Source organism: Curtobacterium sp. MCPF17_046, assembly GCF_003224295.1.
In the GTDB taxonomy this organism is placed as follows: domain Bacteria; phylum Actinomycetota; class Actinomycetes; order Actinomycetales; family Microbacteriaceae; genus Curtobacterium.
The window spans coordinates 1-55,378 of record NZ_QKLB01000003.1; the positions used below are offsets into that span (position 1 = coordinate 1).

At 72.4% G+C, this 55,378-nt stretch carries 57 protein-coding genes (1 of these 57 cut by a window edge); 33 read left to right on the top strand and 24 right to left on the bottom strand.

Annotated features, from left to right (window positions below):
• A partial coding sequence (locus tag DEJ32_RS03205) for an NAD(P)-binding domain-containing protein (protein ID WP_220032992.1) occupies window positions 1-91 on the bottom strand: 91 nt, incomplete at its 3' end.
• A gap of 154 nt (window positions 92-245) precedes the next feature.
• Window positions 246-1,148, bottom strand: coding sequence for an NADP-dependent oxidoreductase (locus DEJ32_RS03210; protein WP_110900289.1), 903 nt, complete (start codon window positions 1,146-1,148; stop codon window positions 246-248).
• A 102-nt stretch (window positions 1,149-1,250) separates the two neighbouring features.
• Here DEJ32_RS03210 and DEJ32_RS03215 point away from each other — a divergent pair, with 102 nt between their 5' ends.
• Window positions 1,251-1,745, top strand: a complete 495-nt coding sequence (locus DEJ32_RS03215) for a MarR family winged helix-turn-helix transcriptional regulator (RefSeq protein WP_258368882.1) — start codon at window positions 1,251-1,253, stop codon at window positions 1,743-1,745.
• Window positions 1,746-2,245: 500 nt separating this feature from the next.
• Here DEJ32_RS03215 and DEJ32_RS03220 read toward each other — a convergent pair whose 3' ends face one another.
• Entirely contained in the window at window positions 2,246-2,791 is a 546-nt protein-coding gene (locus DEJ32_RS03220; RefSeq protein ID WP_110889407.1) for a TetR/AcrR family transcriptional regulator, read from the bottom strand.
• A 120-nt stretch (window positions 2,792-2,911) separates the two neighbouring features.
• On the opposite strand from DEJ32_RS03220, the gene DEJ32_RS03225 reads away from it, so the two are divergent.
• The 5 genes from DEJ32_RS03225 (at window position 2,912) to DEJ32_RS03245 (ending at window position 6,955) form a co-directional block, all read left to right on the top strand.
• A complete protein-coding gene (locus DEJ32_RS03225) occupies window positions 2,912-3,946 on the top strand; it encodes an aldo/keto reductase (protein ID WP_110900291.1) in 1,035 nt (344 codons plus the stop codon).
• Window positions 3,947-4,184: 238 nt separating this feature from the next.
• On the top strand, window positions 4,185-4,325 hold the full coding sequence (locus tag DEJ32_RS16120; RefSeq protein ID WP_181420571.1) for a hypothetical protein: 141 nt from the start codon (window positions 4,185-4,187) through the stop codon (window positions 4,323-4,325).
• Between the two features lie 116 nt (window positions 4,326-4,441).
• Complete coding sequence (locus tag DEJ32_RS03235) at window positions 4,442-5,629, top strand: adenosylhomocysteinase (RefSeq protein ID WP_110900293.1); 1,188 nt, start codon at window positions 4,442-4,444, stop codon at window positions 5,627-5,629.
• A gap of 93 nt (window positions 5,630-5,722) precedes the next feature.
• Window positions 5,723-6,559 (top strand): hypothetical protein, encoded by an 837-nt coding sequence (locus DEJ32_RS03240; RefSeq protein WP_110900294.1) that lies wholly within the window; start codon window positions 5,723-5,725, stop codon window positions 6,557-6,559.
• 171 nt (window positions 6,560-6,730) lie between these two features.
• Window positions 6,731-6,955 (top strand): hypothetical protein, encoded by a 225-nt coding sequence (locus DEJ32_RS03245; protein ID WP_110824414.1) that lies wholly within the window; start codon window positions 6,731-6,733, stop codon window positions 6,953-6,955.
• Between the two features lie 24 nt (window positions 6,956-6,979).
• Here the strand turns inward: DEJ32_RS03245 and DEJ32_RS03250 are convergent, their stop codons facing one another.
• Window positions 6,980-8,050, bottom strand: a complete 1,071-nt coding sequence (locus DEJ32_RS03250; protein WP_110900295.1) for a zinc-binding alcohol dehydrogenase family protein — start codon at window positions 8,048-8,050, stop codon at window positions 6,980-6,982.
• A gap of 94 nt (window positions 8,051-8,144) precedes the next feature.
• Here DEJ32_RS03250 and DEJ32_RS03255 point away from each other — a divergent pair, with 94 nt between their 5' ends.
• Window positions 8,145-8,762, top strand: coding sequence for a TetR/AcrR family transcriptional regulator (locus DEJ32_RS03255; protein ID WP_110900459.1), 618 nt, complete (start codon window positions 8,145-8,147; stop codon window positions 8,760-8,762).
• Here DEJ32_RS03255 and DEJ32_RS03260 read toward each other — a convergent pair.
• A complete protein-coding gene (locus DEJ32_RS03260) occupies window positions 8,740-9,207 on the bottom strand; it encodes a hypothetical protein (protein ID WP_110900296.1) in 468 nt (155 codons plus the stop codon). The two genes, DEJ32_RS03255 and DEJ32_RS03260, sit on opposite strands and share 23 nt — an antisense overlap.
• A gap of 39 nt (window positions 9,208-9,246) precedes the next feature.
• Here DEJ32_RS03260 and DEJ32_RS03265 point away from each other — a divergent pair, with 39 nt between their 5' ends.
• The 14 genes from DEJ32_RS03265 (at window position 9,247) to DEJ32_RS03330 (ending at window position 26,843) form a co-directional block, all read left to right on the top strand.
• Window positions 9,247-10,284, top strand: coding sequence for a zinc-binding dehydrogenase (locus DEJ32_RS03265; protein WP_110900297.1), 1,038 nt, complete (start codon window positions 9,247-9,249; stop codon window positions 10,282-10,284).
• Window positions 10,285-10,410: 126 nt separating this feature from the next.
• A complete protein-coding gene (locus tag DEJ32_RS03270) occupies window positions 10,411-10,812 on the top strand; it encodes a hypothetical protein (RefSeq protein ID WP_110900298.1) in 402 nt (133 codons plus the stop codon).
• A 58-nt stretch (window positions 10,813-10,870) separates the two neighbouring features.
• A complete protein-coding gene (locus tag DEJ32_RS03275; RefSeq protein ID WP_110900299.1) occupies window positions 10,871-12,826 on the top strand; it encodes a hypothetical protein in 1,956 nt (651 codons plus the stop codon).
• Window positions 12,817-13,551, top strand: a complete 735-nt coding sequence (locus DEJ32_RS03280) for a hypothetical protein (RefSeq protein ID WP_110900300.1) — start codon at window positions 12,817-12,819, stop codon at window positions 13,549-13,551. The genes DEJ32_RS03275 and DEJ32_RS03280 overlap by 10 nt, the downstream gene beginning before the upstream one ends.
• Window positions 13,552-13,909: 358 nt before the next feature.
• Window positions 13,910-14,479: a hypothetical protein gene (locus tag DEJ32_RS03285; protein ID WP_146234064.1), complete on the top strand. Its 570-nt coding sequence runs from the start codon at window positions 13,910-13,912 to the stop codon at window positions 14,477-14,479.
• On the top strand, window positions 14,479-15,207 hold the full coding sequence (locus tag DEJ32_RS03290; RefSeq protein WP_110900302.1) for a hypothetical protein: 729 nt from the start codon (window positions 14,479-14,481) through the stop codon (window positions 15,205-15,207). The genes DEJ32_RS03285 and DEJ32_RS03290 overlap by 1 nt, the downstream gene beginning before the upstream one ends.
• Window positions 15,208-15,269: 62 nt before the next feature.
• A complete protein-coding gene (locus tag DEJ32_RS03295; protein ID WP_110900303.1) occupies window positions 15,270-15,779 on the top strand; it encodes a hypothetical protein in 510 nt (169 codons plus the stop codon).
• A gap of 62 nt (window positions 15,780-15,841) precedes the next feature.
• Window positions 15,842-16,552: a GntR family transcriptional regulator gene (locus DEJ32_RS03300; protein ID WP_110900304.1), complete on the top strand. Its 711-nt coding sequence runs from the start codon at window positions 15,842-15,844 to the stop codon at window positions 16,550-16,552.
• Window positions 16,549-17,574, top strand: coding sequence for an ADP-ribosylglycohydrolase family protein (locus tag DEJ32_RS03305; RefSeq protein ID WP_110900305.1), 1,026 nt, complete (start codon window positions 16,549-16,551; stop codon window positions 17,572-17,574). Before DEJ32_RS03300 ends, DEJ32_RS03305 begins: the two co-directional genes overlap by 4 nt.
• 86 nt (window positions 17,575-17,660) lie before the next feature.
• Window positions 17,661-19,166, top strand: a complete 1,506-nt coding sequence (locus DEJ32_RS03310) for a cytosine permease (protein ID WP_110900306.1) — start codon at window positions 17,661-17,663, stop codon at window positions 19,164-19,166.
• The gene (locus DEJ32_RS03315; RefSeq protein ID WP_110900307.1) at window positions 19,166-20,086 is read left to right on the top strand and encodes a PfkB family carbohydrate kinase; all 921 of its coding nucleotides are present in this window, start codon (window positions 19,166-19,168) and stop codon (window positions 20,084-20,086) included. Before DEJ32_RS03310 ends, DEJ32_RS03315 begins: the two co-directional genes overlap by 1 nt.
• Before the next feature lie 217 nt (window positions 20,087-20,303).
• Entirely contained in the window at window positions 20,304-23,513 is a 3,210-nt protein-coding gene (locus tag DEJ32_RS03320) for a hypothetical protein (RefSeq protein WP_110900308.1), read from the top strand.
• 218 nt (window positions 23,514-23,731) lie between these two features.
• The gene (locus tag DEJ32_RS03325) at window positions 23,732-24,784 is read left to right on the top strand and encodes a BLUF domain-containing protein (RefSeq protein WP_181420572.1); all 1,053 of its coding nucleotides are present in this window, start codon (window positions 23,732-23,734) and stop codon (window positions 24,782-24,784) included.
• A 292-nt stretch (window positions 24,785-25,076) separates the two neighbouring features.
• Window positions 25,077-26,843 (top strand): hypothetical protein, encoded by a 1,767-nt coding sequence (locus DEJ32_RS03330; RefSeq protein ID WP_110900310.1) that lies wholly within the window; start codon window positions 25,077-25,079, stop codon window positions 26,841-26,843.
• An 82-nt stretch (window positions 26,844-26,925) separates the two neighbouring features.
• Here the strand turns inward: DEJ32_RS03330 and DEJ32_RS03335 are convergent, their stop codons facing one another.
• Entirely contained in the window at window positions 26,926-27,807 is an 882-nt protein-coding gene (locus DEJ32_RS03335) for an SDR family oxidoreductase (RefSeq protein ID WP_110900311.1), read from the bottom strand.
• Window positions 27,808-27,920: 113 nt separating this feature from the next.
• Between DEJ32_RS03335 and DEJ32_RS03340 the strand changes: the two genes are divergently transcribed.
• Window positions 27,921-28,499: a TetR/AcrR family transcriptional regulator gene (locus DEJ32_RS03340; RefSeq protein WP_110900312.1), complete on the top strand. Its 579-nt coding sequence runs from the start codon at window positions 27,921-27,923 to the stop codon at window positions 28,497-28,499.
• 38 nt (window positions 28,500-28,537) lie between these two features.
• On the opposite strand, the gene DEJ32_RS03345 is transcribed toward DEJ32_RS03340, so the two are convergent.
• Together DEJ32_RS03345 and DEJ32_RS16445 are read right to left on the bottom strand one after the other, a co-directional pair.
• Complete coding sequence (locus tag DEJ32_RS03345; protein WP_146234066.1) at window positions 28,538-29,065, bottom strand: hypothetical protein; 528 nt, start codon at window positions 29,063-29,065, stop codon at window positions 28,538-28,540.
• Window positions 29,066-29,214: 149 nt separating this feature from the next.
• Window positions 29,215-29,340, bottom strand: a complete 126-nt coding sequence (locus DEJ32_RS16445) for a hypothetical protein (RefSeq protein WP_258365834.1) — start codon at window positions 29,338-29,340, stop codon at window positions 29,215-29,217.
• A gap of 337 nt (window positions 29,341-29,677) precedes the next feature.
• Here DEJ32_RS16445 and DEJ32_RS16125 point away from each other — a divergent pair, with 337 nt between their 5' ends.
• Both DEJ32_RS16125 and DEJ32_RS03355 read left to right on the top strand, forming a co-directional pair.
• The gene (locus DEJ32_RS16125) at window positions 29,678-30,229 is read left to right on the top strand and encodes a MarR family winged helix-turn-helix transcriptional regulator (RefSeq protein WP_181420573.1); all 552 of its coding nucleotides are present in this window, start codon (window positions 29,678-29,680) and stop codon (window positions 30,227-30,229) included.
• Between the two features lie 122 nt (window positions 30,230-30,351).
• Window positions 30,352-30,846, top strand: a complete 495-nt coding sequence (locus tag DEJ32_RS03355; RefSeq protein WP_110824391.1) for a DUF4126 family protein — start codon at window positions 30,352-30,354, stop codon at window positions 30,844-30,846.
• An 88-nt stretch (window positions 30,847-30,934) separates the two neighbouring features.
• On the opposite strand, the gene DEJ32_RS03360 is transcribed toward DEJ32_RS03355, so the two are convergent.
• On the bottom strand, window positions 30,935-31,915 hold the full coding sequence (locus tag DEJ32_RS03360) for an aldo/keto reductase (RefSeq protein ID WP_110900315.1): 981 nt from the start codon (window positions 31,913-31,915) through the stop codon (window positions 30,935-30,937).
• A gap of 50 nt (window positions 31,916-31,965) precedes the next feature.
• Between DEJ32_RS03360 and DEJ32_RS03365 the strand changes: the two genes are divergently transcribed.
• From DEJ32_RS03365 to DEJ32_RS03375, 3 genes are all read left to right on the top strand, one after another.
• The gene (locus tag DEJ32_RS03365; RefSeq protein WP_110900316.1) at window positions 31,966-32,946 is read left to right on the top strand and encodes an NAD(P)-dependent oxidoreductase; all 981 of its coding nucleotides are present in this window, start codon (window positions 31,966-31,968) and stop codon (window positions 32,944-32,946) included.
• A 50-nt stretch (window positions 32,947-32,996) separates the two neighbouring features.
• A complete protein-coding gene (locus DEJ32_RS03370) occupies window positions 32,997-33,536 on the top strand; it encodes a dihydrofolate reductase family protein (protein WP_110900317.1) in 540 nt (179 codons plus the stop codon).
• A gap of 82 nt (window positions 33,537-33,618) precedes the next feature.
• Window positions 33,619-34,686, top strand: coding sequence for an SDR family oxidoreductase (locus tag DEJ32_RS03375; RefSeq protein WP_110900318.1), 1,068 nt, complete (start codon window positions 33,619-33,621; stop codon window positions 34,684-34,686).
• 51 nt (window positions 34,687-34,737) lie between these two features.
• Here DEJ32_RS03375 and DEJ32_RS03380 read toward each other — a convergent pair whose 3' ends face one another.
• Both DEJ32_RS03380 and DEJ32_RS03385 read right to left on the bottom strand, forming a co-directional pair.
• Window positions 34,738-35,868, bottom strand: coding sequence for a sorbosone dehydrogenase family protein (locus tag DEJ32_RS03380; protein WP_110900319.1), 1,131 nt, complete (start codon window positions 35,866-35,868; stop codon window positions 34,738-34,740).
• A gap of 116 nt (window positions 35,869-35,984) precedes the next feature.
• A complete protein-coding gene (locus DEJ32_RS03385) occupies window positions 35,985-36,755 on the bottom strand; it encodes an SDR family oxidoreductase (protein ID WP_110900320.1) in 771 nt (256 codons plus the stop codon).
• A gap of 89 nt (window positions 36,756-36,844) precedes the next feature.
• Between DEJ32_RS03385 and DEJ32_RS03390 the strand changes: the two genes are divergently transcribed.
• From DEJ32_RS03390 to DEJ32_RS03400, 3 genes are all read left to right on the top strand, one after another.
• On the top strand, window positions 36,845-37,213 hold the full coding sequence (locus DEJ32_RS03390; protein WP_375342310.1) for a MerR family transcriptional regulator: 369 nt from the start codon (window positions 36,845-36,847) through the stop codon (window positions 37,211-37,213).
• Between the two features lie 59 nt (window positions 37,214-37,272).
• Window positions 37,273-37,938 (top strand): SDR family oxidoreductase, encoded by a 666-nt coding sequence (locus DEJ32_RS03395; protein WP_110824378.1) that lies wholly within the window; start codon window positions 37,273-37,275, stop codon window positions 37,936-37,938.
• 109 nt (window positions 37,939-38,047) lie between these two features.
• Window positions 38,048-38,332 (top strand): hypothetical protein, encoded by a 285-nt coding sequence (locus tag DEJ32_RS03400; protein WP_110899783.1) that lies wholly within the window; start codon window positions 38,048-38,050, stop codon window positions 38,330-38,332.
• Window positions 38,333-38,408: 76 nt separating this feature from the next.
• On the opposite strand, the gene DEJ32_RS03405 is transcribed toward DEJ32_RS03400, so the two are convergent.
• From DEJ32_RS03405 to DEJ32_RS03430, 6 genes are all read right to left on the bottom strand, one after another.
• Window positions 38,409-41,216 carry an FtsX-like permease family protein gene (locus DEJ32_RS03405; RefSeq protein ID WP_110900322.1) on the bottom strand — a complete coding sequence of 936 codons (2,808 nt, stop codon included), beginning with the start codon at window positions 41,214-41,216 and terminating at the stop codon, window positions 38,409-38,411.
• Complete coding sequence (locus tag DEJ32_RS03410) at window positions 41,213-41,944, bottom strand: ABC transporter ATP-binding protein (RefSeq protein ID WP_110824375.1); 732 nt, start codon at window positions 41,942-41,944, stop codon at window positions 41,213-41,215. Before DEJ32_RS03410 ends, DEJ32_RS03405 begins: the two co-directional genes overlap by 4 nt.
• A complete protein-coding gene (locus DEJ32_RS03415) occupies window positions 41,941-42,531 on the bottom strand; it encodes a PadR family transcriptional regulator (protein ID WP_110824374.1) in 591 nt (196 codons plus the stop codon). Before DEJ32_RS03415 ends, DEJ32_RS03410 begins: the two co-directional genes overlap by 4 nt.
• Window positions 42,532-42,702: 171 nt before the next feature.
• Entirely contained in the window at window positions 42,703-43,584 is an 882-nt protein-coding gene (locus DEJ32_RS03420; RefSeq protein WP_110900323.1) for an aldo/keto reductase, read from the bottom strand.
• A 10-nt stretch (window positions 43,585-43,594) separates the two neighbouring features.
• The gene (locus tag DEJ32_RS03425; protein ID WP_220032991.1) at window positions 43,595-44,209 is read right to left on the bottom strand and encodes a YdeI family protein; all 615 of its coding nucleotides are present in this window, start codon (window positions 44,207-44,209) and stop codon (window positions 43,595-43,597) included.
• 5 nt (window positions 44,210-44,214) lie between these two features.
• Window positions 44,215-44,760, bottom strand: a complete 546-nt coding sequence (locus DEJ32_RS03430; RefSeq protein WP_110900325.1) for a thioesterase family protein — start codon at window positions 44,758-44,760, stop codon at window positions 44,215-44,217.
• 225 nt (window positions 44,761-44,985) lie between these two features.
• Here DEJ32_RS03430 and DEJ32_RS03435 point away from each other — a divergent pair, with 225 nt between their 5' ends.
• A complete protein-coding gene (locus tag DEJ32_RS03435; RefSeq protein WP_110900326.1) occupies window positions 44,986-45,972 on the top strand; it encodes an aldo/keto reductase in 987 nt (328 codons plus the stop codon).
• 291 nt (window positions 45,973-46,263) lie between these two features.
• Here the strand turns inward: DEJ32_RS03435 and DEJ32_RS03445 are convergent, their stop codons facing one another.
• The 6 genes from DEJ32_RS03445 to DEJ32_RS03470 all read right to left on the bottom strand — a co-directional run bounded on the left by DEJ32_RS03445 (window position 46,264) and on the right by DEJ32_RS03470 (window position 51,857).
• On the bottom strand, window positions 46,264-46,533 hold the full coding sequence (locus DEJ32_RS03445; RefSeq protein WP_146234067.1) for a hypothetical protein: 270 nt from the start codon (window positions 46,531-46,533) through the stop codon (window positions 46,264-46,266).
• A 367-nt stretch (window positions 46,534-46,900) separates the two neighbouring features.
• Window positions 46,901-47,380 carry an FBP domain-containing protein gene (locus DEJ32_RS03450; RefSeq protein ID WP_110900328.1) on the bottom strand — a complete coding sequence of 160 codons (480 nt, stop codon included), beginning with the start codon at window positions 47,378-47,380 and terminating at the stop codon, window positions 46,901-46,903.
• Between the two features lie 166 nt (window positions 47,381-47,546).
• A complete protein-coding gene (locus tag DEJ32_RS03455) occupies window positions 47,547-48,320 on the bottom strand; it encodes a class I SAM-dependent methyltransferase (RefSeq protein ID WP_110900329.1) in 774 nt (257 codons plus the stop codon).
• A 52-nt stretch (window positions 48,321-48,372) separates the two neighbouring features.
• Entirely contained in the window at window positions 48,373-49,272 is a 900-nt protein-coding gene (locus DEJ32_RS03460) for a helix-turn-helix transcriptional regulator (RefSeq protein ID WP_110900330.1), read from the bottom strand.
• Window positions 49,273-49,403: 131 nt separating this feature from the next.
• The gene (locus tag DEJ32_RS03465) at window positions 49,404-50,687 is read right to left on the bottom strand and encodes a hemolysin family protein (protein WP_110900331.1); all 1,284 of its coding nucleotides are present in this window, start codon (window positions 50,685-50,687) and stop codon (window positions 49,404-49,406) included.
• 171 nt (window positions 50,688-50,858) lie between these two features.
• A complete protein-coding gene (locus DEJ32_RS03470) occupies window positions 50,859-51,857 on the bottom strand; it encodes a M23 family metallopeptidase (RefSeq protein ID WP_146234068.1) in 999 nt (332 codons plus the stop codon).
• A gap of 194 nt (window positions 51,858-52,051) precedes the next feature.
• On the opposite strand from DEJ32_RS03470, the gene DEJ32_RS03475 reads away from it, so the two are divergent.
• Window positions 52,052-52,540: a hypothetical protein gene (locus DEJ32_RS03475; protein ID WP_110900333.1), complete on the top strand. Its 489-nt coding sequence runs from the start codon at window positions 52,052-52,054 to the stop codon at window positions 52,538-52,540.
• Window positions 52,541-52,700: 160 nt separating this feature from the next.
• Entirely contained in the window at window positions 52,701-54,911 is a 2,211-nt protein-coding gene (locus DEJ32_RS03480; protein WP_110900334.1) for an NADP-dependent isocitrate dehydrogenase, read from the top strand.
• Between the two features lie 213 nt (window positions 54,912-55,124).
• On the opposite strand, the gene DEJ32_RS03485 is transcribed toward DEJ32_RS03480, so the two are convergent.
• On the bottom strand, window positions 55,125-55,378 hold the 3' portion of the coding sequence (locus DEJ32_RS03485) for a DUF3817 domain-containing protein (RefSeq protein WP_110900460.1). Its footprint extends 205 nt past the window's final position; 254 of the gene's 459 nt are visible here — the last part of the coding sequence; its start codon lies beyond the right edge, outside the window — the gene reads right to left on this strand; it ends in the stop codon at window positions 55,125-55,127.

The window sequence follows — 55,378 nt, forward strand, 5'->3', positions numbered from 1 at the left end:
TGTTCCCCTCACGCGACGCGAGGTTCCGCGCCAGGTTCGAACCCATCACCGCGAGGCCGATGACCCCGATGTTCGCCGTTCCAGTGGACACGATGTCTCTCTTTCGTTCTTGCTGGCGCGTGGAGCGCGCGAATTTGCGTGGTTCGATGAGGCGGTGGTGCCCGGACGGCCGCGCGGCCACTCATCGAGTGGAGACGACTTCTCTGGCGTGCATGCGTCGGGTCGCGTGGCCGTCCGACGTTTCGTCAGGGCAGGGTGACGACGACCTTGCCGCTGCCGCTCTCGGCGGCGGTGTGTGCGTCAGCGATGTCCGCCAGGCCGAACTCGCGGTCGACGCGCGGCGTCCAGCCGCCAGCGGTTCCGAGGTCCGCGCCCTGTCGGAGCAGGCCGGACTCGTTGCGGGCATTCGCCTGCAGGGTGCCGTACTGCGTGGCGCCCTGGTGGTCGACGACGGTCACGACGCGAGAAGCGTTGCCGACGATTGCGACGAGGTCGCCCAGTGACTTCGAAGGGGCGGAGTGCACTGCGGCGTCGACGCCGTGCGGTGCGAGCGCGGCGACGCGGCTGGCGAGGCCATCGCCGTACGTGGTCGGGATGACACCGATGGCCTGGAGGGCTGCGCGGCTGCTCTCGCGGCCGGTTCCGATGACGGTGGCGCCGGCAGCCAGCGCGAACGCTGCGACGGCGGTACCGACGGCGCCGGATGCGCCCTCGATCAGGAGTGTCGCACCATTGAGGTCACCGAGTTCCTGGACTGCGGCGGCGGCGGTGGCGCCGGCGAGGCCTGCTGCGGCGGCCTGCGCGGTGCTCCACTGCTCGGGGACGTGGCTCCATGCGGTGAGGACGGCGAACTCGGCTGTGGTGTCGCTGACACCGCCGAGGCCGAAGACGACGTCGCCGACCTTGGTGTCGGTCACGCCGGCACCGACCTCGTCGACGACGCCGACGGCGTCACGGCCGGGAACGGCGGGCAGGTTCAGGGGCAGGAACTCGGCGAGCTGGCCGGCGCGCAGGAGGACATCGATCGGGTTGACGCTCGCGGCCTGGACCGCGATGCGGACAGCGCCTTCCCCGGCGTGGGGCTCGGGAGCGTCCTCGATCACGAGGACATCGGGGGCTCCGTAGGAGTGGAAGCGGGCAGCGCGCATGGACTTGGTTCTCTCTGTGGGAAGGCGCGGCAGCGAATGCTTGCCGCGGAAAGGAACGCTACTGCTGTTTCCTTTCTGCGGCAAGTAACTTAGACTGGGAACGTGACAGACGACCGCCTCTCCCCTCAGGAAGACCGCACCTGGGCCCTGCTGGTCGGCGTGATGATGTGGCTTCCTGCGGAACTCGACACCTGGCTCGAGGGCGTCGCCGATCTCAGTCACGCGGAGTTCGGTGTCTTGCGCTGTCTCTCGACGAGCGAGGATCGCGAGATCCACATGAGCCGGCTCGCTGCGACGGCGAGCGTCACCCCTTCCCACCTGTCACGCATCGTCGGTCGGCTGGAACGTCGCGGGCTCCTGCTGCGCAGCACCGACCCGGCCGACGCGCGGCGGACCCTGGCGCGCTTGACCGAGTCCGGAGCCACCCTGATCGACGAGGTCGAGCCTGGCTACGTCGCAGAAGTTCGCGGGCGTGTCTTCGGGCTCCTCGGCGCCGACCAGATGAACCAGCTCGAGGACTTGGCGGAGGCGATCCTCACCCCGCTTCGCGGCGAGTGCATCGAACTGCTGCCGCCTCGCGCAGCACGATCACGATGACCAAGCGACAACTCCGGCCGACCATGGCCGGTCTCGATGGACGATCCCCTACCTGAACGACCACGAGCGACCGAGGTGGCGTTCGGTAGCCCACCGGTCATCGGACGACTGTTGCCGAGGATGCTGCGCTGCGCAACGCCAGGACGTGGCTTCGGCGTGAGGCATGCGTCCGAGACTGGCCTCGTCCTGATCCTCGCCGGCTTCGACCGTTTCACTCAACGACTCCCACGGACCGCCGACCATGTGCAGCACATCCCGCAGAGGCAAGGACGCTACGCAGCTCTCTTCGGGAATCGGCTCCTCACGATCCTGTCCTGAAGGGGATCGTTCCAGGGCACCTGATCGGCTGCGGCGTCTGCTGACGGTCACCGCCCGCAGCGCTGTAGTTCAAGCCGCTGCGCGTCGGAGAGTGCCCTCAGCGCACCAAGATCGACGAGCCAATCAACGACCCGTCCCACGGCTTCTGCTGCAAGCACCAGCCGCTTGAGGGGCAGCGATGGTCACACGGTGGCGCGGTAGCGCAGCCCGTCGACCAGGAGCCCGACGAGCTGCTGGCTCTGCTCGGGCGTCGCCGCACCGTGGGACAGGTCGGCGACCGCCCGGAGCAGCTGGGGTGCGTCGATGTCGGCGCGGACCGTTCCGGCTGCTGACGCTGCGTCGAGCAACTCCGCCAGGGTGCCACCGAGCCGTGCGACGAAGTAGGCGGGGAGGGCTGCGAAGGCGGCGTCGCCGGACTGCAGCGCGGCGGCGAGCCCGCGTTTGGTGGCGACGAACTCCGTGAACCGCTGGAGCCACCGAGCGAGCGCCTCGTCGGGCGCGTGTGCTGCGCGCAGGTCGTCGGCGGCGTCCGCACAGGCTTCGACGGCCTGCTGGAACACCGCCACGACCAGGTCGGATCGCTGGGGGAAGTGGCGGTACAGGGTGCCGACGCCGACACCTGCCCGGTCGGCGATGGCCTTGGCAGGGGCGTCGACGCCGTCGGAGGCGAAGACGGCCTTCGCGGCGTCGATCAGCGCGTCCAGGTTGCGGCGGGCGTCGGCACGCACGGGTCCTCCTCGGATGGGGGTTGTGAAACGGAAAGGCGTTCCGTATAGTTTCGGAAGAGCGTTCCACTTCGAGCCAGCCTACGACATCTGCACTCGGGACGCCATCGACAGGAGGAACCCATGCAGTACCGCACCCTCGGCAAGACCGGCATCCAGGTCAGCCCCTTCGCGCTGGGCGCCATGATGCTCGGCACTGACGGCCGCATCGGCAACGGTGACGAACAGGACTCGATCCGGATCGTCCACCGGGCACTGGACGCCGGCATCAACCTCATCGACACCGCCGACCGCTACTCGCAGGGTGGGTCGGAGATCCTGCTCGGCAAGGCGCTCGCGGGCCGGCGTGACGACGTCGTGCTCGCCACGAAGTTCAACGGCCCGATGGGTGACGATCCGAACCGCCGCGGGAACTCCCGTCGGTGGATCATGCGGGCGGTGGAGGACTCGCTCCGTCGTCTGCAGACCGACCACATCGACCTGTACCAGGCACACCGACCGGACGACACGGTCGACCTCGAGGAGACCCTGTCGGCGCTGACCGACCTGGTGCGCAGCGGAAAGGTGCGTGCCATCGGCACGAGTGACTTCCCGGCGTCGCTCCAGGTGGAGGCGCAGTGGACCTCGGAGCGCCGGGGGCTGGAGCGGTTCCGGACGGAGCAGCCGACCTACTCGATCCTGAACCGCGGCATCGAGCGCGAGGTCCTGCCCGTCGTCGAGCGCTACGGCATGGGCGCCCTCGTCTGGAGCCCGCTGGCCGGCGGCATGCTGACCGGCCGGTTCCGCAAGGGCCAGCAGAGCGACCTCGCCCGTGTCGGCATGTTCCGCCACAACCAGGACGAGCGACGCATCGACGCCGTCGAGCAGGTCGTCGCGCTGTCCGAGGACACGGGCATCCCGATGACCCACCTCGCGATGGCGTTCGCGATCGCGCATCCCGGCGTCACGAGTGCACTGATCGGCCCGCGGTCGATGGAGCAGCTCGACGACCTGCTCGCAGGTGCCGACGTGGCGCTGTCGGACGAGGTCCTCGACCGGATCGACGCGATCGTTCCGCCGGGCACGGACGTCGGACGGCTCGACCAGCAGTACGCGCCGCCGGCGGTCCTGGAGGCCAGCCTGCGTCGACGTCCGGCACCTGAGCGCCGAGCGGCCTGAGGGCGACGGCCGGCCCCTCGAGACGACGGGCTCCTCGATGCGGTCGAACGGCACGATCCGGACGTCGGTCGTCACGAACACGGCTCGCGGCTCGTCGGCGCCGTCGAGGACGGTGCTGTGCTCGCCGACCTCCGGCAGGGGTTCACCGGTGGCCTCGTGGTCCCACAGCGAGGACGCGCTGCGCTGCGCACCGGACGTGACAGGATCGATCCGTCCCCACGAGCCTCCCGGAGCACCGATGACCACGCGCGTCCCCGCCGCCGCGGTGCCGCCGCGCCAGCGTGCAGCGGTCGCCGCCCCGAGCTGGACGCCGGTGGTGTCCTCCGAGAAGGCCGACCTGTACGGCAGCGACGACAGCCGCCGCGAGCTCCATCCGTAGATGCGTGACGGGCGCGCCCCGCGCCTCCAGGCCGACGGCTCCCACCCCGCCACACCAGGCGGGGGAGCAGCGGCCCGACCCCGCACCATCCACCTCTCGGAACAGGAAGCACCGTCATGCCCGCACGCACCCTCACCCCCTCCGGCTCCCCGGCGATCGACTGGGCGACCCGGTCCATGCCGCTCCTCGCGGCCAGCATCGAACAGGACGCCCCGGTGTTCGCCGGCCTGCACGTCGGCATCTGCATCCACATCGAGCCGAAGACCGCCGTCCTGTGCCGGTGGCTGCTCGACCAGGGTGCCCGCGTGACGATCACCGGCAACGTCGGCACGACCGTGCCCGAGACGGCGGAGGCCCTCCGGACGCTCGGCGTCACGGTGATCGGCGGCCGCAGTGACGACGCCGAGCAGCACGACCGGAACCTCGACGAGCTGCTGGCTGCCCTGCCGGACCTGGTGATGGACAACGGCGGCGAGCTCATCGCGAAGCTGACCAGGGGGGCGCCGCGGTCGAGCACGTTCCTCGGCGCGACGGAGGAGACGACCACCGGCGGCATCGCGATCCGCGCCCTGCCCCAGGCGCCGGACTTCCCGGTGGTCGTCATCAACGACAGCCGGCTGAAGCTCATCGTCGAGAACGAGCACGGCGTCGGGCAGAGCATCGTGCAGGGCTTCATGAACGCCACGAACGCCATGGTGCCGGGAGCCCGTGCCACCGTGGTCGGGTACGGCCCGTGCGGCAAGGGCGTCGCGGACACGCTCCGGAGCCTCGGGGCCGTCGTGAGCGTCGTCGACACGGACCCGTTCCGCGCGCTCGAGGCGATCATGCGCGGGCACCGCGTCGGTCCGATGGAGGCGGTGCTGCCCGGCACCGAACTGCTCTTCCTCGCGACCGGCGCGCGGGGCGTGATCGGCTCCGCCGAGATCGCGCTGCTCCGCGACGGCGTCGTCATCGCGGGCGTCGGTCACGAGGGGCTCGAGCTCGACCTGGAGGCCCTGCTCACGGTGACCGCGGAGACCGCAGGCCTGTCGGGGCCGGGTTCCGACCCGGACGCGCGCGTCCTGTACCGCCTGGTCGACGGGCGCGAGGTGGTGACGCTGTCCGGGACGCGGATGATCAACCTCACGGCCGCGGGCGGCAACCCGATCCAGGCGATGGACCTCGGGCTGTCACTGCAGGCGCGGAGTCTCGCGGCGATCGCGCGCGGGGACGTCCCGGCGACCGAGGTCGGGCCGGTGCCGGCGGACGTCGACTCCTGGCTGGCGACGGCGCTCGTCGCGATGCTCGGGAAGGACGGTCGGTAGCGCTGGGGCGCCGCATCACCGGGGGAGATCCGCGTCGACCGGACGCGGAGCGTGCTCCCTGGCTACGGTGGTGACTGACTGGTCGGGGGGATCATGACGAACGTGCAGCGGGACGACCTGGTGGTCCATCGGGACACTCGACTGCGGCAGTGGTCGATCGCCCTGGCGGTGCTGGGCCCGGTGCTCGCGGTCGTCGCGTTCTGCATCCTGGTCGGGTTCAGCCTCGACTCGTCGTTCGGGGATCCCGCCAACGCGTTCGAGTACCTCCACGTGTGGGTCCTCGCGATCGTCCTCGGCGGACTGGTCCCGATGGCGGGTGCCGTCGTGCTCGCCGTCCTGTGCGTCGTCCGACGGTCGCAGTCCTTCGCGGGTGCGCTCGTCGGCGGTGCCGCGGGCCTGCTCCTGACGGCACTGCTGGCGCCGGCGCTCTTCGCGAACCGGATCCCGGACGCGCAGGAGTACCGGGCCGCGCTCGACCGCACCACGGCCGCAGAACGGCAGGACCCCGACTCGATGCGCGACGAGTTGGAGCAGGTCCACGCCGACGCCGTCGCCACGCTGCCGGAGCCGCCGCCGTCCGGCTCCGCCCCGGAGCCCGGCAGCGAGTCGTCCGACGACATGCGATGGCTGCGCGGGGACATCTGCGACCTGTCCGTCGGCTACGACGGCGCCGACTGGTCGAGTGTGGACCTCGAGTCCTACGAGGTCGACGACGTCCAGGACGCGCTCGACGCCATCCGCGAGGACGCCGAGGCACACGGCCGCTCCGTCGAGGTGGAGACGGACGACGACACCGGTGGCGTCTCGCGGCTGGTCGTCTCGACGCGCTCCGGAGACCTGTTCGTCGACGTGGAGTCTCCTGTCCCGCCGCCCGGACACGAGGCATCGACACTCGAACTGGACGCGGTCACCCACTGCGTCGTGGACTGACGAGTTCGGGCACACGGCTGACGTTGACTCCACCGCGGCTGCACGTCAGGCGCACCGGGACCGTGCGTCCCCTGCGCCTGTGCCCACGCGCACGCCGGACCGAGGAGCGTGGGACACAGCGCGCCCCCGACCCTCCGGGTCCCGGACGGAACGCGACGAAGGAGCTCCACCATGACCAGCACCACCGCCAAGCACGTCACCCTCGACCCGACGGGCACCCTGCGCACCCTGGTGCTGCAGGAGCCGGGAGCCCAGGACGTGGACCTGACCGTTCGTGGCATGGCCCCGGAACGACTCCGCTACCTGGGACGGATGTGGGCGGCGACACACGCCCGCCTGCACCGCCCCCTCGCTGCCGACGGGTACGGCTACCGCGTCGTGGGTTCGCTCGCCTGATCGACGGACTGGAGGCGCGGGGGCTCAGTCGCCCATCGACACCACGACCTTGCGGGCGGACACGCCGTTCCGCAGCGTCTGCAGGGCGCCGGGGAGGGCCTCCAGTCCGTGTCCGACGACCATCGCCTCCGGGGCCGCGCGGAAGCGTCCGTCGGCCAGTGCTGCGGGCAGGAAGTCGCGGAAGACGGCCGGACCGACGGGGGAGACCACCGGGGTCCCGCCCCAGATGGCGGAGACGCGGATGCCGCGGAGGCGGGCGATCCGCGACCGCACCGCGGTGACCGGATCGGGGTAGGCGGACGCGATGCGCTTCGCGCCCGATGCACGACGGGTGATCCGCAGGGCGTGCCCGAGCGACCCACTGCCGATGGCGATCGTGCCCGCGAGCCGACGGTCCCGCAGCGCCGCGACGACCTCGGCGTCCACGTCGTCGTCCCGGTAGTCCAGGACGGTGTCGGCGCCGAGGGAACGGACGAGGTCGTGGTTCGCCCGACCGGCGGTCGCGACCACCGTGTAGCCGCTGGCACGGGCGAGCTGGACGGCGTTGCTCCCGACGCTCGTCGACGCGCCCCAGACGAGGACCACCTGGTCGCTCCGGTCCGCGCGGTCGCCCGGCAGGGGGAGGGCGAGCTGGTCGGCTTCGTACAGACCCGCGGCCGCGGTCGCCAGCGCGAGCGGCAGGACCGCGGCCTGCTCGAATGACAGGTCGTCCGGGAGGCGCGTGGTGACGCGCTCGAGGACGGTCACGATCCGCTGGAACCCGCCCTCGGCCGCGCTGTTCCGCGGCTTCTCCTGTCCGGCGGCGAACGCGGTCACCCGGTCGCCCACCGCGAGGGCCGTGACGTCCGGTCCGACGGCGAGGACCTCGCCGGCGACGTCGCTGCCGAGGACGGTCGGGAAGCGCACCCACGGGGTCACGAGGCGCCGGAGCGGGCCGGTGATCGCGTCGACCGGGTTGACCGCCACGGCACGGACGCGGACGACGACCTGGCCGGCGGCTGGGGTCGGCACCGGGGTGGGGCGGACCTCGAAGGGGCCGCGGGGGCTGAGCAGGAAGAGTGCGGCGTTCGTGGTGGTGGGGTTGTCGGCGGTCATGCGGGCTCCTCGCTCTCCGGTGCCGATCATCGCGATGACACGTGATGTCATCGTACGCCTCATGACACGTCGTGTCGTCAGCTACGATCGGACGATGCGATGGGCTCCGGATGCACGAGGACGGCTCGAGCGCGCCGCGTTCGAGCTCTTCGCCGAGCAGGGGTTCGCCGCCACGACGGTGCCGCAGATCACCGCGCGCGCCGGCTTGACCACCAGGACGTTCTTCCGGCACTTCACCGACAAGCGCGAGGTCGTCTTCGCCGGGTCCGAGATCCCCGAGACCGCAGCGCGACTGATCGTCGGCGCACCGGCGGACCTCGAGCCGATGCAGGTCGTCCGGCACGTGCTGCACCAGATCGCGGCGGCGCGCTTCGACGGCCACCACGAGCAGACCGCCGCCTGGCGCCGGATCATCGAGGGGAACGACGAACTCCGTGACCGGGACGCCCGCAAGCGGTCCGACCTGGTCCGGGCCGCGCAGGCCGCCTTCGTCGAGCGTGGACAGACCCCGCTGCAGGCGGCCGTCGTCGCGGAACTCGGCGTGCTCGTGTTCCAGGTCGCCCTCGAGCAGTGGGCGGCGGGGACCGGGGAGCGGTCGTTGGCCGAGACGATCGACGAGGTGTCCGCGCTGGTCCGGGAGCGGGCAGTGGTCCCTGCGACGGGTACCCCGTCGCCCGACACGCGTCCGGTCAGCGACCAGCCGGAGCGCTGACCGTCGGGTCGCCCTCACCGGCCGGCCCCGAGGAGCGGTACGGCAGCATCCCGGTGTCGGCGTACCCGCGAGCCAGCCGGATGGCGGCCATCCAGCCCCACACACGCGTCCGCTTGCCGATGTACGCCGGGCCGAACCAGGTCTCCTGTCCGGCGTCACTCGGAGGCACCGATCCGACGACCTGGAGGCCGCCCTCGGTGAACACCTCGATCCGGGTCGCAGCACGCTCGAGCGGCGCGACGCCGCTGACGGTCTCCGGTGACGGCGGCCCGTCCGCCCGCCAGTCGAGGATCCCGACGACGAGGTTCACGCGGACGCGCGGCTGCAGTTCGAGGACCTGCAGACACGACCACCGCCCGCTCTCGCCCTGCACGGGGACGAGGTCCCCGACCCGGAGCGCGGTGGCGCTGCGCGGGGAGAACGGGAACGTCCTGGCGGTCACCATGCCGTCGACACTACGGGCCGGGATGGGAGGATCGTGCCCATGCGCGCCGTCACCTTCACCGCCTTCTCCGCGACGCCGGCCGTCACCGAGGTCCCCGACCCGGAGTGCCCGCCGCACGCCGCCGTGGTCCGCGTGGTCGCGACCGGCGTCTGCCGCAGTGACTGGCACGCCTGGCACGGGCACGACGACACGGTGTCGCTGCCGCACGTCCCCGGACACGAGTTCGTCGGCGTCGTCGAGCAGGTCGGGGACGAGGTCCGGCAGTGGCAGGCCGGCACACGCGTCACCGCCCCGTTCGTGAACGCGTGCGGCACCTGCCCCACGTGCGTCGCCGGCCGCCAGAGCATCTGCCCGAACCAGACCCAGCCCGGGTTCGACCGCCCCGGGTCCTTCGCCGAGCGGGTCGTCGTGCACCACGCGGACACGAACCTCGTCGCCGTGCCGGACGCCATCGACGACGCCACCGCCGCCGGACTCGGCTGCCGGTTCGCCACCGCCTACCGCGCGGTCGTGAACCGCGCCCGAACCGCCCACGGCGAGCACGTCGTCGTGTTCGGCTGCGGGGGAGTCGGGCTCTCGGCGATCGTCGTCGCCGTCTCCCGCGGTGCACGGGTGACCGCAGTGGACGTCTCCGCCGAGGCGCTCGCGCTCGCCCGCACCCTCGGCGCCACCACCACGGTCGATGCGCGGACGGACGACGTCGACGAGCAGGTCCGAGCGGCGACGGACGGCGGCGCGCACGTCGTGGTCGAGGCGCTCGGACGGGCCGCCCTGGTGCGGCAGGGCATCGCCGCCCTCCGCCCCGGCGGTCGGCACGTGCAGGTCGGGCTCCTCGCCGGCGCGGAGGCCAGCCCCCAGGTCGACCTCGGCCGCGTCATCGGCCTCGAGCTCGAACTGCTCGGCAGCCACGGGATGTCCGCGCACGAGTACCCGGCGATGCTCGCCGAGATCGCCGCGGGCCGTCTCGACCCGGCACCGCTGGTCGGGCGGACGATCGCGCTCGAGGACGCGCCGGCGGCGCTCGCCGCGATGGACCGGCCGGCGACGGCGGCCGGCACGACGGTCGTCGTCCTGTAGTCGCGACCGTGTGGCGGCCGGGAGGCGCACCGCGGCACCGCCACGGGCCTCCCGGCCGCGACCGGCCCGGTCCGGCAGACTGAGGGCGGGGGCCGCGCCGACCGTGCGCGGTGACGAGGGGGAACCATGTCGGAACCGCGACCGCGCGTCCGTCGCCGCTGGTGGCTGTTCGCACTGCTCGTCGTGGTCGTCGACGTGCTGATGGTCCTGCCACTGCCCTTCCTGATCGTGAGCTACCCGCTCGGACTGGCCTCGTACAACGGGATCGCGTACGGGCTGCTCACGTGGGGTGCGCCGGCAGCGGCCGTGCTCACGGTGATCGCGCTGGTGGTGGTGCCGGCACCCCGCGAGTTGCTCGACGCCGGAGCGGGCGTCCTGGCCGGGCTGATGGCGTTGGGCGGGGTCGTCTGGCTCGGTGTGGCCGCGAGCTTCGGTGGGGCAGCGGGTCCGCTCGGTCTCCTGTTGCTGGGGGCGGCGGCGCTCATGGTCGCGCTCATCGTCAGGGGCGGTCCGCGTTCCGAGCGCTGAACGGGTCCGGAGCACGACGCCGTACCGGTGCCCGGGCAACGTGGCTACCATGCCACCCATGGGGGTCGAATTCGACGAAGCTGCAGCGGGGGCGCTGATCAGGGCGGCGCAGTCCGCGGACGGAGCGTTCACCGGGCAGAGCGGTGCCCGGCGAGGCGCGGTCGAGACCGCGATGCAGGAGTTCCGCGGGGGGTACGCCGAACTGTTCCGGACGGCGAGCGTCACCGAGTCCGCGGAGCGGGGCCGGCTCGCTCGTGCGATGGACGACCTCGCGCAACAGGTCGAGCGGGCGAAGCAGCAGGCTGCGGAGGAGAACCGACGGCTCGACGAGGTGCGGGCGTGGGAGGGCCGGGAGGCCGACCGGGACGAGCGTCGACGGACGCAGCCGCTCGGTCCCGTCGTCAGCGACATCGAGGAGCTGTTCGACCCCCGACCGTCCGAGCCCGCGGTCCGGCCGTCGACGATCTCCGTCGCGTTCACCGCCTCGCAGCGCACGCGTACGAGCAGCGGCAACGCATCGGGGACCAGCAGCGCGAAACCGGATGCCCTCCGGTCCTTCGCGACGCAGTCCCGGTCGTGCAACACCACCATGCGGCAGCACCTGGAGGAGGTCGCGGACGCCTGGACACGGTTCACGTCGAGTTCCTCGTGGGTGCCGGTCGGTGGCTCCGGCTTCCTCGACAACGGGTCGCGCTTCGTCGACGAGAACGAGGCCGACGTCACGTGGATGGAGCACGTGGCCGCCGCGTTCGAGCACGCCGGCAGCGGGACCCTCACGAACCACGCGCTCGACCTCGCGGTCGCCGCCTACCTGACGACGCAGGGCCAGGACCCGGTCGAGGTCCTCCGGCACATGGACGCGGACGTCGGTGCCGCGTGGCTCGCCGCGCACCCCGAGGTGCTCGACGCCCTGGTGACGACACCGCCAGCGTGGGGCACCCCGTCCACCGTGTACTCCGCGATCGTCCAGGCGGAGCGCGCCCGCGGAGCCGACCCGGTCGACTTCGCGACCGTGCTGCAGCGCATGTACGTGTCGCGGGCGGCGGAGAAGGTGGGGATCGACATGGCCACCTGGGACACCGGTCGGGGTGCGCAGGCGCTGCTCGGACAAGTGACGGGGTCGTACCAGTACTACGCACAGCTCTACCTCGACAACCCGGACTTCATGTGGGCCGGGATGGCGAACATGGTCGGTCCGGACTTCGCCGCGGGGTTCCTCGACCTGCACTCGATGCGCGACCACATCGGCGAGGTCGCGCCGCTCCTGCCGCCGTCGATGCGGCCGCTCACGGACGTGCTGGCGGACATGGGCGACGACGAGATCGCCTTCTACGAGAAGACCTTCCTCGACATGCAGAAGGGCATCTTCCTCGACGCGTCCACGATGCACGAGGCGTACCTCGACTCCGGCATGGACGGTATCAAGGAGCTGCGCGCGGCCGGACTGCTCGCGGGTGGCGCCGACCAGTCCCCGTCGGAGCAAACAGTGTCGGCACAGTACGCGGAAGACGCCTGGAACGACATCGACACGGGGATGCGAACCGGGTCGCAGGACCTGGTCGACCGGGGGAACGGGGCGCTGCTGTACCGGGAGCAGCACGACACGATCCAGCGCCAGTACAACACCATGCGGGACCACCCCGTCACCGGTGAGGCCTTCACCACGGTGCTGGGCATCGTCGGGGACGCGTCGATCCCGGGGACGAAGACGCTCGGCCAGTACGAGGGCGGGACGTCCGTCACGGTGGACGCCATGCCGTTGGTCCCCGGGGTGCAGGGGGTGACCGAGACGGTGTACATCCCGTCGCAGAACCTCTCCGAGTTCCCGGTCCGCTGGGACTACATCGAACACGACACCCTGCCCGCCTGGCAGACCCTCGCGCACGACGACCCGGAGCGTGCGCGCGAGCTCGTCGCCGGGTCGGTCCCCGACCGGATCCAGGACCGACGACTCGACCACCGCCTGGGCGACCTGGTGGACGACCTGCACGACACGGAGTTCAGATGGCGATGACACCGACCCGCGTCCTCGGGCCCGCGATCGCCGCCCTGGTGGTCGTGCTCCTCACCGGGTGCACGCCCGGACCCGCCGACCCGGCGCCCGTCGGGTCGTCCACCTCCGACGGAAGCGAGCACGACGTGAGCCATCGAGGCCCCGAACCCACCGCCATGTCCTACGAGAACGGGGTCGAGACCTGGGACCTGACGGTGCCGCCCTCGGTCGAGGCGTTCGGGATCGACACGGACGTCCCGGAGAACACCGCCGCCCTCGTCGGCGCCTATGCCTCCACGGGTCCCGGCGGTCGCCCGGTCAGGCTGCTGCTTCCCGGCGGCGAGGAGGTCCAGGTGCAGGCGACCCAGGTGATCTTCGACGCACTCGACAGCAAAGAGGAGCGGAAGGACGACTCGGGTGCGGTGACCCTGCCCGAAGGTCGGCTGTTCCACCTCCAGGTCGATGCCCTGACGGTCGAGGGCGCAGATGCCGGTGTCGACGGGTACCGGGACGTCCTCCGGCAGCTCGACCTTCCGAGTACGTCCGTTCGGGAGCTCCAGGACAAGGTCGCAGCAGCCGACTCGGTCGACCCGGTGGACGCGTCCCAACCAGTCGGTGCCAACGCCAGCGTGCCGAAGACGAACGGGCTCGACTTCGGCGTGAGTTCGTCGTTCCGGCCGAACGACGAGCCGCTGCTCTTCGCCCTGCGGCTCAACGGCGCGTGGGACCCCGTCCCGATCCCGTGATGTACTCGGGAGGGGGACGCCGCGGACGGTTCGGCATCGGTGCGGGCGTGGTCGTGCAGTCGTTGCTCCTCTCCGGACGCGCAGCCGCGGAGGTCTCGTCCCGTCCTGGAGCCGCTCCCGCTGCCGAAAACGGAGCATCGGGGAGCAAATGAGCAAGGACCATCAGGAACCAGGACGCGACGCTCGCAATGGTGCTGAGAGTGGCCCGCGGCGCTTCCCGGCGGCGGTGATCACCGTCCTGCTCGCCGTCCTGCTCGCAGGGTGTGTGGCTGCCGAACCCATGGGCTCGGTCAGCGAGCCGAGCAACAGCGTCACGGCTCGTCAAAGCGCAAGCCACGTCGGCCCCGAACCGACGGCGATGACGGTCGAGAACGGGGTCGAGACCTGGGACCTGACGGTGCCACCCTCGGCCGAGGCGTTCGGGATCGACACCGACGTCGCGGAAGGCGCGCGGACCCGGGTCGGTGCGTACGGCTCGGAGTCCGGCGGGGGACGTCCGGTCCGGTTCCTGCTCCCCGGCGGCGAGGAGGTCCGGGTCCAGGCGACCCAGGTGATCTTCGACGCCCTCGACAACGCGCAGGAGATGACGGACCAGTCGGGCAAGGTGATCCTGCCGGAGGGGCGGCTGTTCCACCTCCGCGTCAACGCCGTGCCGGTGGAGGGCGCGAAGGCCGGCGTCGACGCGTACCGCGACGTCCTCGAGCAGCTCGACCTGCCGGACACGTCCGTCGGGGAGCTCCAGCAGAAGATCGCAGCGGCCGACTCGGTCGACCCGGTGGACGCGTCTCAGCGGGTCAGCGTCGGGGCCAGCGTGCCGAAGACGGACGGACTCGACTTCGGGCCCAGCACGTCGTTCCGGCCGAACGACGAGCCCCTGCGCTTCACCCTCCGGTTGAACGGCGCGTGGGACCCCGTCCCGATCCCGTGATGGGCGCCGGACGGGCGAGCCGCGGACGAGTCGGCGTCGGTGCGGGCGTGGTCGTGATGTCGTTGCTCGTCGCTGGATGCGCAGCCGCGGTGGACCCGTCCCGTCCGGAAGCCGCGGCCACGGACCGTGCCGCGTACGACGTGGACCACCACGGTCCGCATCCGACCGGGATGGTGATCGACGACGGCATGGAGGTCTGGGACCTCACGATCCCGCCCACCACCGCGGCGTTCGGGATCGACCCCGATGACACCGTGATGGTCGGCGCCTACAGTTCGTCGACCCCGGGCGGTCGCCCCGTCCGCTTCTTGCTCCCGGGGGGCGAGGTCGTCGACGTCCGGGCGAACGAGGTGGTGTTCGAGCTCAGCGAGGACGACCGGGCGATCACGAGTCGAGCGACCGGCGAGGAGCTCTCGCCGGCGGGGCGGTTCTTCGACCTCCGCGTCGATGCCCCGGCAGCTCAGGGAGCCGAGGCGGGTGTGGCTGCGTACCGCAAAGCCCTGCAAGAACTCGGCTTGCCGGATGACACCGTGTCCGAGTTGCAGGAGCAGATCGAACATGCCGCGAGCGTCGACCCCCTCGACTCACCGCGAGTCGGCGTGAGTGCGAGCCTCCCGAAGACGGACGGGTTCCGGTTCAGCGTGAGCACCGCCTTCCGCCCGGATCGGGACGATCCGACCTTCCTCCTCGAGTTCCACGGCGCTTGGGACCCGTTGCCCCTTTCCTGACCTCGGCCGCCGAGGGTGGGCCGACCACTGCTACGGTGCGAGCACGGACCGGGGGGAACACGATGCGGACACTGACCACACTCTGCGCAGCCGTCGTCATGGCGACGGTGACGATCGGCATGACGGGGTGCACCGACGCACCCGACGGCGGGACGCCACCATCGGCAGCCGCAGCGAGGCCGACGCCGTCCGCGACGCCGGGGCTGCCGGAGCACCTGGCCATCCTGCACCGGCCCTTCACGGCGACGGACGCGTTGCCGGACACGGAGGCGACCGCTTCGACGCTCGACGAGGTGGTGCTGAACAGCCAGCGTCGTGCCGGTGCGTGGCACGGCACCACCTACTGGGTGGCTGCGGCGTCGAACGGCGGAGCGTGCCTCATCGCGGAGAACCCCGACCCGGCCAGCCCGGACAACTGGGCGACGTGCGGCGGGACCGATGTGCCGGCCGCGGAGGTGCTCGTGACCATGGAAGGCGACGACGGACACCGGGTCTCGCTGGTGTCCGACGGCTACACCGACCGGGGGCCGACTGCGCTGCACGAGGTCGTCCCCAACGTCTGGGGGAACTGACCGCATGCGTCCGAACGGCCCCGACGTGACTGGACAGGTCTTGTACATGTAGTCTCCTCTGCATGCCCGTCCCACCGAAGCGACGCCTCGTCGCCGATGCCCTCCGCGACGCGATCGCGACGGGCCGCTACGCCCCGGGCCAGCGCCTGCCCGGGGAGCACGACCTGGCCGAGCGGTTCGCCGTCAGCCGCGGGACGGTGCGGGCGGCGCTCGCCGACCTGGCGGACGAGGAGTACATCGCGATCCGCGGCGGCATCGGCTCGGTCGTCACCTTCGACGGCGCCGCGCTCGACCCCCGGAGCGGATGGGCCCGGTCCCTCGAGGCGACGGGCACCGAGGTCGCCGTCCGCGTCCTCCGGATCGCCGCGGTGAGCGCGCCGGCGCTCGCCGCGGAGCTCGGGCTCGACGACGCCGACTTCGTCGCCGTCGACCGCGTCCGGCACGTGGCCGGGGGACCGGACATCTCCCTGGAACGCAGCCTGGTTCCGCCGTTCGGGAGGCTCGCCCGAGCCGTCGACGAGGGTCTCGTCAACGGGTCGCTCACCGCCACGATCGCGGAGACGGGCCTGGTGCCGGCGCTCGCCGAGCAGTGGGTCGACGTGCTCCCGCTGACCGAGGAGGACGCGGTGCTCCTCCACAGGACTGGGGGCGACCCGTTCCTCCACAGCCGACGCGTCTCGCGCACGGCCGACGGCACGTTCGTGGAGGCTGTCGACAGCCTGCTCGACCCGAGCCGGTTCCGCATCCACATGACGTTCGGGAGCGCACGATGACGACGACCAGCACCGCCGCCGAGCACGCCCTCGCCGCCTTCCGGGGCCTGGCGATCGGCGACGCCCTCGGGATGCCGACGCAGTCGCTGTCGCTCGAGCAGATCCGTTGCGACCACGGGCGGATCAGCGGGTTCGTCGACGCCGGGCCGAACCAGCGCATCGCACACGGCATGCCGGCCGGGAGCATCACCGACGACACCGAGCAGGCCGTCCTCGTCGCCGAACTGCTCGTGCAGGGGCAGGGTCGGCTGGACCCCGTCGACTTCGCCCGCGCGCTCATCGACTGGGAGCGGACGATGGCGGCCAAGGGCTCCCTCGACCTGCTCGGGCCGAGCACGAAGACCGCCGTGCAGCGCATCCTCGACGGTGTCCCCGCGTCCGAAGCGGGCTCGACGGGCACGACGAACGGCGCCGCGATGCGGATCACCCCGGTCGGGATCGCGACGCCGCTCGGTACCGGGTCCGACGGGCTCGCCGGACTCGTGGACGCCGTGCAGGACGCCTGCCGGGTCACCCACGACACCGGGCTCGGCATCGCGGGGGCGAGCGCCGTCGCGGCAGCGGTCTCGGCCGGCATCGACGGCGCCACGCGTGCCGAGGCGCTCGACGTCGCCGTCGTCGCCGCCCGGATCGGCGAGACCCGTGGCCACTGGGTCGCCGGTGGCTCGATCGCCGACCGCATGGAGTGGGCTCGCGGCCACCTGGCCACGGTCCCCGACGCCGAACGGATCGACGTCGTGTCCGGGCTGATCGGCACGAGCGTCGCGTCGCAGGAGTCCGTCGTCGCCGCGCTCGCGCTCGTGGCGCTCGACCTCGACCCCTGGCGGACCGTCTGCACCGCGGCGAGCATCGGGGGCGACACCGACACGATCGCCGCCATGGCCGGCGCCGTCCTCGGTGCCGTGCACGGTGCGGCCGCCTGGTCCGCCGACGCGGTCCACCAGGTGGAGACCGTCAACGACCTGCACCTCGAGGAGCTCACCGAGCGCCTCCTCGACCTCCGCACCGGCCCCGGCCGGTAGCGGCACCCAGACCGCCGGGCGGCGGTTCCCCCCTTGCCGCCGCCCGGCTTCCCCCTCGCACCCTTCCGATGACGTAAGAGGACCTGATGACCAGCACGCCGACCGACGCCACCACCCGCGCCGGGACCCTGACCACCGTCGAGCAGCGGGGCATCGAGCCGGTGCCGGCCGCCGATCGCACCGGGACGCCCGGCGCGCTGTTCTGGGTCTGGTTCGCCGCGAACATCTCGATCCTCGGGCTCCCCCTCGGTGCCACGCTCGTCGCCTTCCAGGGACTGACCGTCTGGCAGGCGCTCCTCGTCGCGGTGATCGGCGCCGCAGGCTCGTTCGCCGTGGTCGGGGTCATCTCGATCGCCGGACGCCGCGGGGGAGCGCCGGGCCTGACCCTGAGCCGCGCGGTGTTCGGCGTCCGCGGCAACGTCGGCCCGACGTTCATCTCGCTGCTGAGCCGCCTGGGCTGGGAGACCGTGAACACCACGACCGCCGCGTTCGTGCTGCTGTCGCTGTTCACGATCCTCTTCGGCACCGACGGGGGCTCGAAGGCCCACCCGGTCATCACGATCGTCGCGATCCTGGTCTTCGTCGCCGCCACGGTGCTCATCTCCGGGCTCGGGCACGCGTTCATCGTCGCCGTGCAGAAGTGGGCGACGTGGGTCTTCGGTGCGCTGAACGTCTTCGTCGCGGTGTTCCTCGTCGCCCGCATCGACTGGGACGTCGTCGGCGCGCAGCCCGCCGGCCCGGTCGCCGCGATGGTGATCGGCATCGGGACGATCGCGGCCGGGACCGGTATCGGGTGGGCCACCGCGGGCGCCGACATCGCCCGGTACACGCGCACCAGCGTCCGCGCCGGCAAGCTCGTCGCCGCGAGTGCAGCCGGTGCGGGCATCCCGCTCGTCGTCCTGGTCGGACTCGGCTCGCTCGTGTCCGCCGGTGACCCGACCCTGGCGCAGGCCGGGGACCCGGTCGCCGCGATCCGCGACATGCTGCCGAGCTGGATGGCCGTGCCGTACCTGATCGCCGCGTTCGGCGGGTTGCTGCTGTCGAACCACCTGTCGGTGTACTCGGCGAGCCTCACCACGCTGACCCTCGGCGTGAAGGTGCCGCGGGTCTGGGCCGTCGCGGTCGACGTCGTCATCACCACGCTCGGCGCCATGTACTTCATGCTCGTGGCCGACGGCTTCTACGCCCCGTTCATCACCTTCATCTCGGTGCTCGCCGTGCCGATCACGGCCTGGCTCGGTGTCTTCATCGCCGACATGCTCCGCCGCACCTGGTACGACCCGGCAGCGCTGCTCGACCTCCGCCGTGGTGGCCGCTACTGGTACGCCGGTGGGGTCGCCTGGCCCGCAGTCATCGCCTGGGTCGTCGCGATCGTCGTCGGCTTCCTGTTCACGAACGTCCAGGTGGGCGACGCCGACCCGGTGTTCGTCGGGGCGTTCTCGGACACCTGGATCGGCGCGAACGGCCTCGGCTGGGTCGTCACGTTCATCGTCGCGGCCGCGGTCTACCTGCTGACCGGCGGCCCCCGCGGCACGCTGCACGAGCAGCCCGACCAGTCCGCTCCGCTGCCGCACACCGAGCACACGGTCTGATGGGCCGCCTCGTCTCGGTCGGCAACGTCATCGTCGACATCGTGATGCGCATCGACGCCCTCCCGCAGCCGGGCGGGGACGTCATCGCCGCGGGCTCCGAGATCACGGCCGGTGGCGGCCTGAACACCATGGTCGCCGCCCGCCGGGACGGCATGGACGTCGTGTTCGCCGGGCAGTACGGCACCGGCCCCTTCGGGGACGTCGTCCGGCGGGCGCTGGCCGACTCGCGCGTCACCGTCGTGCAGCCCGGGCTCGCCGACGTCGACAGCGGCTACTGCGTGGCGCTCGTCGACGCCACGACCGAGCGCACCTTCGTCACGAGCGTCGGCGCGGAAGGGCAGCTCACCCGCGCCGACCTGGACCATGTGGACCTGCAGGACGAGGACATCGTCTTCGTGTCGGGCTACGGCCTGGCGCACCCGGTGAACGGTGCGGCCATCGCCGACTGGCTCGAGACCGTCCCGCCGTCCGTCCGCATGGTGTTCGACCCATCGCCGCTCGTCGACACCCTGCCCGGAGACCTCCTGGCCGCTGTGTCCGCGCGGTCGGACGTGGTCAGCGCCAACAGCCGGGAGGCACGACTGCTCTCCCCGACGTCGACCACCCTCGCCGCGGCGACCGCCGCGATCGCGGCGACAGCGCGGGGGACCGCCCTGGTCCGGGACGGCGCCCACGGCTGCTGGGTCGTCGAGTCCGGTGGCGCGCCGGTTCTGGTCCCCGGGTTCCCCGTCGTCGCGGTCGACACGAACGGGGCGGGGGACGCGCACGCCGGCGTGCTGGCCGCCGCGCTGGGGCGTGGGGCGGGCCTCCCGGACGCGGTTCGCCGGGCCAACGCGGCGGCGGCGCTCGCGGTGACCCGGTCCGGGCCGGCGACCGCGCCGACGGCGGAGGAGACGGACGCGCTGCTCGCCGGAGCGTGACGCGGTGACCTCCGCGATCGCCGCTCCCGTGCGGCTGGAGCGGTCCGACCGGACGGTCCAGCCGTTTGCTGGTGCCGATCGTCGCGTTCCGCGGCTGAGGCGGGGCGCCGGTGTTTCCCGCCCGTCAAGTGTTGGTTACGAGCCCGTTTCCGATGCTCGACGAACGCTCACGCTCCTCGAAGCTTCCTCTTGAGAACCCCTTCACTCGAGGAGCCCCTTGTCCAGAACCCGTTCCCGGAGTCGGCTCGCCGCACTGGCGATCACCGCCACGCTGACTCCCGCCCTCGTCCTGACCGCAGCCCCTGCGTTCGCGGCACCGACCCCTGACCCCGTCGTCGCCTCCGGGTCCGACTGGGACGTCACGACCGCCCCCGGCGGGTACCTCGTGTCCCTCGACCTGGACGCACCCCTGCCGATGGTCGACGACGCCCCCACGCTCGTCGTGGACGGTGAGCCCATCGGCCTCGCCACCGAGTCGGCGGACGGGAAGACCCTCCAGGTCCTCACCGCCGACCGGTCCGTCGCCGACGCGAAGGACGTCACCAAGGCCTGGTCGAGCGGCGACGCGGACAAGGCGACCGAGACGACGACGGTCCCGGTCACCCCGGCCGTCCCCGAGAACCGCACCCTGAAGCGGCAGATGAAGTCCCTCGCCACGGCGGACGCGGTCGAGGATCCGTCCACGCCGGGCGCCTACGAGGTGACCGAGGCCGAGTACGACTTCGGTGACCAGGCGATCCCCCTCGCGGCGATCGGCGGCATCCGCGGTGAGCTCACCGGGAAGATGTACCTGACGAGCGCTGCCGGCGAGCGTCCGACCGTCGTGCTGCTGCACGGCCGCCACACCTCGTGCGCGGGCACCGGTGCGAACCCGCTGCGCTGGCCTTGCGGTCCGACCCAGTCCAACGTGCGCTCGTACCTCGGGTACGAGGGCACCGCGCGTGCGCTCGCCACCCGCGGCTACAACGTCGTCTCCATCGCGGCGAACGCCGTGAACTCGAACGACAACCAGCTCGCCCTCGACTACGGCGCACAGGCCCGCGGTCAGCTGATCCTCGACACGCTGGACATGCTCGGCAAGGCCGACGCCGGGACGGCCGTCTCGTACGACGACGTCACGACGGCGACGAGCTCCGCCCCGAGCACGACCACGACCCGCACGCTCGACGACGCCCTCGTCCGCGCGACGACCCGCACCGACCAGCCGGCCGCCGCCTCCACCGTGACGGCGGCGTCGCTCAAGGGCCGGTTCGACCTGACGCACGTCGGCATCATGGGCCACTCCCGCGGCGGTGAGGGTGTGGTCTCGGCCGCCACCCTCAACGAAGCGCTCCCGAAGCCGTTCGGCATCGAGTCGGTCCTGCCGCTCGCACCGGTCGACTTCGGCCGCATGACGCTGCCCGACGTGCCCACCGCCGTCTTCCTGCCCTACTGCGACGGCGACGTGTCGAACCAGCAGGGGCAGCACTTCATCGACGACTCCCGGCACGCATTCGGTGACGAGGTCCTCCGCTCCGCGGTGTGGGTGATGGGCGCGAACCACAACTTCTTCAACACCGTGTGGACCCCGGGCAAGTACCCGGCGGCGACCGGCGACGACTGGAACGTCCGCGACACCACGTCGACCTGCGCCACGACCAGCCCGACCCGCCTCACCGCGGACCAGCAGTACCAGGTCGGCGTCAGCTACATGACCGGCTTCTTCCGCCTCACCATGGGCGGCGAGACCCAGTTCCAGTCGATGTTCGACGGGTCGGTCAAGCCCGCGACCACCGCGACGCCGTTCGCCGACGTCCGGACCATGGCCGCGCAGCCCACCTCGAAGACGAAGCTCGTCACCGACTTCACGAAGTCGAGCTCCCTCGTCCGCACCGTCGGGGGCGCCACGGCCGCGGTCTGCTCGAACCTGACCGGTCGGACGCTGCCGCAGTCGAACCCGTTCTGCGCCACCACCAAGGGCTCGGCCCAGGTGCCGCACTGGACGCCCGGCTCGTTCGCACCGAACGTCCCCGCGTTCCCGACCACCCGGTTCCTGTGGACCGGAGCCTCCACCACCGACCCGGCAGCGCCGAGCACCGGTGAACTCCGCGTCTCGGTCCCCGCGACGGCACGCAACGTCTCCGACAGCACGCAGCTCACGCTGAAGACCGCGCCCGACGAGGCGGTGTCCACCGGCACCGACTTCCGGATCACGGTCCTCGACGGCTCCGGCGGGACCTGGTCGACCGCTGCCTCTGCGGTCAACCCGCTCGCCGTCAACCGGATGCCCGGCGGCACGAACACGACGCTCAACAAGATCGTCCTGCAGCAGCTGACGATCCCCACGGCGTCGATGACCGGCCTGGACCTCACCGACGTCCGCGAGGTCCGCTTCACCGCGGGCGTCGGGGCCGACGGCACCGGCACCGGCGGGGTCTACCTGTCCGACCTGGCGTTCGACACCCCGAGCGTCGGCACCGCCGTCGCCCAGACGCGCACCACGGTGAACGTCGCCCCCACCGCGGTGGAGGAGGGCGCCGGCCCCGGCACCGCCGACGTCGCCGTCTCCCTGTCGCGTGCCGAGTCCCGTCCGGTCACCGCGTACGTCAGCGTCCTCGGCTCGGCGACCGGCACCGTCGGCGTCGGCATGGAGCGCGTGACCTTCGCACCCGGCGAGACCTGCCGCGCGGTCACCGTGCCGACGGCCGGCAACACCATCGCCTCGGCGACGCCCAGCTCCGCCTTGAAGGTGAGCGTCACGAACACCAGCAACGCCGTCATGGGCGCGTCCGCGTTCACGAACCTGACCGTCCGCGAGGACGACGGCGTCACGGCGCCGGCGAAGGCGATCGCGCCGGTCGGCAAGCAGGGTGACGTGTGCGCCGAGCGCACCGCCGCGGCCGCTCCGGTGGCGCTCGGCACCTCCGCTGCGAAGGTCACGCCGGGTACCACGGTCCTGCTCACGGGCACGGGCTTCCGCCAGGGCGAAGGCGTCACCTTCCGCTCCGGTGAGACGGTCGTCGACACGGCCGTCGCCGGGTCGAGCGGCGCGGTCGCCGGCACCCTGCAGGTCCCGGCCGACGCGGACCTCGGCGCGCTCGCCGTGTCCGCCGTCGGTGCCGGTTCCGGCCGGGAGGCCCGAGCCACCGTCACGGTCGTCGCGACCACGCCGAAGCTCGCGCTGAAGGAGGGCAGCCGCGCGACCGTCGGCGGGTCGTGGAAGGTCGGCCGGACCATCACCGCGAAGCCCGGTTCCTGGAACGCGAGCGGGGTCACGTTCACCTACAAGTGGTCGCGTGACGGGAAGTCGATCCCCGGAGCGACCAAGGCCACCTACAAGACGACGTCGAAGGACGTCGGGGAACGGCTGAAGGTGACCGTCACCGCCAAGAAGACCGGCTACACGACCGGGACCACGACCGGGCTGTCGGGTCGGATCCACAAGTAGTGCCGCACTGATCGACGAGGGCGGGTGATCGCGAGGTCACCCGCCCTCCGTCGTCCCACGAGCCGGACGGGAGGCGCAGCACGGGCCCGCCCCGGGCCTCCCGGCCGGCACCGGCGCACCGCGACCACGCGACCCGAACACGGGACTGGTGCGGTCGCCCGTCGCGCGTTTGACTCGTGGCAGGGCATCCGGCCCAGCCACGACCAGGGAGGCCGACCGTGCGCACACTCGTCTACACCAGCACGCAGACCCGACCGATCTCGGACTCCGAACTCGCCCAGATCCTGGCGGTCGGACGCGAGAAGAACACGCGGCTCGGCATCACCGGCATGCTGGCGCACCGCGACAGCAACTGCATCGGCATCATCGAGGGCGAGGACGCCGTCGTCCACGAGCGCTTCGAGCAGATCCGCCTGGACCCCCGGCACACCAACGTGCGGGTGCTCTGCGACGACCCGGTGCAGCAGCGGTCCTTCCCGGACTGGTCCATGGCGTTCCAGCCCCTCGACCCGCTCATGCGGGAGGTCCCGGGGTTCAGCGACCTGTTCGAGACGCAGCGACCGAGCGACGCCGAGTTCGGTGCGTCGCGGGCCCGCGCCCTGCTCGAGTGGTTCCGCAAGCACCCGCTCGCGCCGCTGACGAACCAGAACGCGGCCGACGACGAGGTCCCGCGGACGCGTGCCCTGAACGGCGCGATCGCGGTCCTGCACGACGGCGGTACGACGGGCTTCTCGATCGAGGCGGTCGCCGAGCGCAGCGGCATGAGCGTGCCCGAGATCGAGGGGCTGTTCCCGAACCGGCACGCCCTCCTCGCGGCGACGGTGGAGCGCTGGACGCGTGCGGTGTCGGCACCCCTGCTCCCGATGATCACGGAGCGCGGAACGGTGGCGTTCATGCACGCCCTGCTGGCCGCGCACGTCGAAGAGTCGGGACTGATGCGCCTGCTCGCGTCGACACTCGCCGCGGCGACGGACCCCTCGGTCGACGGTGCCGACTACTACCGGTCCGCCTACCGGCAGTTCCGGGAGACGATCCGCACGGCACTCGCCGCGGACGTGCGGGAGGGCCGTGAGCCGGCGACGATGGACCCGGAGCGGGGCGCGCAGCAGCTGCTCGCCCTGTACGACGGTCTCCGGCTGCAGGCCCTGCTGACGGGTGACACCGACCCGGTGGAGGCGTTCGACCGTGCCGCCGCGCGCATGCGGCGGGGGTGGTCGGAGCAGTACGAGCAGCCGAGCTACTGGGAGATCCCGGTCGCTCCGGCACCCTGACGCGGGAACCGTCCGTTCTCCCCCGTGAGTTGGGGGCGGTGGAGCGCTCCGCGATCGGGCAGGATGGACCGCGGGGCGTGGACCGGGTATCCGCGCCCTGCTCGCTCACCCAGGGTGGTGAGCCCGGCCGTCTGGTCGCCTTCGGGTGGTGATCAGGCGGCCGAACACGTTCCGGGACGCCGCGCTTGTCCGCCGTTCGTCCGACTGCGGAACGCGCATGATCGGGTCTACCGTCGCGTCCGTGCGGCAACGGGGCCGCACCGGTCATGAATCGAGCATCATGCAACGACGGATGAGAAGTCTCGTCGCCCTCGCCGTGAGCGCCGGCGTCGTGGGGGCCCTGGTCCCGGCGATCTCGGCGCAGGCGGTCACGACGAGCGACACCCCGGACTTCGGGAGCAACGTCAAGGTCTACAGCCCATCGACCCCCACCTCGACCATCCAGGCCGACGTCGACGCCGCCTTCACCTCGCAGCTCCGCAGCACCACGGCTCAGTTCGGGTCGCAGCGGCACGTCTTCCTGTTCAAGCCGGGCAGCTACAACCGTGTCTGGGCCAACCTCGGCTTCTACACGACGGTCGCCGGCCTCGGGAAGAACCCCGACGACGTCACCATCACCGGCGCGGTCAACGTGGACTCCGGGTGGAACGCGGGCGACGAGAAGAACGCCACGCAGAACTTCTGGCGGTCGGTCGAGAACGTCGCGGTCGTCCCGGAGGGCGGTACCGACCGCTGGGCCGTGTCCCAGGCCGCTCCGATGCGGCGCGTGCACATCAAGGGCAACCTGACGATGGGCCCCTCGAACCAGGACGGCGGCCAGGGCTACTCGTCCGGCGGCTACATCGCGGACAGCAAGGTCGACGGCACCGTCACCTCGGGGTCGCAGCAGCAGTGGTACACCCGCAACTCCACGCTCGGTTCGTGGCAGGGCGGGAACTGGAACATGACGTTCTCGGGAGTGCAGGGTGCCCCGGCGAACGACTTCTCGAAGAGCTACACGACGCTCGCCACCACGCCGACGACGCGCGAGAAGCCCTACCTGTACGTGGACTCGTCGAACAAGTACCACGTGTTCGTCCCCTCGCTCCGGCAGAACTCGAGCGGTGTCACCTGGCCGAACACCGCGGGCACGGACATCCCGATGCGGAACTTCTACGTCGCGCACCCGGGTGACTCGGCGGCGACGATCAACAGCGCGCTCGCGCAGGGGCTGAACCTGTTCTTCACCCCGGGCACGTACCAGCTCGACGCGGCGATCAACGTGCAGCGGGCGAACACCGTCGTGACCGGCATCGGCTTCCCGACGCTCGTGCCGACCAAGGGCAACTCCGTCCTGGTGTCGAACGACGTCGCTGGTGTGAACGTCTCGAACCTCGTCGTCGACGCCGGCATGCAGAACAGCACGCAGCTGATCCGACTGGGGACGGCGGACTCGCACATCGACCACGCGGCGAACCCGCAGAGCATCCAAGACGTCTTCTTCCGCGTCGGGTCGAGCATCCAGGGCAAGGCCAGCACCTCGCTGCGGGTCAACGCCGACGACACCCTGATCGACCACATCTGGGCCTGGCGTGCCGACCACGGTGGAGCCCCGACGGGTTGGACGGTCAACACCGGCGCCACCGGCGTCGAGGTGAACGGCAACGACGTCCTCGCCACCGGGCTCTTCGTCGAGCACTACCAGAAGTACGAAGTGCTGTGGAACGGCAACAACGGGAAGACGATCTTCTTCCAGAACGAGATGCCGTACGACGTGCCGGACAACGCCTCGTGGCAGAGCCCGACCGGAGCGGGGTACGCGGCGTACAAGGTCGCGTCGAACGTCACCACGCACGAGATCTGGGGCGGCGGCGTCTACTGCTTCTTCAACACGAACCCCTCGGTGCACGCCGACCGGGCGTTCGAGGTGCCGCAGACGCCGGGCGTGAAGGCGCACGGTCTCGTCACGGTGTCCCTCGGTGACGTCGGCACCATCTCGAGCGTCATCAACGGGGTCGGCGGTGCCGTCCCGACGCCCGCCGGCAACACCTCGCCGAACCGGGTGGCGAACTACAACTGACCGGCCGTCGCGACGCGACCACCTGTCGAACGGGAGGCTCGGTGCCAGCTGGCACCGGGCCTCCCGTCCGTCGTCTGCGCCGTCAGGGCTGCAGCGCCTCCAGGTCCTCGAGGAGGCTCGGATGCGTCGGCTCCCAGCCGAGCGCCTGCCTGGTGTGCGCGCTCGACGCCGGCTGGTCCATGGCGAAGATCGGCCCGAAGGGACCGAACGTCTCGTCCGGCACGGGCTGCACGGGGAGTCCGAGGCGGCGGCCGACCACGGTGGCGATGTCGACGACGCGGTCGCCCTCGTCACCGACGGCGTGCCACGCGGTGCCGGCCGGCGCGGACTCGAGGGCGATGCGGAACAGCGAGGCGGCGTCCCGCGCGTGCACGGCGGGCCAGCGCTGCTGACCGTCGCCCGGGTACCCCGCGATCCCGGTCCGACGCGCGGCCTCGGTGAGCAGGCCGGCGAACCCGCCCTGGCCGTGCTCGTGCACCGTGCGGGGCATCCGGACGGCCGAGGCGCGGACGCCCTGCGACGACAGTGCGAGCAGGTCGGTGACGGCGACCGCGCGGCTCGCGACCGGACCCTCGACGGGCAGCGGGTCGTCCTCGGTCGCAGCGCGTCCGGCCACCCAGGGCGTGCCGGACACGGTGACGATCGGCTTGCCGCTCTCGATGAGTGCTGCACCGAGCGTGGCCATGGCGTCGCGCTCCTCGCTGAGGCCCTGCTCGAGTGCCTCGGCGCTACCGTAGTCGCGACTGAACGCCAGGCTGATGACGCCGTCGGCGCGGGTGGCTCCCTCGCGCAGGACGTCGAGGTCGGTGAGCGAGCCGCGCAGGACCTCGGCGCCGGCGGCCTCGAGGGTGGCGGCGGACGCGTCCGACCGGGCGAGGCCGAGGACGGTGTGACCGGTGGCGAGCAACTCGGCGACGACGGCGGTGCCGATCGTGCCGGTTCCGCCCGTGACGAAGACGTGCATGGGGACTCCTCGAGTGATGGGACGTTGGTACCGTCACCGTAGGACACTGACGGCACTCTTGTCCCGTCGGAGTGCGCTGACGGGACAAGAGTGCCATCAGTAGGATGGTGGGCATGGCGCGATGGGAACCGGGAGCACGGGAGCGGCTCGTCATCGCCGCCGTGGACCTGTTCACGGAGCAGGGCTACGACGCGACGACCGTCACCGAGATCGCCGAGCGCGCCGGCGTCACCAAGAGCACCTTCTTCCGGCACTTCCCGGACAAGCGCGAGCTGCTCGTCGCCGGACAGGAGACCCTGAGCCGTCTGCTCGCCGAGGGCATCGCCGGTGCCCCGACCGAGGCGAGCCCGCTCGGGGCCGTCGCTGCCGGACTCGAGCGGGCCTCCGGCGAGATGGGGCCGCGGAACCGGGAGCTCGGCCCCCGACTCAAGGCCGCCGTGGCCGCGAGTACCGAGCTCCAGGAGCGGGACGCGCTGAAGAGCGTCGGCATGGCCGCCGCGATGACGACGGCGCTGCTCGAGCGCGGGGTGCCCGAGACGACCGCGCACCTGGCCAGCGAGATGGGCGTCCTCGCGTTCAAGCAGGGCTACGCACGGTGGTCCGAGGGTGAACGGAGCGACGACGACGGTCTCGCACGCCACGCACTCGACGTCCTGCAGGAGCTCCGGAGCGCGACGGCAGCACTCGGCTGATCCGCGCAGGGTCGCTGCACGGGACCGCGGTACCCACGTCAGTCCCGCGCGACGACGCCCTGCCGCAGCATGTCCCGCGCGACCCGGGCCCGCGGGATCACCCACAGCGCGCTCCACAGCGCCAGTCCGGCCCAGAGGCCGAGGAGCAGCAGGGTGATCACCGTGCCGTGCTGGTCACGCATGGACCAGGTCATCGCGCTCCAGAAGACGCAGAGCACGATCTTGCCCCAGCCGCCGACCTGTTGGTCCGCCTGGGCCTGCAGCCGCGGGACCCAGACGTCTGCGGGCACCTCGGCGGGTACGTGCCGGTCGGTCACCCACCGCTCGACCATCACCACGCGCTCGTACCCGCCCTCGGCACGCCAGGACCGGAGCCGCAGCCAGCCGGCCACCGCGGCCCCGACCACTCCGGCGGGGAGGCCGACGGACACGAGCACCTGCGGGGTCGCGCTGCGGAACGACGACAGGACGAGCATGGTGAGGACGAGCGCGAACGCAGCACCCGCCACCGCGGTACCGAGCAGCCGGAGCCGCCCGGCTTCGTCGACCACTCCGACCCCGTGCACGCTCCGACCGTACCCGTGGCGGCCGACCTCCCGCTGCCCGCCGGGGGCAACGCACAGGAGGCCCGTCACCGGTCCGACGGACGGGTGATGGGCCTCCTGGAAGGGGTCCGCCGGTACTGCGGTACCGGCATCGGCGTGCCGGCCCGGGGTCAGTCCCCGGCGTTGATGAGGCCGAGCCAGCGGCCGAAGCCCGCGTGGTCGTCGTCCTGCAGGTGGAGGTGCGGGTGGCGGGCGAGGTCGTCGCGCTGGCCAGGGGTGCGGTCGTCGTCGATCACGGCGGACTCCTTCTCGTTCGGGGGTGTTCATCTCTACACGCGGGCCGCCGCGGACATTCCCGTCCCTGCGGAACGCCGGTGTCCCTGCGGGTGCCGGTGTGCCTGCGAGACGCCGGTGTGCCTGCGAGACGCCTCGGCCTGGCCGGGACGCCGTCACTTCCGGCGGCGTCTCGAGGCGATGGAGGTGTCGCTCGCTGACGGGGGTGTCTCGATGCGTCAGCCGTCCCCGCCCGGCCGTACCGGGGGACACCGCTGCGACCCGGCTGAGTCCGGCCCGCCCGGTCCTGGTACTCCTTGGGGATCGGCTGCGCCCGCAACCGAGGACGAGGTGGACGCCATGGTCGACGCGAGGACCTACGACGAGTCCGGGTACTGGTACCCCGACCGTGCGGCGAAGAGCGGCGTGGAGCTGCTCAACGCCATGCGCCGCTACCGGTCCGCCGAGGTCGCCATGCGCCAGCGCACGCGCGACACCATGCACATGGGCGCCACCGACATGGCCGCCGTCCGGTTCCTCCTGCAGGCCCGACAGCGCGGCACCGCGGTGAAGCCGACCGGACTGGCCGCACACCTCGGCATCACGACCGCGTCCACCACGGCCCTCGTGAAGCGACTCGTCGCAGCCGGACACGTCGACCGGCAGACCGACCCCGACGACGGCCGCGGGTTCCTGCTCGTCGCGACCGACTCGGGCGACGAGACGGTTCGGTCGAACCTCACGGCGGTGCACGCGCGGATGATCGCCGCCGCCGACCGGCTCTCCCCGACGACGATCGCGGAGATGAGTGCCTTCTTCGCCGAGATGACGGCCGCGATGGACGACGCCGCCGCGGCGGTCCCGGACGACGCTCGCGGTGCCGTGGCCGTCGCCGTGCCCGCCCACCACTGACCGCCACCAGCCGCGCTGAGTAGCGTCGGGCACGTGCCGACGTCCGCACCGCGCTGACGTCCGCACCACGGCGGCGTCCGGACCGCGACGACGCCGGCAGGGAAACGAAGGAGACCACCCGCATGTCCAAGAAGAGCCGGACCACCAGCACCCTCACGCGCGCCCTGCTGCTCGGGGTCCTCAGCGGAGGCCGCTCGGCCACCCCGCTCGCCGTCCTCGGCCTGCACCAGGGCGACAAGCGCCTGTCCGGCGACTGGCAGAAGTGGAAGACCTTCGACTCGTCGCTCGGCCGCGCCGGACTCGTCGCGGGTGCCGCCGGCGAGATCATCGGCGACAAGATGCCGAAGACCCCGAACCGCATCGCCCTCCCCGCACTGCTCGGTCGCATCGGCGCCGGCGCCTTCGTCGGCGCGGCGTTCGGGACCACCACGAAGTCCGGGAAGTCGGACCTGCGGATCGAGGGCGCCATCGTCGGCGCGATCGGGGCGCTCGTCGGTTCCTACGTCGCCTGGGCGGCCCGCAAGGCCGTCGGCACGGTCCTGCCGGACCCGGTGGTCGCCGTCGCCGAGGACGCGGCCGTCATCGCCGGCTCGCGTGCGGTGGTCCGCGGCGCCTGAGCCGCGGTCTGCCGGTCGCACAACCTGACGGACGGGAGGCCCGACTCACCTGGTGAGCCGGGCCTCCCGTCCGTCGTCGTGTCGGCGGCTACCAGCGTTCGTGCACGGTGGCGCGGAACCAGCGGTCGTAGAGGTCGCGGACCGTCGCCCCGAGGTCGGCGGGCAGCTCGAGCGAGCCGGCCTCGGCGTTCGACCGGGCCTGCTCGGCGTTGCGGGCACCCGGGATGGCAGCCGTGACGCCCTCTTGCGCGACGACCCAGGCGAGGGCCGCCTGCGGGACGCTGACGCCCTCGGGCAGGGCCGCCGCGAACTCCTGTGCCGCGCGGACGCCGTCCTCGAACGGGACGCCGCTGAACGTCTCACCCTGGTCGAACGCTTCGCCGTTGCGGTTGTACGTGCGGTGGTCCTCCGGGGCGAAGGTGGTGTCCGTCGTGTACTTGCCGGACAGCAGCCCCGAGGCCAGCGGGACGCGGGCCAGGATCGCGACCCCGGCCTCCCGGGCGGCGGGGAGCACGCGGTCGAGCGGCTTGAGGCGGAACGCGTTGAGGATGATCTGCACGCTCGCGACCCCGGGTCGGGCGATCGCGGTGAGGGCCTGGTCGGCGGTCTCGACCGAGACGCCGTAGGCGGCGATCGACCCGTCGGCGACCAGCGCGTCGAGGGCGTCGTAGACCGCGTCGTCCTCGAAGACCGCGGTCGGCGGGCAGTGCAGCTGGACGAGGTCGAGGGTGTCCTGGCCCAGGTTCTCCCGCGACCGGTCCACCCACTGGCGGAAGTTCTGGGCCACGTAGTTCGAGGGGACCTGGTCGAGGCGGCGGCCCATCTTCGTCGCGACCGTGACACCGGCGTCGGCATGCGCGGCGATCCACCGGCCGATGAGCTGCTCGCTGCGGCCGTCGCCGTACACGTCGGCGGTGTCGAACAGGGTGATGCCGGCCTCGGCGGAGGCATCCATCACGGCGAAGGCGTCCTCCGCGGCCACCGGACCCCAGTCACCGCCGAACTGCCAGGTGCCGAGGCCGATCACGGATACGTCGCGGCCGGTACGGCCGAGGGTGCGTCGCTGCATGCCCACGACGGTAGCCCCTGCTCGCCGAGGCCCGCGCGTACGGTGACGGCATGGACAGCAAGCGCATCGTCGTCATCGGCGCGACCGGCCACATCGGCTCCTTCCTCGTCCCGCGCCTGGTGCGTGCCGGACACGACGTCGTGACCATCAGTCGCGGCACCCGGTCCGCCTACGTCGACGCACCGGAGTGGCAGCACGTCGAGCAGGTCACCGCCGACCGCGAGCAGGAGGACCGCGACGGCACGTTCGGCGACCGGGTCGTGGCGCTGCGGCCGGACGTCGTCATCGACCTCGTCTGCTTCACGGTCGAGTCCGCTGCGGCCCTGGTCGCGGCGCTCCGCGGGACCGACGTGCACCTCGTCCACTGCGGGTCGATCTGGCGGGCGGGGCCGAGCGCCGTGCTGCCGGTGACCGAGGAGAACGCGACCCCGCCGGTCGGCGAGTACGGCATCGGGAAGGACGCCATCGCGCGGATGCTCAAGGAGGAAACCGCCGACGGGGGTGTCGTGACGACGTCGCTCCACCCCGGACACATCAGTGGTCCGGGCTGGGCGCCGATCGGCCCCGTCGGCAACCTCGACCCCACCGTCTGGCGGACGCTGTCCGCCGGCGAGCCCCTGCCCGTCCCCGGGCTCGGAGCCGAGTCGATGCACCACGTGCACGCCGACGACGTCGCCCAGGCCTTCGAGCTCGCCGTCGAGCACCGGGACGCAGCCGCGGGGCAGGACTTCACGGTCGTCGCCCCGACCGCGCTCACGGTGCGCGGGTACGCCGCGCTCGCCGCGTCCTGGTTCGGCCGGGAGGCCCGGCTCGATTCCGTCTCCTGGGACCGGTTCCGCCAGGCGGTCCCGGCCGAGCACGCCGAGGCGAGCTGGGAGCACCTCTCCCGGAGCCACGTGTTCAGCATCGACAAGGCGCGGCGGCTGCTCGGCTACGCGCCCCGGTACACCGCGGAGGAGACGGTGCTCGACGCGGTGCGGTGGCTCGTCGACAACGACGAGGTGGCGGTCGCGGGGCCGCTGGTCGTCTGACCCGACGCGGTCGGATCCGCGCTGTCGGTGCTGCTCGGTACCGTCCCGACATGAGCACGATCTACTCCGTCGCGGCGTCCCTCGACGGGTTCGTCGCCGGGCCCGACGACGACCTCGACTGGCTCCTGCAGTTCGGCTTCGACGCGTTCCGGGAACACCACGACCGCTTCACCGCCGGTGTCGGCGCCCTGGCGATGGGGGCCACGACCTACGAGTGGCTCCGTGGACACGACGACGCGTGGCCGTACCCGGACAAGGTGACCTGGGTCTTCTCGTCGCGCAGCCTCGACGTCCCGGCGGACGGGGACGTCCGTGTGGTCACCGGTGACGTGCGGGGCCACCACGGACTGGTGATGGCGTCCGCCGGGGGCCGCGACCTCTGGATCGTCGGAGGTGGCGTGCTCGCCGCTCAGTACCAGCAGGCCGGGCTGCTCGACGAGCTCCACGTCACGGTGATGCCGATCGCGCTCGGAGCCGGCACGCCGCTCCTGCCCGTCGAATCCGGCACGGGTGCGCTCGACCTCGTCGGCACGACGGCGTTCGACGGCGGAGCGATCGAACTGCGCTACCGGACGTCGACCCCGGGCTGAGGACCTGCATGGACCGGGCACCGGAATACACCCAGGCGACAGGTGTTGTCTCCGGTCCACCGTCCCCACCGGAAGGAACCGCATGACCGCGACCCCGCACGCCCTCGTCGTCGGCGCCACCGGCATCGCCGGATCGGCGATCGTCGACCACCTCGTCAGCGACGGCTGGACCGTCACCGCGCTCTCGCGCCGACCCGGAGCCGAGCGCGCCGGCGTCACCTGGCGGTCGGCGGACCTCCGGTCGGCGGCGTCCCTGGGGTCGGCGCTCGCCGACGTCCCGGCGACGCACGTGTTCTTCACGGCCTGGTCCCGCCAGGCCACCGAGGCCGAAAACATCGCGGTGAACGGCCGCATGGTGCGCGACCTCCTCGCCGCACTGTCCGGTGCGCCGGTGCAGCACGTCGCACTGATGACCGGCCTGAAGCACTACCTCGGCCCGTTCGAGGCGTACGGCCAGGGCGCGATGCCGGACACCCCGTTCCACGAGGACGAGCCCCGGCTGGACGTCGACAACTTCTACTACGCGCAGGAGGACCAGCTGTTCGCCGCCGCGGCACGCCAAGGCTTCACCTGGTCGGTGCACCGCTCGCACACCGTCCTCGGGTACGCCGTCGGCAACGCGATGAACATGGGGCTGACGATCGCCGTCGCCGCCGCGATCAGCCGCCACACCGGGCGCCCGATGGTGTTCCCGGGCAGCGAGACGCAGTGGAACGGCCTGACCGACGTCACCGACGCCGACCTGCTCGCCGCGCAGATGGTGTGGGCCGCGACCGACCCGGCCGGTGCCGACGAGGCGTTCAACACCGCGAACGGCGACGTCTTCCGCTGGCGGTGGATGTGGCCGCGGATCGCCGCACACCTGGGTGTCGAGGCCGAGGGGTTCGACACCGCGCCGCGGCCGTTCGAGCAGCAGATGGCCGACGCCGCACCGGTCTGGGCCGAGGTCGTCGCCGAGCACGGCCTCGTCGGGCCCGACCTGGGGCGCCTGGCGTCGTGGTGGCACACGGACGCCGACCTCGGCCGCGACATCGAGGTGATGACCGACATGTCGAAGAGCCGGCTCGCCGGGTTCACCGAGCACCACCGGACGCTCGACTCCTTCACCCGGCTGTTCGACCGGTACCGGGCGGAGCGGCTCGTCCCCTGACGCCCGGACCGGTCGGCAGTCGGTCGGCAGCCGTTCGACCGGCCGGGGCGGTCAGCCCGTGGTCAGCGGGACCTGCACGACCCGGTCGTCGCCCTCGTCCGGGTCGCCGCGTCCGTCGGTGTTGTTCGTGACGAACCAGAGCGTGTCGTCCGGGCCGGCGAGCACCGTGCGGATCCGGCCGTACTCCCCGGCGAAGTACTCGTGCGCTGTGCCGGGGTCGTCGACCGGGACGCCGCGGAGCACCCGGCCCTGCAGGTTCGCGATGAACACGGTGTCCCCGACGACGGCGAGGCCGCTCGGGCTGGCGTCGTCGGTCGCCCACTGCTGGACGGGGTCGACGAACCCCTGGTCCTCGCCGCCGGTGCCCTCGACCTCCGGCCAGCCGTAGTTGCTCCCCGGTTCGATGACGTTGAGTTCGTCGCGGGCGTCCTGCCCGAACTCGGACGCGAACATCGTGCCGTCCGCGCTCCACCCGAGGCCCTGCACGTTCCGGTGCCCGAGGCTCCAGACGGGGGAGCCGGGGAACGGGTTGTCGTCGGGCACGTCGCCGTCCGGGGTGAGGCGGAGGATCTTGCCGGCGAGCGAGTCCCGGTCCTGCGCGTCCTCACTCGTGCCGGCGTCCCCGACGCTGGCGTAGAGCATGCCGTCCGGGCCGAACGCGATCCGCCCGCCGTCGTGGAAGGTGTTCGCGGGCAGGCCGTCGACGAGGGTCGTGGCGTCCCCGAGCGTGGTCGACCCGGCCGGTCCCTCCAAGTCGTAGCGCTCGATGCGGTTGCCGTCCTCGCCGGTCGAGTACACGAACAGGTCGTCCTCGTGCAGGGCGAGTCCGAGCAGGCCGCCCTCGCCCCCGTGTCGGACACCGGGGACCGTCCCGACCGTGCGGCGCTCGCCGTCGGCCGTCAACTCCAGCACCTCCGCGGAGTCCCGCAGGCTGATGAGCGCGTCGGGACCGTCACCGGTGCGCACGACGGACCAGGGAGCCTCCAGTCCGGTGACGACGTCGGTCGTCGCGCCGTCCGGCGCCAGCTGCCCGGCAGCCAAGTCGGCCGGGGCGGAGGCCCGCGGTGAGCGGTCCGCGTCGGGCCGGTCCGCGTCGGACCGGTCCGCCCCCGTGCAGGCGGTGAGGATCAGGGCGACGAGCGCGACGCTCGCGGCCGAGACGGTACGACGTGTCCTGCCCATGGTGTGCCTCCCGGTGCGGTGTCCGTCGATTGCACCCCGTGCAGGTGCACAACCGCTGGGTGGACCGCGACCGGGAGCGCCGTCACCATCGAGACCGGCAGCCGCCCGGGTGCCCGCTACCGCGCCAGCACCCGCAGGGCGAGCGCGGTGACGGCGCGGGTCGGCAGCAGCCGCAGCACGGTCGCGGCGAGTGCGTTCGCCCGCCCGTCGACGACGGACGGGCCGGAGCCGTCGAGCGCCGCGAGGACGGTCGCGGCGACCTGCTCGGGTCGCCGTCCCCACCGGCCGGTGGCCGCGTTCATCGGGGTCCGCGTCGGGCCGGGACTGACGGCGACGACCCGCACGCCGCTTCGCCGTGTCTCGGCCCAGAGCGCCTGCGTGAACGACAGGACGTACGCCTTCGAGGCCGCGTAGGCCGCCAGGACCGGTGCCGGGGCGAACCCGCCGGTGCTCGCGATCGAGACGACGGAGCCGTGCCCCCGCTCGACCATCCGCGTGACCACCGCCGTCGTGAGTTCGGTGAGTGCTCCGACGTTGAGGTCGACGAGGCGGCGCAGGGCGACCGGGTCGCTGTCGACGACGAGGCCCCGCGAAGCCACGCCGGCACTGCCGACCAGCAGTTCGATCTCGGTCCCGTCGCCGGCCAGGCGGTCGAGCAGGCGGGTGACGGCTCCGTCCTCGGCCAAGTCGAGTGCGATGGTCGTGACGGGGACACCGTGCCGGTCGCGGATGCCGTCGGCGGTCTGCTCGAGTCGGGTGGCGTCCCGGGCGACGAGGACGAGGTGCGCTCCCGCTCGCGCGAGGGCGTCGGCGACGGCGGCGCCGATCCCGGTGGAGCCCCCGGTGACGAGGGCGGTGCGGTCGCGCATCTGTGCTGCTGTTGTCATGCGGGTACCGTAGACATTGACGTCAGCGTCAAGGTCAAGCGGAGGGCGGCGGGATCGTGCTGATCGGCGAGTTGAGCGCGGCGACGGGTGTGAGCACGCGGGCGCTGCGGTACTACGAGCACGAGGGGCTCATCACGAGCAGACGGCGTCCGAATGGGTACCGGGACTACGACCCGGACGCGGTCGAGATGGTCGCGCTCATCCAGGACCTCTTCGCGGCCGGGCTCTCGTCGGGACTCCTCCGTGACGTGGTGCCCTGCGTCGCCGGAGACGCCGGGGGACCGCCGCCGGCGGACCTCCTCGCCCGGGTCGAGCAGGTCCGGGACGACCTGCTCCAGCAGGAAGCGCGGCTCGGGGCTCGGCGGGAGACGCTCGACGACTACCTGTCCGGCCGGCGGCGACCGGCGCGCATCGACGCCCTGGTGTCGGCCGACGCGTGCCTGCCGGACCGGACCTGACTGCCGCACGACGGCGCCTGGTTCAGTGGAACGACCACCACCAGTCCCTGGAGGACCACATGACCACCATCGCCATCGTCGGCGCCGGCAAGGGCCTCGGGCTCGCCGTCGCCGAGCGTTTCGCCCGTGAGGGCTTCGCCGTCGCCCTGATCTCCCGCAACCAGGCCCGCCTCGACGAGCTCGCCGCCTCGCTCCGGGAGCAGGGGCACCAGGCCGCCGGGTTCGCCGCGAACGTCCGCGACGGGGACTCGCTCCGCCGTGCGCTCGAGCAGGCCACCGAGCAGCTCGGACCGATCGAGGTCCTGCAGTACAGCCCGCTGCCCGCCAAGGAGTACATGCGGCCGGTGCTCGAGACGACCGCCGAGGACCTCGTCGGCCCGATCGAGTTCTCCGTCTACGGCTCGGTGAACGCCGTCCGCCAGGTCCTGCCCGGCATGCGCGCGATCGGCTCCGGCACGATCCTGTTCGTCAACGGCGGCAGCGCGGTCCGTCCGGGCGCGCGCGTCACCGGCACGTCGGTCGCCTTCGCCGGCGAGAGCGCCTACGCGCAGCTGCTCCACGACGCCGTGCGGGACGAGCAGGTCCACGTCGGCCAGCTCATCATCCCGTTCGGCATCGACGACGGGCAACAGGACCACTCGGGCGCCGCGATCGCCGAGCGGCTCTGGTCGATCCACACCGAGCGCGGCGACTTCCGCACGTACGCGGAGCCGCTCCCCGAGTAGACGGTCGCGGCGCCCGACATCGCGCAGCGGACCCGGCACCGCGCGAGTGCGGAGTCCGGTGTCCGTTCCGGGGTGTCGACGACGCCACCGGCGGGCTACCGTGGTCCGCATGCGACGCAGGGACCGGCCGACCGGTGACACCGCGCTGACGGTGGACGAGGCCACCGCGATCGCCGACCACGCCGAGGCCGGCCGTCTCGACATGGAGGACCCGGAGGTCCGCCGCCTGGTCGGCGAGGCGAACCGTGTCCTCGTCCGGGCCGGCGTGTGGGGCGTCGACGAGACCCCTCGGCAGCGCCGACGCCGACGGATCCTCGCGGTCGGCGCGTCGGTGCTGGTGCTGTCCTGGCTGGCCGGGCTGTTCCTGCCCCTGCTCGCCCGGCTCGCCGACTAGCGCGTCGAGTCCCCTGCCGGCGACGTGACCGCCGGACGGGAGGCTCGCAGCCAGCTGGCAGCGGGCCTCCCGTCCGTCAGGCGGTCCGTCGGACCGCCACACGCCGTCGCCGACCGGCGACCGCCGAGACCCCCGCGGTCACGAGGACCGGCAGCCCGAGTCCGAGCACCGCGAGCGACACCGGGTCCGGGGCGAACGGCATGTGGACGACGCCGTCCGGTGTCGGTGTGAACCGGAGCGTCAGGGCGCGGAGCGGCAGGGTCCCGAGCGCGACCCCGACCAGCGAGCCGACCAGCGTGAGCAGCGCGGCCTGCCACGTCGAGACCAGGCGGCGGACACCGGGCGAGGCGCCGACCGCGTCGAGCACCTCGTCGTCACGACGCCCGTCGGCCCGCGCGAGCCCGATCGCCACGGTCGTGGCACCGAGCGTGACGATCCCGGCCAGGAGCGTGACGACGACCGCGATCGGCCGGAACGGGTCCTCGGGGCCGTTCTCCACCGAGAACCACGGGTACCAGAGGTCGGCGTCGGCACCCGCCGCGGTCTGCCAGGTCGCCGCGAGGGTGTCCGTCTGCTCGTCGGTGATGCCGCCCGGGAAGGACCCGACCAGGAAGGAGCGCTCGGTCTCGAGCCCGTGCCGCTGGGCGCCCTGCGGCGTGAGGAACAGTCCGAGGTGGAGGGGTTGGTCGGTGTGCTCGACCACGGCCGGCAGGGTCGTCGAGCTCGTCGCCCGCGTGGTCGGCTGCTCGCCGTACGCGGTGAACTGCGAGAGGGGTCGGGTGTCGAGCCGGACCACGCCGTCGCGCACGTACTCGGGCCGCATGGAGACGGCGTCACCGCGTTCGAGTGCGGCGCGTGCGGCCCGGGACGGCCGGTGGCCGAGGAGCTCGGCGAGGTCGTCGACGTCTCCGGTCAGGACGTGCGGGCTCGAGGCGTCCGGTGCGGTCAACCAGTCGGAGCACGCTCCGGTGCTGCTGTCGGCACAGTCCCGCTGGTGCACGTCGACGGGCAGGGTGACCGGGGCGTCGTCGGACCCGGTCTCGACGCCCGCGCCGAGGAGTCGGACGTCGGCGTCGGGCAGGACCTGACGCACGACCCGGAGTGCCCGGTCGCGGAGCGCCGCGTCGATCCCGTCCCCGGTGATGGACGCGGTGCCCACGCCCTCCGCGGTGGAGAACTCGTACTGCGCTTCGGTCTGCGCCTGTCCCGCGGCCGCGAAGGTCAGCACGACGGTCGAGACGAACACGACGCTCATCACGCTCGCGAGCACGGGGACCGTCCGGACCGGGTTGCGGACCGCGTCGCGGACGGCGATCCGGGCGGGCAGACCGAGCCGCTCCCCGATCCGGGCGACCCCGGCGAGCAGCCGACGCGCGGCGAGGACGATGCCGAGCTGCGCCAGGCAGGGGCCGATCGCCACGCCGACACCGACCACGAGCGCGAGGTGGTCGTCCTGCACCGGACGGTCGTTGAGCATCAGCACGCCCACGCCGCAGGCCATCGTCATCAGCACGCCGATCCCGGCGAGCACGGGTCCCGCGGCTGCGGCCCACCGACGCCGGGACACGGGCGCGGGGCGGGTGGCGCCACGGAGGGCGCTGTCCACGTCGACACGGCTCGCGCTCCTGGCCGCGACGAGCGAGGCCGCCCACCCGGCCAGGACCCCGAGCACCACGACGGCGAGCAGCACGAGCCACGGCAGGTGCACCCCGGGGTAGCGAGCGCGGTCCCCCGAGTCGAGCAGGTGGAAGGCCGCGACACCGCCACCGATGCCGAGCACGGTGCCGCACACCGCCCCGACGGCGCCGAGCACGAGGCCGGAGGACGACACGACCGTGAAGAGGAAGCGCCGGTCGCCGCCGACGCTCGCCAGCACCGCGTGCGAGCGGGTGTCCGCACGGGAGCTCACCAGGAACGCCGCAGCCGCGAGCAACCCGACCTCGAACAGGGCGAACGCGCCGGCGAGGCCGACGTACCCGTAACTGACGATCGGGTCGTACCCGCCGGAGCTCCTGCTGGCGAAGGGCGGGTCGAGCACGACGGCCCGGGACTCGACCACGATGCCGTGGTCGTTGTACCGCTGGATCTCGGGCCAGGTCACGCTGCGGTCGGGGAGGAACACCTGCGTGGCGTCGTCGTCACCGAGACCGAGGGACCCCCACGGGCCGAACACGGCGAGGGTGGACGACGGCTGGCCGAGGTCGCGGAGGGTGCCGACGATCGTGACCTGCCGCTGCACCGGGTCCTCGAGCTCGAGTGTCTCGCCGACGGCGACGTGCAGGCGGTCGAGCGTGGCGGGTGTCACGAGCACCTGGCCTGCGGCGCGCGGGACGGCGCCGTCGATCCGGTCCCAGTGCCCGTGGAGGGCGCCGGCCCAGGTCTCGCCCTCGACCGCGGTGACCGTCACGGGGACCTCCGGCCCGGCGACGACCGCGGAGCCCTCCCGCACCGGGATGGACGCGGCTCCGTCCGGGACAGAGGTGAGCAGGTCCGCGGTCGGCGGGGCCGGGGTGTCGGCGTCGGTGCTGGTCGGGTCGTCCTGCCAACGCTGGAGCGGCGTGCCGGGCCGCGTCACGGCGGCGTAGCGGTCGACCGGGTCCTGCCGCATCCCGACCAGGTCCGGGCCGTTCGACTCGAGGAGCGCGGCGGACCGCCCGAGCTCGACGGTCAACTCGTCCTCGGTGCTCTGTGTCGTCGACGCGATGAGCACGCTGCCCGCCGCGAGTCCGGCGATCGGCAGCCCGATGAGCGACGCGACGAGCACCGCGCGACCGGTCCGGGCGAACGCCAGACGCCGGGCCAGCAGGAGCGCGGGCCGGAGGGCGAACGGGGAGCGGCTGCGGATCGTCGGACGGTGCGTGTCCCGACGGGGCCGCTCGCTCACGACCGGTCCTGCGCGTCCGACAGGGCCAGCTCCACGCCGGCGTAGGCGGTCTCGTCGACGATTCGGCCGTCGCGGAGGAACACGATCCGGTCCGCCCAGGCCGCGTGCCGGGCGTCGTGCGTGACGAGCAGCGCGCCGGCACCGGAGTCGACGTGTCGGCGGAGCATGCGCAACACGACCTCGCCGGTCTGCGAGTCGAGGGCACCGGTCGGCTCGTCGGCGAGGACGAGCTTCCGGTCGCCGACGACCCCCCGGGCGATCGCGACCCGCTGTCGCTGGCCGCCGGAGAGGTCGTCCGGCCAGGCGTCGAGGCGGTGCCCGAGTTCGACGCTCTCCAGCGCGAGCTGTGCGGCCTTCCGGGCACGCCCGGTGCGCCAGCCGTCGAGCTCGAGTGGGAGCGCCACGTTCTCCACCGCGGTCAGCGAGGGGATGAGGTTGAAGTCCTGGAAGACGAAGCCGAGCACCCGCCGACGCAGGGCCGCGAGCTCCCGGGCCGGACGGTCGGACACCCATTCGCCGTCGATGCGGACCTCACCGCTCGTCGGCGGCATGAGCGTCCCGGACACGGACAACAGGGTCGACTTGCCCGATCCGGAGGTCCCCATCACGGCGACCATCTCGCCCGGACGGATCGTCAGGTCGACACCGGCCAGAGCGGTCACGGCCTGTGCACCGCTGCCGTACTGGACGGCCACGGCGTCGAGTTCGAGGAGCGGGGTCGAGGTCATCGGACGGCCTCGCCGGAGCGACGGCCGGTGGGCTCGCTGCCGTACGCGTCCTCGTCGTCGGGCTGGCCGAGGGTCCCGCGCGACGTCGGCTGGTACCGCGCGACGCTCGACTCCACGTGGTCGAGCCAGCGGACCTCGGACTCGGCCTGGAACACCATCGACTCGAGGACGAGCGACCATGCCAGGTCGGTCGCCGGGTCCGTGGTGCGCTTGAGGCGCGTCAGGTCCTGCAGTGCCCGGACCGCTGCCGTGCGCTGCACCTGCACGAGGCGTTGCACGTCGACGCCGGGGACGGTGACCGCGATCGCGAACTTGATCGCGAGTTCGTCCCGTCCGCGCTTGGCCGGGACCGGCTCGCTGAACCACCGGTCGACCGCCTCGCGGCCCGCGTCGGTCGCCGTGTAGACGACGTGTCCGTCGTCGTCGGCGTCCCCGCGGGCCACGAGGCCGTCGCGCTCCAACCGGTCGAGCGTCGTGTAGACCTGGCCGATGTTCAGCGGCCAGCTGCCCCCGGTCCGGTGCTCGAACTCCCCCCGGAGCTGGTAGCCGTAGCCCGGCTCGGCCACCAGCAGTGCGAGTACGCCCATGCGGACACTCATCGTTCCCCCTCCGACCCGGCGGAGCGCTTCTCCCCGGGCATACCGAGTATGCACATACCCGGTATGCGGCGGCAAGCGGGTCGGGCGGAAGTCATCCTGCAGACGGACGGGAGGCCCGTGGCGATCCCGCCACGGGCCTCCCGGTCGGAGCGGGACAGCTCAGCTGTGCAGCTTCGACAGCTCCTGGAACTCCTCGTCGCTGAGCTCGATCGTCGCGCCCTGGAGGTTGTCCTCGAGGTGGTCGACGCTCGACGTGCCGGGGATCGGCAGCATGACGGGCGAGCGCTTGAGCAGCCAGGCCAGTGCGACCTGCGCCGGGGTGGCGTCCTTCTGCTTCGCGAGTTCGGTGAGCGGGGAGTCCTCGCCGGTCAGGCCGCCGGTGGCGAGCGGGAACCACGGGATGAACCCGATGCCCTGCTCCTCCGACCAGTCGAGGAGCTCCTCGGCCGAGCGGTCGGTGAGGTTGTAGAGGTTCTGCACCGAGACGATCGTGGCGATCTGCTGCGCGGCCTTCACGTCGTCGACGGAGACCTCGGACAGCCCGATGTGGCGGATCTTGCCCTCGTCCTGCAGCTTCTTCAGCTCGCCGATCTGGTCCTCGAGCGGGACCTTCGGGTCGATGCGGTGCAGCTGGAACAGGTCGATGCGCTCGAGACCGAGGCGGCGGAGGCTCATCTCGGCCTCCTGGCGCAGGTACTCCGGGCGGCCGACCGGCGGCCACTCGTTCGGGCCGGTGCGGGTCAGGCCGGCCTTCGTCGCGATGACGACGTCGTCGCCGTAGGGGTGGAGGGCCTCCTTGAGGAGCTCCTCGGCGACGTAGGGGCCGTACGAGTCGGCCGTGTCGAAGAAGTTCACGCCCAGCTCGACGGCGCGCTTCAGGACGCGGATCGCCTCGTCGTGGTCCTTCGGCGGTCCCCAGACGCCGGGGCCGGTGAGCTGCATGGTGCCGTAGCCGAGGCGGTTGACCTCGAGGTCCCCGCCGATGCGGAAGGTGCCGGAGGACGCGGCCGGACGGTTCGTGGTGTCAGTGCCAGTGGTCATGCATCCCGGTCTACGCCTCCGGGTCGATGACCCGTGGAGGCTGCGCACCGGGACGGGGGTACGGCGTCTCCCCACGCGTGAGGCCACCGACGAGCTTCGCGATGCGATTCGCCCGCGCGGTGTCGCTCGGGGCGGTCACCACCCGGTGCACGACGGCGTACCGGTTCGTCGCGTCGAGCTCCGCGAACAGTGCGGCGGCCGTCGGTGCAGCGTCGAGCGCTGCCCGGAGGTCCGCCGGCACCTCGGCGGTCGCAGCCCCCGCGTACGCGCGGTCCCACCGACCGTCGTCCTTCGCGCGGTCGACCTCCGCCTGCCCGCGCGGCCGCATCCGTCCGGCCTCCACCAGCGCGGCGACGAGTCTGACGTTCCGCTTCGACCACAGGGACGCCTTCCGCCGCGGGGTGAACCGCTGCAGGAACGTGGCCGCGTCGAGCCCACGCTTCGACCCGTCGATCCACCCGGAGCAGAGCGCCTCGTCCAGGGCTTGCGCGTACGTCAGGCTCGTCGGGCTGGTCGTGCCCTTCTTGGCGAGGACGAGCCAGACCCCGTCGGACGTGTCCTCGTGCCCGTCCAGCCAGGCGCGCCAGGCGGCGGCGTCGGCGACGACGAACGGCTCGATCTCCATGCCGGTCATGGTCGCACGCGGTCGCCTCCCGAGCCACTGATGCGGACGGCGTCGGCCCACGCGGACACCCAGTCCGGCAGGGTCAGGTCACGGGGTGCGCCACCGGCGGCGGCGAGCAGCTCGTCGGGCCGGACCGTGCCTCCAGTCCGGCGGAGGAACCGGGCCTGCACGACCGCCCGGGCCACGACGTCCCCGTGCCGCGTGAACGTCTGCTCCATGTACACCGCCCGCTCGTCCACCCCGAGCACCCGCGAGCGCAGCTCGAAGCGCTGCCCGAGCGTCAGCGACCGCTTGTAGGTGATCGTCTGTGCGGCCACGACCGGGTACCAGCCGCGCGCGCCGACCACCTGCCAGAAGCCGGAGCGCAGCATGAGGTCGAGTCGGCCGAGGTCGAGCAGCGACAGGTACTTCCCGTTGTTGACGTGCCGCAGCGGGTCCAGGTCGGTGAGCGTCACGCGGAACGGCGTCCGCGACTCGTCCCACAGCGACAGCCGCCGCCGGGACAACCGGATGCGCAGGGTCAGCAGCAGGAGCCGGAAGGTCAGGTTCACGGGGTCGATCCGACCACCACCGGGGCCCCGGCGCGAGGAGGTTGGAGGTTCCCCACCACGACGGTGCCGTCGCCCGCCTCGACCTTGCCGTTTCCCGCTCCCCGCCGCCGCTTCCCGCTCCGCGGTGCATTCCCGGCAGACGGGCACGGTCAGGGCCTCCCTCCACGACGACCCGGGCGAGTACACCGGGACCTGCAGACAACGGACCTGATGAAAGGACCACGCATGCAGACACGCTCCCTCTCCGACCTCCAGGTCGGCGCGATCGGCCTCGGCACCATGGGCATGAGCGCCTTCTACTCCGGCGCCGGCTCCGACGACGCCGAGTCGATCCGGACCATCCAGCGCGCCATCGACCTCGGCGTCACGCTCTTCGACACCGCCGAGGCGTACGGCCCGTACACGAACGAGGAACTCCTCGCCGAAGCCCTCAAGGGCCGTCGCGACGACGTCGTCATCGCCACGAAGTTCGGGCTCTACCACCACGAGGCCGACGAGCAGACGCCGACCCAGACCCGGGCGATCTCCAGCGCCCCCGAGTCCGTCCGGGTCGCCCTCGAGGGGTCGCTCCGCCGCCTCGGCACCGACCACATCGACCTGTACTACCAGCACCGCGTCGACCCGGCCGTCCCGATCGAGGACGTCATCGGGCAGCTCGCCGGCTTCGTGCAGGAGGGCAAGATCCGCCACATCGGGCTGTCCGAGGCCTCTGCCGCGACGATCCGCAAGGCCCACGCCGTGCACCCGATCACCGCGCTGCAGAGCGAGTACTCGCTGTGGACGCGCGACCCCGAGGGCGACGTGCTCGACACCCTCCGCGAGCTCGGGATCGGCCTCGTGCCGTACTCGCCGCTCGGCCGCGGGTTCCTCACCGGCGCGATCACGAAGCCGTCCGACCTCGGCGAGGACGACTTCCGTTCGGCGAACCCGCGCTTCCAGGAGGAGGCTTTCGCGGCGAACATGCGGATCGTCGACGCGGTGAAGGGCATCGCGGACGAGGTCGGCGGCACCCCCGCCCAGGTCGCCCTCGCGTGGCTGCTCGCGCAGGGCGACGACATCGTCCCGATCCCGGGCACGAAGCGCGTCACCCGGCTCGAGGAGAACGTCGGCGCGGCCGACGTCACGCTCTCGGCCGACCAGGTCGAGCGCCTGTCGGCGCTGCCGCTGCCGACCGGGGACCGCTACCCCGACATGTCGAGCATCGGGCGCTGACCCTCCCGCAACACGCAACGGAGGCGGTCCCACACGACGCGATCGCGTTGCGCGGGGCCGCCTCCGTTGCGTTCTGCTGTCAGTCGCGGGGGTGTCGCCGCCGTGCACGATGGGCGGCAGCGAGGTACGCACCGCTGCCCGCCGCGGTGACGCCGATCATCGCTCCCCCGAGAGTGGCTTGTGCAGTGCCGATGAGTGGAGCCGCGACCGCGGCTCCACCGATGACCAGCGCGGTCGCGATGCTCCCGGCGACCAGCGGATGGACGACGAAGCGGCGGACCTCGCGACGGGTCACAGGCACTTCGGGCCGGGCCGGCCACTCAGGTGGACGCGCATGACATGCGTTCCGCAGCGGATGCCGTGTGTCGTGATCGCGGTCGAGGCCAGGACGACGGCGACCGTCGCGACGGCGCACACCGCGGGACCGAGCAGACACAGTCCGTAGTTCGCGGCAGCGGCTCCTCCACCGATGATCGCTCCCTGGTCGTACGAGTTGAAGTCGACGTACGGGCCGTTCCCGTCGCTGCCGGCTCCCAGCCGTGCTGTGGAACTCGGTTCCACCAGATCGATCGACTCCGCTCCGACAGCGATGGTGGACGTACGCGAGCCGTCAGGCCGCACGGTCGTTCCAACCAGCGCTCCTCCGCTCCGTGCCTCCGCCACCGCTCGGTGAGCTGTCTCAGCCGTCACCGACGGAAGCGAGGACACCAGCTCCTCGTAGTCCGACTGCTCCCGTCCGGAAGCGTGCGCGCCCGACGGGGCTGCCACTGTTCGTGCCATGACGAGGGCAGCGGCGAGAGCCACCGGAGCACACCGACTCGTTCTGGACATCATGATCCTCTCTTCGACGAGACCGACGTCAGCCTCAGCGCCAGAGTGGCGCACCGAAGGGTGGAACACTACATGGAGATATTGCTCATGTCCGCCGTCAGACCTCGGCTGCGAAGGCCGCGACGCGCAGCTGCAGGTCCTCCATCCGCCGGAGGCGCGCGGCCTCGACGTCGTAGCCCTCGTACGCCGGCGGCGGGGTCGTCCGGACGTTGCGCGAGCACTGGAAGTCCTGGCAGACCAGTGTGCCGACCGTGTTGCCCTTCCGGCCGGACGACCCCGAGCGCTTCGCGGCGTAGAAGACGACGTCGTTCGGCAGTTTCACGTCCTGGCACCACGAGCACTGGGCCCGGGACCTCGGCGAGGCCTCGGCCTGCCGGAACAGGATGCCGACGAGGTCGCCGTCGAGCGTCGGGACGACCACGTAGGCGCGGCGGGCGGTCTTCGGGTCACGCCACCCGAGGAAGGTCAGGTCGTCCCACACGACGGCGTCGAGGTCGGGGACGGTCATGTCGGCGAGTTCGCGACGGGAGGCGTTGACGAAGGAGGCACGGACGGCCTCCGGGGTGATCGGGAGCATGGTGAGCCTGTCGTTCTGGCACCGGCGCAGTGTCGCGCGTCAGCGGTGCGGTCGTTCAGAGGGGTCGACGACGGCGCCGTGTCGGACGACACGGCGGGGGCGTCAGGCCCTGATGCCGGCGCTGGCGCCGACGACCTCCTCGGAACGGGTGCTCACGTCCTCCACCCTACGGTCGCGCGACGACGAGCACCAGCGACCCCTCGTAGGACGGCTGCACCCGGAGACGGCCGTGCCGGGCGTCCCACGAACCGTCCTCGATCGCGGTGCGGAGCGCGTTGACCGAGCGCGCCGCCGTCATCTCGTCGACGAACGCCCACGCCGAGTTCGCCTTGCGGGCGCCCGGGTCGAGGAGCCGCTCCGGTCGGCCGTAGTACGCCTCCGAGAACCCGTCGACGCACGTGAACGGGATCGGCAGGCGCGTGGTCGTGACGTCGCCGCCGAGGGCAGCGGTGATGCGGTCCAGGGACGGGTAGCGGCGGGCCTCGGTCGCCATCACCTCGGGGGCGTACTCGGCCAGCCAGAGGTCCTCGACGCGCGTGGGGTCGCAGGTGAGCAGGACGACCGGGCCCCGGGTGACGCGCCGGACCTCGGCGAGGCCGCGGTCGAGGTCGGACCACTGGTGCACGGAGAACGTCGCCATCGCCGCGTCGAAGGCGTCGTCGGCGAAGGGCAGGTCCTCGGCGGACGCGTCCACGGCCTCCGGCAGGTCGCCCGGACGCTGCGCCCGCATGGTGGCGGAGGGCTCGACGGCGGTGACCTCGCGGTCCCGCGGCTCGTACGACCCGGCACCCGCTCCGACGTTCAGCACGGTGCGGGCCTGCCCGAGTGCCGCCCGGATCGCCCGTTCGAACGACGGTTCCGGCCGGCGGTACCGGGTGTACCCGTCGCCGATGGTGCCGTAGTCGGCGTCCCCGGCTGATCCGTCCGCAGTCCTCGTCACGCCGTCAGCCTACGGCGGCGTACCCGCGCCGCGACCGGTCGGAGGCGGAGCCTCAGTCGACCGACTCGGACGACCGTGCCGCCGCCCGCTGCTCGGCGAGCTCGGTGGCCGCCCACGTGCCGAGCAGGGAGAGGGATCGCTCGGACTCCGACCCGGGGTCGGCTCCGTAGGTGAACACCGTGAGCCCGGGGTCCGCGACGAGGTCGAGCGCCTCGAACGACAGCTCGAGGTCGCCGACGATCGGGTGGTGCAGGTGCTTCCGGCCGGAGCGGTGCACGTGCACGTCGTGCTCGGCCCACCACGTCCGGAACTCCTCGCTCTTCACCGACAGCTCGCCGACCAGGGTCATCAGGCCCGGCTCGCAGGGGTTCGAGGCCGCCGTCGTCCGCAGCACGGCGACGGCGTCGCGGGCGGTCTGTTCCCAGCGCGGGAAGAAGTCGCGGGCGGCCGGGTCGAGGAACGCGAACCGGGCGGTGTTGACCGGACGTCCGGTCCCGGCGAAGACGGGCGCGTAGAGCGCGCGGCCGAGGGTGTTCGTCGCGACGATGTCGAGCCGCTCGTTGCGGATCCAGGCGGGTGCCCCGGTGATCGCGTCGAGGAGTCGCTGCACCGCGGGGCGGACCGACGTGGGCACGGCGCGGTGGGTGCTCTTCACGCCCGCGTTCGCGAGGCGGGCGAGGTCGGCCAGGTGGGCGCGCTCGGCCTCGTCGAGCTGGAGCGCGGTGGCGAGACCGTCGAGCACGCCCTCCGAGACGCCCTTCAGGGTGCCGCGTTCGAGCCGCGTGTAGTAGTCGACGCTGACACCGGCGAGCATCGCGACCTCGTGACGACGGAGGCCCGGGACGCGGCGGGTGCCCCCGCCGAAGGACGGCATACCGGCCTGCTCGGGGGTGAGGCGCGCTCGCCGGCTGGAGAGGAAGTCGCGGATCTCGTTGCGGACGTCGATACCCATGACGCCAGGCTACGGGGCGGAGCCGGGACCGGTGCGGGTACCGCCGGTGCCGGCCACGGCGGCGCGACGCGGTGACCGCCGGACGGCAGGCCCGACTCCGGTCCGGTGTCGAGCCTCCCGTCCGGCGCTGGTCACCCCGCGGCCTCGGCAGCCGCCGCGACGGGGACGGCGCTGATCCGCACGCGGGAGACGCGGTGACCGGCCATGGCGGTGACCTCGAGCCGGTGTCCGGCCACCTCGACCACGTCGCCGACGTGCGGGACACGGTCGAGGGCGACCTGCACCAGGCCGCCGACGGTCTCGTAGTCCCCGTCGGGCAGGGCGGGGCCGCCGTCGGCCGCGAGGTCCTCGAGGACGAGTGCTCCGTCGACCTCGTCGTGGCGGGTCGGGGTGCGGTCGTCGTACTCGTCGCGGATGGTCCCCACCAGGTCCTCGAGCAGCGCCTCGAGCGTGACCATGCCGGCGCTGCCGCCGTACTCGTCGACGACGAGCGCGATCTGGTGGCCGTCGGCGCGCATGTCCGCGATCGCCCCGGTCAGCGACTTCGTCTCGGGCATCGCCAGCACCGGGCGCACCACGGTCGCGACGGCCGCGCTCGGGTCGGCCGGTCGCAGGAGGTCGCGGAGGTGCACGAACCCGACGACGTCGTCCCGGGACCCGCCGGTGACGAGGTACCGCGTGTGGCCGCGGTCGATCGCCTGGTCCGTCGCCCGGGCGAGCGGCAGGCCCGCGTCGAGGACGTCGACGTCGAACCAGGGCCGCATGGACTCGCGGAGGATGCGGTCCCCGGCGTCGAGGGCACTGCGGGCGATCCGGCGGCCCTGCGCGTCGATCGCGTCGTGGTCGGTCACGAGGCCCCGGAGCTCCTCGGTGCTCATCGACTCGCTGCGGGCGTCGGGGTCGCCGCCGAGGAGTCGGACGACGGCGTTCGTCGACGTCGACAGCACCCAGATCACGGGGCGCATGAGCACGGCGAACCGGTCGAGGGTCGGTGCGACGAGCATCGAGAACCCCTCGGCGCGCTGGAGGGCCAGCCGCTTCGGCACGAGTTCACCGAACACGAGCGAGAGGTAGGCGATGACGAGGGTCATCGCGACGAGGGCGACGGCCTCGGCAGCGCCCTGCTCGAGCCCGAGCCCGGTGAGGAGCGGGGCGACGTCCGGTGCGATCGATGCGGCACCGTACGCGGCCGAGAAGAACCCGGCGACCGTGACGCCGATCTGGACCGCGGACAGGAAGCGGTTCGGGTCACGGCCGAGCGCGGCGACGCGTGCCCCCCGGGACCCGCGGCGTTCGAGTTGCTGCAACTGGGATTCGCGGAGCGAGACGAGGGCGATCTCGGCGGCGGCGAACACACCACCGACGAGCACGAAGAGGACGACGAGTCCGAAGGCGATCCAGGTGTCGGCGCCCATCAGCGGGGCTGCGCGGAGTGGGACGCCTGCGGCGACGTCGGGTGGGCGGTCGGTCTGTGGTGATCGTCCATCCTGTGATCATGCACAGGGAGACTGGGACGGTGCCGCGGGGCGGCTGTGCCGTCGCTGTCCGCCGCGGTCGTGGCAGCCCGACAGGGGACGGGACGGGATCTAGAGCGGCTGCCCGGTGTGCGCGGCGATCCACGCTGCCGGGTCGATGGGGAGCGTGCCGTCCATCAGGACCTCGAGGTGCAGGTGTGCCCCGGTCGAGACCCCGGAGGAGCCGACGCTGCCGATGAACTGGCCGGGCTCGACGCGGTCGCCGACCTGCAGCGGGGAGGAGCCGGGGATCATGTGCCCGTAGAGGGTCGAGACCTTCCGACCGTCCACGACGTGGTCGATGATGACGGTCTCGCCGTACGAGAAGTACACGCCCGAGACCCGGACCGTCCCGGCGGCCACCGCCCCGATCGGCGCACCCATGCCGGGGTTGAAGTCGAGGCCCTGGTGCAGCGACGAGCACGCGCCACAGGGAGCCGTGCGGTACCCGAAGCCGGAGCTCATCCGCACGGGACCGGGGAACGGCGAGCGGACCGCGCCGCCGTACGTCACCGAGGCTCCGGGCTTCGCGTCGGCCGCGGCGACACCACCACCGACCGTGAAACCGTCGCGGCTCGTGCTCGCCAGGGCGACCTGGGTGACGGCGAAGTCCTGGGTGGTCACGGTCGGCGCGAGCGTCGAGGTCGCGACGGAGGGACCGGTGCCGGCATGCGCGGGCATGGCGGAGGCGCCGAACATGACGAGGGCGGCGACGGCGCTCGTCACCGTGAGGCTGCTCGCCCGGGCGGCGCGACGGGGGCTCCGGGGGGTCGGGGCGGCGACCGCGGCTGTCCGACGCGGCGCGAGTGCGACCTGCCGACGCGGCATCCGGCGGATGCGGGTGTCGGCGTGGCGCTCCGATGCGGGAGCGGCGACGTGCGGCCGCTCGGTCCGGCCGCTCTGCGCAGCGCCCGTCGCCTGCTCGTCCCACACCGCTTGCTCGGCCGGCACGGTGTTCCCGACCTGCTCGGTCTGCAGGGCCCGCCCGGCCCGCTCGGCGGCGAGGGCAGCACGGCGGGTCAGGTGCACGACGGGCGTGCTGCTGGGGTGGTCTGCGTCAGGGGGAGTCATGGCCGCAGCCCATTCTGCACGAAGCTGTCCGCTTGTACAGCCCCTCTTCCGACACCCGGCAGCGTCGCCGGTGGCCCCCGGCGCGGTGGGGTGGCAGCCGGCCCCGCTGGGAGTCGACCCGGCGGACACGGGCGATCCGGGCCTCCCGGCCGGTCCGTCAGTAGGGTCGGGGGAAGCGACGGAGAGGACCCCTCATGGCCCGATCGCCGCGGGAGCGGCACGAACCCATCGACCTGCGGTCGGCGGAGGTCGTGCTCGCCGGTACCCAGGACCTCCTCCCCGTCCTCCGGTCGGCGGCCGTCCGCGCCGGGGTGGACGCGACGCGCATGCGGGTGGTCGGCGTCGACGACGTGCCGGACCTCGACGGCGAGGCGGACGCCGAGCTGGCGGTCATCGCGATCCGCCGCTCCGGTGACGACCCCGCGTTCCTCCGCGCGCAGGAGACCGCCGAACGGCTCGCCCCGTTGCTCCGACCCACCGCCGTGCGCATCGTCATCACCGTGTCGGGCCGGACCCGGCTGGTGCCGAAGCTCGAGCGTGCCCTCACGGCGGAGGTCCTGCACCAGCTCGGAGCGGCCACGGCGGTGTCCGGCTTCCGGCGGCCGTTCCGCAACCTGCGGACCCGGCTCGGGACCGCCGGGCTGCGCACCGCCGGGCTGCGGGTCTTCCGTCTGACGGTCTGACGACCGGGAGGCCCGTGGCGCCTCCGCCGGCACGGCCGCCGTCCACAGGCGGGCGCCTGGCCGACAGTTTCCCCAGCGTCGGTGTCTTGACGTCGAGACATCTCGCGCCGCGAGTAGCGTGGGGGGCACGGACCGCGCGAACAAGGGAGTACCCGCCAGCATGGCCAAGATCATCTACACGCTCACCGACGAGGCCCCGTTCCTCGCGACCCACTCCTTCCTGCCCGTCATCGCGTCCTTCGCGAAGACCGCGGGTGTCGAGGTCGAGACCCGCGACATCTCGCTCTCGGGACGGATCATCGCCCAGTTCCCGGAGCGGCTCACCGACGAGCAGCGCCTGGACGACGCCCTGGCCGAGCTCGGGGAGCTGGCCGGGACGCCCGAGGCCAACATCATCAAGCTGCCGAACATCTCGGCGTCGATCCCGCAGCTCAAGGTCGCGATCGCGGAGCTCCAGGCGCAGGGCTACGACCTGCCGGACTACCCGGACGAGCCGACCACGGACGACGAGCGCGACGCCCGCGCCCGGTACGACCGCGTCAAGGGCAGCGCCGTGAACCCGGTGCTGCGCGAGGGGAACTCGGACCGCCGGGCCCCGCTGTCGGTCAAGAACTACGCCCGCAAGCACCCGCACCGCATGGGTGCGTGGCGTGCCGACTCGAAGACGAACGTCGTCACGATGGGCGTCGACGACTTCCGGTCGAACGAGAAGACCTGGGTCGCCCCGGCCGAGGACACCCTGACCATCACGTTCGTGGCACAGGACGGCACCGAGCAGACGCTCGGCCAGCCGATCCCGGTGCTCGCCGGAGAGGTCGTCGACGGCACCGTGTTGCACGTCGCCGCGCTCGAGGCGTTCCTGCGGAAGCAGATCCAGCGTGCCGCGGACGAGGACGTCCTGTTCTCGGTGCACCTCAAGGCCACGATGATGAAGGTCTCCGACCCGATCATCTTCGGGCACGTGATCCGCGCGTTCTTCCCCGACGTCTTCGCCCGCTACGGCGCAGACCTCGCCGCGGCCGGGCTCACCCCGAACGACGGCCTCGGCTCGATCCTCGCCGGGCTCGACGCCCTGCCGAACGGCGCCGAGATCAAGCAGGCGTTCCAGGACGGCATCGACGCCGGCCCCGACCTCGCCATGGTCGACTCGGACAAGGGCATCACGAACCTGCACGTCCCGAGCGACGTCATCGTGGATGCCTCCATGCCCGCGATGATCCGCACCTCCGGCCACATGTGGGGCCCGGACGGCGAGGAGCACGACACCGTCGCCGTCATCCCGGACTCGAGCTACGCCGGCATCTACCAGGCCGTGATCGAGGACTGCCGCGCGAACGGCGCGTTCGACCCCGCCACCATGGGCTCGGTGCCGAACGTCGGCCTCATGGCGCTCAAGGCGGAGGAGTACGGCTCCCACGACAAGACCTTCGAGCTCCCGGGCGCCGGTGTGGTCCGCGTCACGAACGCGGCCGGCGAGACCGTCCTCGAGCACGACGTCGAGCAGGGTGACATCTGGCGCGCCTGCCAGACCAAGGACGTCGCCGTGCGTGACTGGGTGAAGCTCGCGGTCACCCGTGCCCGTGCCACCGGCTCGCCCGCGGTGTTCTGGCTCGACGAGACCCGTGCGCACGACGCCGCGCTGATCGGCCTCGTCCGGACGTACCTGCAGGAGCACGACACCGACGGCCTGCAGATCGAGGTCCTGTCGCCCGAGGACGCGATGCGGTTCTCGCTCGAGCGCATCCGCCGCGGCGAGGACACGATCTCGGTCACGGGCAACGTGCTCCGCGACTACCTGACCGACCTGTTCCCGATCATGGAGCTCGGCACCTCGGCCAAGATGCTCTCGGTCGTCCCGCTCCTCGGCGGTGGCGGACTGTTCGAGACCGGTGCCGGCGGGTCCGCGCCGAAGCACGTGCAGCAGCTCGTGCAGCAGAACTACCTGCGCTGGGACAGCCTCGGGGAGTTCCTCGCGCTCGCCGTCAGCCTCGAGCACCTCGCCGGGGTGACCGGCAACGCCCGGGCGAAGGTCCTCGCGGACACGCTCGACCGCGCCACCGGGACGTTCCTCGACGAGGACAAGTCGCCCGGCCGCAAGCTCGGCTCGATCGACAACCGCGGCAGCCACTTCTACCTGGCGAAGTACTGGGCCGAGGAGCTCGCCGCGCAGACCGAGGACGCCGATCTCGCTGCGGCGTTCCAGGGCCTCGCCACGACCCTCGCCGAGCAGGAGGACACGATCGTCCACGAGCTCGTCGAGGTGCAGGGCCACCCGGCGGACATCGGCGGGTACTACCGGCCCGACGACGCCAAGACGAGTGCGGTCATGCGCCCGTCGGCGACGCTGAACGCGGCGCTCGCGAGCCTGTAGGCGCGGTCCCACGCGGACGGGAGGCCCGGTGCCGGCTGGCACCGGGCCTCCCGTCCGTCCGCGCTCGGCGGGCCCGCTGACCCGATGCGGCCCGACGCGGACTCCGGCGCGAAAGCGACAGTCCGCGGGGATCCTTCCGCGCTCACCTGTCGCTTTCGCGACCCGGTCCCACGTGCGACCCGGCCCGCGCGCGAGCCGGCCGGCGGCCTGCCGTCAGCGGGACGGCACCGGCGGACCAAGCACGAGCAGCACGCCGAACACGGCTGCGACGAGCACGACGCCGACCACGGCCGCGAGCACCGGGTGCCGCACCACGAGGAACAGCAGCCGGTCGAGCGGCCCCGGGCGTTCCCCGGCCGACGGCCCGCGACGCCACGCGCCGTCGAGCATGCCGCGCCGGGCGACCGCGACCTCGAACGGCAGCGTCGTGTACGGCACGACCGAGCTGAGCCACCCGAGGGCCGTGG

Excerpts from the sequence above, each read along its gene's own strand:
- DEJ32_RS03420 (WP_110900323.1), bottom strand. The coding sequence starts at position 43,584 with ATGACCACTGGCACTGACACCACGAACCGTCCGGCCGCGTCCTCCGGC.
- DEJ32_RS03480 (WP_110900334.1), top strand. The coding sequence starts at position 52,701 with ATGGCCAAGATCATCTACACGCTCACCGACGAGGCCCCGTTCCTCGCG.
- DEJ32_RS03465 (WP_110900331.1), bottom strand. The coding sequence starts at position 50,687 with ATGGGCGCCGACACCTGGATCGCCTTCGGACTCGTCGTCCTCTTCGTG.
- DEJ32_RS03360 (WP_110900315.1), bottom strand. The coding sequence starts at position 31,915 with ATGCAGCGACGCACCCTCGGCCGTACCGGCCGCGACGTATCCGTGATC.
- DEJ32_RS03450 (WP_110900328.1), bottom strand. The coding sequence starts at position 47,380 with ATGCTCCCGATCACCCCGGAGGCCGTCCGTGCCTCCTTCGTCAACGCC.
- DEJ32_RS03250 (WP_110900295.1), bottom strand. The coding sequence starts at position 8,050 with ATGACCGCCGACAACCCCACCACCACGAACGCCGCACTCTTCCTGCTC.
- DEJ32_RS03400 (WP_110899783.1), top strand. The coding sequence starts at position 38,048 with ATGCGACGCAGGGACCGGCCGACCGGTGACACCGCGCTGACGGTGGAC.
- DEJ32_RS03355 (WP_110824391.1), top strand. The coding sequence starts at position 30,352 with ATGTCCAAGAAGAGCCGGACCACCAGCACCCTCACGCGCGCCCTGCTG.
- DEJ32_RS03305 (WP_110900305.1), top strand. The coding sequence starts at position 16,549 with ATGACGACGACCAGCACCGCCGCCGAGCACGCCCTCGCCGCCTTCCGG.
- DEJ32_RS03295 (WP_110900303.1), top strand. The coding sequence starts at position 15,270 with ATGCGGACACTGACCACACTCTGCGCAGCCGTCGTCATGGCGACGGTG.
- DEJ32_RS03245 (WP_110824414.1), top strand. The coding sequence starts at position 6,731 with ATGACCAGCACCACCGCCAAGCACGTCACCCTCGACCCGACGGGCACC.
- DEJ32_RS16125 (WP_181420573.1), top strand. The coding sequence starts at position 29,678 with ATGGTCGACGCGAGGACCTACGACGAGTCCGGGTACTGGTACCCCGAC.
- DEJ32_RS03365 (WP_110900316.1), top strand. The coding sequence starts at position 31,966 with ATGGACAGCAAGCGCATCGTCGTCATCGGCGCGACCGGCCACATCGGC.
- DEJ32_RS03370 (WP_110900317.1), top strand. The coding sequence starts at position 32,997 with ATGAGCACGATCTACTCCGTCGCGGCGTCCCTCGACGGGTTCGTCGCC.
- DEJ32_RS03255 (WP_110900459.1), top strand. The coding sequence starts at position 8,145 with ATGCGATGGGCTCCGGATGCACGAGGACGGCTCGAGCGCGCCGCGTTC.
- DEJ32_RS03410 (WP_110824375.1), bottom strand. The coding sequence starts at position 41,944 with ATGACCTCGACCCCGCTCCTCGAACTCGACGCCGTGGCCGTCCAGTAC.
- DEJ32_RS03475 (WP_110900333.1), top strand. The coding sequence starts at position 52,052 with ATGGCCCGATCGCCGCGGGAGCGGCACGAACCCATCGACCTGCGGTCG.
- DEJ32_RS03275 (WP_110900299.1), top strand. The coding sequence starts at position 10,871 with ATGGGGGTCGAATTCGACGAAGCTGCAGCGGGGGCGCTGATCAGGGCG.
- DEJ32_RS03340 (WP_110900312.1), top strand. The coding sequence starts at position 27,921 with ATGGCGCGATGGGAACCGGGAGCACGGGAGCGGCTCGTCATCGCCGCC.
- DEJ32_RS03335 (WP_110900311.1), bottom strand. The coding sequence starts at position 27,807 with ATGCACGTCTTCGTCACGGGCGGAACCGGCACGATCGGCACCGCCGTC.
- DEJ32_RS03330 (WP_110900310.1), top strand. The coding sequence starts at position 25,077 with ATGAGAAGTCTCGTCGCCCTCGCCGTGAGCGCCGGCGTCGTGGGGGCC.
- DEJ32_RS03300 (WP_110900304.1), top strand. The coding sequence starts at position 15,842 with ATGCCCGTCCCACCGAAGCGACGCCTCGTCGCCGATGCCCTCCGCGAC.
- DEJ32_RS03270 (WP_110900298.1), top strand. The coding sequence starts at position 10,411 with ATGTCGGAACCGCGACCGCGCGTCCGTCGCCGCTGGTGGCTGTTCGCA.
- DEJ32_RS03470 (WP_146234068.1), bottom strand. The coding sequence starts at position 51,857 with ATGACTCCCCCTGACGCAGACCACCCCAGCAGCACGCCCGTCGTGCAC.
- DEJ32_RS03375 (WP_110900318.1), top strand. The coding sequence starts at position 33,619 with ATGACCGCGACCCCGCACGCCCTCGTCGTCGGCGCCACCGGCATCGCC.
- DEJ32_RS03260 (WP_110900296.1), bottom strand. The coding sequence starts at position 9,207 with ATGGTGACCGCCAGGACGTTCCCGTTCTCCCCGCGCAGCGCCACCGCG.
- DEJ32_RS03235 (WP_110900293.1), top strand. The coding sequence starts at position 4,442 with ATGCCCGCACGCACCCTCACCCCCTCCGGCTCCCCGGCGATCGACTGG.
- DEJ32_RS03435 (WP_110900326.1), top strand. The coding sequence starts at position 44,986 with ATGCAGACACGCTCCCTCTCCGACCTCCAGGTCGGCGCGATCGGCCTC.
- DEJ32_RS03380 (WP_110900319.1), bottom strand. The coding sequence starts at position 35,868 with ATGGGCAGGACACGTCGTACCGTCTCGGCCGCGAGCGTCGCGCTCGTC.
- DEJ32_RS03310 (WP_110900306.1), top strand. The coding sequence starts at position 17,661 with ATGACCAGCACGCCGACCGACGCCACCACCCGCGCCGGGACCCTGACC.
- DEJ32_RS03210 (WP_110900289.1), bottom strand. The coding sequence starts at position 1,148 with ATGCGCGCTGCCCGCTTCCACTCCTACGGAGCCCCCGATGTCCTCGTG.
- DEJ32_RS03385 (WP_110900320.1), bottom strand. The coding sequence starts at position 36,755 with ATGACAACAGCAGCACAGATGCGCGACCGCACCGCCCTCGTCACCGGG.
- DEJ32_RS03315 (WP_110900307.1), top strand. The coding sequence starts at position 19,166 with ATGGGCCGCCTCGTCTCGGTCGGCAACGTCATCGTCGACATCGTGATG.
- DEJ32_RS03460 (WP_110900330.1), bottom strand. The coding sequence starts at position 49,272 with ATGGGTATCGACGTCCGCAACGAGATCCGCGACTTCCTCTCCAGCCGG.
- DEJ32_RS03425 (WP_220032991.1), bottom strand. The coding sequence starts at position 44,209 with ATGGAGATCGAGCCGTTCGTCGTCGCCGACGCCGCCGCCTGGCGCGCC.
- DEJ32_RS03290 (WP_110900302.1), top strand. The coding sequence starts at position 14,479 with ATGGGCGCCGGACGGGCGAGCCGCGGACGAGTCGGCGTCGGTGCGGGC.
- DEJ32_RS03265 (WP_110900297.1), top strand. The coding sequence starts at position 9,247 with ATGCGCGCCGTCACCTTCACCGCCTTCTCCGCGACGCCGGCCGTCACC.
- DEJ32_RS03225 (WP_110900291.1), top strand. The coding sequence starts at position 2,912 with ATGCAGTACCGCACCCTCGGCAAGACCGGCATCCAGGTCAGCCCCTTC.
- DEJ32_RS03415 (WP_110824374.1), bottom strand. The coding sequence starts at position 42,531 with ATGGGCGTACTCGCACTGCTGGTGGCCGAGCCGGGCTACGGCTACCAG.
- DEJ32_RS03285 (WP_146234064.1), top strand. The coding sequence starts at position 13,910 with ATGACGGTCGAGAACGGGGTCGAGACCTGGGACCTGACGGTGCCACCC.
- DEJ32_RS03280 (WP_110900300.1), top strand. The coding sequence starts at position 12,817 with ATGGCGATGACACCGACCCGCGTCCTCGGGCCCGCGATCGCCGCCCTG.
- DEJ32_RS03395 (WP_110824378.1), top strand. The coding sequence starts at position 37,273 with ATGACCACCATCGCCATCGTCGGCGCCGGCAAGGGCCTCGGGCTCGCC.
- DEJ32_RS03240 (WP_110900294.1), top strand. The coding sequence starts at position 5,723 with ATGACGAACGTGCAGCGGGACGACCTGGTGGTCCATCGGGACACTCGA.
- DEJ32_RS16120 (WP_181420571.1), top strand. The coding sequence starts at position 4,185 with ATGACCACGCGCGTCCCCGCCGCCGCGGTGCCGCCGCGCCAGCGTGCA.